The 46463-nt window shown below is 42.0% G+C and carries 43 protein-coding genes; 27 read left to right on the top strand and 16 right to left on the bottom strand.

Translation table 11 applies throughout. The annotated features are described in order from the left end of the window. The first annotated feature begins 191 nt into the window (after nt 1–191). Nucleotides 192–812: a class I SAM-dependent methyltransferase gene (locus tag EI164_RS02985; RefSeq protein WP_192518516.1), complete on the top strand. Its 621-nt coding sequence runs from the start codon at nt 192–194 to the stop codon at nt 810–812. 185 nt (nt 813–997) lie between these two features. Here the strand turns inward: EI164_RS02985 and lptG are convergent, their stop codons facing one another. After that, the gene (gene lptG, locus EI164_RS02980; RefSeq protein ID WP_192518515.1) at nt 998–2188 is read right to left on the bottom strand and encodes an LPS export ABC transporter permease LptG; all 1191 of its coding nucleotides are present in this window, start codon (nt 2186–2188) and stop codon (nt 998–1000) included. Beyond that, entirely contained in the window at nt 2188–3459 is a 1272-nt protein-coding gene (locus EI164_RS02975) for an LPS export ABC transporter permease LptF (protein ID WP_192518514.1), read from the bottom strand. The genes lptG and EI164_RS02975 overlap by 1 nt, the downstream gene beginning before the upstream one ends. Nucleotides 3460–4147: 688 nt before the next feature. On the opposite strand from EI164_RS02975, the gene EI164_RS02970 reads away from it, so the two are divergent. The 3 genes from EI164_RS02970 to sstT all read left to right on the top strand — a co-directional run bounded on the left by EI164_RS02970 (nt 4148) and on the right by sstT (nt 7838). Continuing rightward, a complete protein-coding gene (locus EI164_RS02970) occupies nt 4148–5803 on the top strand; it encodes a leucyl aminopeptidase (RefSeq protein WP_192518513.1) in 1656 nt (551 codons plus the stop codon). A 35-nt stretch (nt 5804–5838) separates the two neighbouring features. After that, on the top strand, nt 5839–6339 hold the full coding sequence (locus tag EI164_RS02965; protein ID WP_192518512.1) for a DNA polymerase III subunit chi: 501 nt from the start codon (nt 5839–5841) through the stop codon (nt 6337–6339). 296 nt (nt 6340–6635) lie between these two features. Beyond that, nucleotides 6636–7838: a serine/threonine transporter SstT gene (sstT, locus tag EI164_RS02960; RefSeq protein ID WP_192518511.1), complete on the top strand. Its 1203-nt coding sequence runs from the start codon at nt 6636–6638 to the stop codon at nt 7836–7838. A gap of 118 nt (nt 7839–7956) precedes the next feature. Here sstT and EI164_RS02955 read toward each other — a convergent pair whose 3' ends face one another. From EI164_RS02955 to EI164_RS02940, 4 genes are all read right to left on the bottom strand, one after another. Further along, the gene (locus tag EI164_RS02955) at nt 7957–8280 is read right to left on the bottom strand and encodes a chaperone modulator CbpM (protein WP_192518510.1); all 324 of its coding nucleotides are present in this window, start codon (nt 8278–8280) and stop codon (nt 7957–7959) included. A gap of 86 nt (nt 8281–8366) precedes the next feature. Next, on the bottom strand, nt 8367–9344 hold the full coding sequence (locus tag EI164_RS02950; protein WP_192518509.1) for a DnaJ C-terminal domain-containing protein: 978 nt from the start codon (nt 9342–9344) through the stop codon (nt 8367–8369). A 150-nt stretch (nt 9345–9494) separates the two neighbouring features. After that, nucleotides 9495–11603 carry a DUF4105 domain-containing protein gene (locus tag EI164_RS02945; RefSeq protein ID WP_192518508.1) on the bottom strand — a complete coding sequence of 703 codons (2109 nt, stop codon included), beginning with the start codon at nt 11601–11603 and terminating at the stop codon, nt 9495–9497. Nucleotides 11604–11732: 129 nt separating this feature from the next. Continuing rightward, nucleotides 11733–12224, bottom strand: a complete 492-nt coding sequence (locus EI164_RS02940; RefSeq protein WP_192518507.1) for a DUF3015 family protein — start codon at nt 12222–12224, stop codon at nt 11733–11735. Between the two features lie 401 nt (nt 12225–12625). Here EI164_RS02940 and EI164_RS02935 point away from each other — a divergent pair, with 401 nt between their 5' ends. From EI164_RS02935 to EI164_RS02925, 3 genes are all read left to right on the top strand, one after another. Then, entirely contained in the window at nt 12626–12982 is a 357-nt protein-coding gene (locus EI164_RS02935; protein ID WP_192518506.1) for an IS630 transposase-related protein, read from the top strand. Next, complete coding sequence (locus EI164_RS02930) at nt 12963–13475, top strand: IS630 family transposase (protein ID WP_318779510.1); 513 nt, start codon at nt 12963–12965, stop codon at nt 13473–13475. Before EI164_RS02935 ends, EI164_RS02930 begins: the two co-directional genes overlap by 20 nt. A 171-nt stretch (nt 13476–13646) precedes the next feature. Further along, nucleotides 13647–14009 carry a septal ring lytic transglycosylase RlpA family protein gene (locus EI164_RS02925; protein WP_192518505.1) on the top strand — a complete coding sequence of 121 codons (363 nt, stop codon included), beginning with the start codon at nt 13647–13649 and terminating at the stop codon, nt 14007–14009. Nucleotides 14010–14117: 108 nt separating this feature from the next. Here EI164_RS02925 and EI164_RS02920 read toward each other — a convergent pair whose 3' ends face one another. Next, a complete protein-coding gene (locus tag EI164_RS02920) occupies nt 14118–16139 on the bottom strand; it encodes an ATP-binding cassette domain-containing protein (RefSeq protein ID WP_192518504.1) in 2022 nt (673 codons plus the stop codon). A gap of 425 nt (nt 16140–16564) precedes the next feature. Between EI164_RS02920 and erpA the strand changes: the two genes are divergently transcribed. The 8 genes from erpA to EI164_RS02880 all read left to right on the top strand — a co-directional run bounded on the left by erpA (nt 16565) and on the right by EI164_RS02880 (nt 24990). Continuing rightward, a complete protein-coding gene (gene erpA, locus EI164_RS02915; protein ID WP_192518503.1) occupies nt 16565–16945 on the top strand; it encodes an iron-sulfur cluster insertion protein ErpA in 381 nt (126 codons plus the stop codon). A gap of 343 nt (nt 16946–17288) precedes the next feature. Continuing rightward, nucleotides 17289–18863 carry a glutamate--cysteine ligase gene (gshA, locus tag EI164_RS02910; RefSeq protein ID WP_192518502.1) on the top strand — a complete coding sequence of 525 codons (1575 nt, stop codon included), beginning with the start codon at nt 17289–17291 and terminating at the stop codon, nt 18861–18863. Between the two features lie 82 nt (nt 18864–18945). Continuing rightward, a complete protein-coding gene (locus tag EI164_RS02905; protein ID WP_192518501.1) occupies nt 18946–19473 on the top strand; it encodes a disulfide bond formation protein B in 528 nt (175 codons plus the stop codon). Nucleotides 19474–19863: 390 nt separating this feature from the next. Continuing rightward, entirely contained in the window at nt 19864–20574 is a 711-nt protein-coding gene (locus EI164_RS02900; RefSeq protein ID WP_225739080.1) for a copper resistance protein NlpE N-terminal domain-containing protein, read from the top strand. Nucleotides 20575–20876: 302 nt separating this feature from the next. After that, nucleotides 20877–22346 carry a UDP-N-acetylmuramate:L-alanyl-gamma-D-glutamyl-meso-diaminopimelate ligase gene (mpl, locus tag EI164_RS02895; protein ID WP_192518500.1) on the top strand — a complete coding sequence of 490 codons (1470 nt, stop codon included), beginning with the start codon at nt 20877–20879 and terminating at the stop codon, nt 22344–22346. A gap of 318 nt (nt 22347–22664) precedes the next feature. After that, nucleotides 22665–22919 carry a GlsB/YeaQ/YmgE family stress response membrane protein gene (locus EI164_RS02890; RefSeq protein WP_192518499.1) on the top strand — a complete coding sequence of 85 codons (255 nt, stop codon included), beginning with the start codon at nt 22665–22667 and terminating at the stop codon, nt 22917–22919. 215 nt (nt 22920–23134) lie between these two features. Then, entirely contained in the window at nt 23135–23689 is a 555-nt protein-coding gene (gene def, locus EI164_RS02885) for a peptide deformylase (RefSeq protein ID WP_192518498.1), read from the top strand. A gap of 125 nt (nt 23690–23814) precedes the next feature. Further along, entirely contained in the window at nt 23815–24990 is a 1176-nt protein-coding gene (locus EI164_RS02880; RefSeq protein WP_192518518.1) for a type III PLP-dependent enzyme, read from the top strand. 105 nt (nt 24991–25095) lie between these two features. On the opposite strand, the gene EI164_RS02875 is transcribed toward EI164_RS02880, so the two are convergent. The 3 genes from EI164_RS02875 to dnaJ form a co-directional block, all read right to left on the bottom strand. Next, complete coding sequence (locus tag EI164_RS02875; protein WP_192518497.1) at nt 25096–25989, bottom strand: hypothetical protein; 894 nt, start codon at nt 25987–25989, stop codon at nt 25096–25098. 231 nt (nt 25990–26220) lie between these two features. Further along, complete coding sequence (gene dapB, locus EI164_RS02870) at nt 26221–27051, bottom strand: 4-hydroxy-tetrahydrodipicolinate reductase (protein WP_192518496.1); 831 nt, start codon at nt 27049–27051, stop codon at nt 26221–26223. 211 nt (nt 27052–27262) lie between these two features. Next, nucleotides 27263–28402, bottom strand: a complete 1140-nt coding sequence (gene dnaJ / locus EI164_RS02865) for a molecular chaperone DnaJ (protein ID WP_192518495.1) — start codon at nt 28400–28402, stop codon at nt 27263–27265. A 425-nt stretch (nt 28403–28827) separates the two neighbouring features. Between dnaJ and EI164_RS02860 the strand changes: the two genes are divergently transcribed. Further along, nucleotides 28828–29478, top strand: coding sequence for a DUF2939 domain-containing protein (locus tag EI164_RS02860; RefSeq protein WP_192518494.1), 651 nt, complete (start codon nt 28828–28830; stop codon nt 29476–29478). 121 nt (nt 29479–29599) lie between these two features. Beyond that, nucleotides 29600–30700, top strand: a complete 1101-nt coding sequence (locus EI164_RS02855) for a homocysteine S-methyltransferase family protein (protein ID WP_413038427.1) — start codon at nt 29600–29602, stop codon at nt 30698–30700. 126 nt (nt 30701–30826) lie between these two features. Here EI164_RS02855 and EI164_RS02850 read toward each other — a convergent pair whose 3' ends face one another. Together EI164_RS02850 and EI164_RS02845 are read right to left on the bottom strand one after the other, a co-directional pair. Next, a complete protein-coding gene (locus EI164_RS02850; protein WP_192518493.1) occupies nt 30827–31930 on the bottom strand; it encodes a disulfide isomerase DsbC N-terminal domain-containing protein in 1104 nt (367 codons plus the stop codon). Nucleotides 31931–32380: 450 nt separating this feature from the next. Further along, on the bottom strand, nt 32381–33085 hold the full coding sequence (locus EI164_RS02845) for a pseudouridine synthase (RefSeq protein WP_192518492.1): 705 nt from the start codon (nt 33083–33085) through the stop codon (nt 32381–32383). Nucleotides 33086–33282: 197 nt separating this feature from the next. Between EI164_RS02845 and EI164_RS02840 the strand changes: the two genes are divergently transcribed. The 6 genes from EI164_RS02840 to EI164_RS02815 all read left to right on the top strand — a co-directional run bounded on the left by EI164_RS02840 (nt 33283) and on the right by EI164_RS02815 (nt 39552). After that, complete coding sequence (locus tag EI164_RS02840; protein ID WP_192518491.1) at nt 33283–33876, top strand: YigZ family protein; 594 nt, start codon at nt 33283–33285, stop codon at nt 33874–33876. Between the two features lie 155 nt (nt 33877–34031). After that, complete coding sequence (locus EI164_RS02835) at nt 34032–35135, top strand: YheT family hydrolase (protein WP_192518490.1); 1104 nt, start codon at nt 34032–34034, stop codon at nt 35133–35135. A 58-nt stretch (nt 35136–35193) separates the two neighbouring features. Then, nucleotides 35194–35736 carry an acyl-CoA thioesterase gene (locus tag EI164_RS02830; RefSeq protein ID WP_192518489.1) on the top strand — a complete coding sequence of 181 codons (543 nt, stop codon included), beginning with the start codon at nt 35194–35196 and terminating at the stop codon, nt 35734–35736. Nucleotides 35737–35902: 166 nt separating this feature from the next. Beyond that, a complete protein-coding gene (locus EI164_RS02825; RefSeq protein WP_192518488.1) occupies nt 35903–36277 on the top strand; it encodes a DsrE family protein in 375 nt (124 codons plus the stop codon). Nucleotides 36278–36434: 157 nt separating this feature from the next. After that, nucleotides 36435–38231: an AIPR family protein gene (locus tag EI164_RS02820; RefSeq protein WP_192518487.1), complete on the top strand. Its 1797-nt coding sequence runs from the start codon at nt 36435–36437 to the stop codon at nt 38229–38231. Between the two features lie 277 nt (nt 38232–38508). Then, a complete protein-coding gene (locus EI164_RS02815) occupies nt 38509–39552 on the top strand; it encodes an NAD(P)H-dependent flavin oxidoreductase (RefSeq protein ID WP_192518486.1) in 1044 nt (347 codons plus the stop codon). A 164-nt stretch (nt 39553–39716) separates the two neighbouring features. On the opposite strand, the gene EI164_RS02810 is transcribed toward EI164_RS02815, so the two are convergent. After that, nucleotides 39717–40529, bottom strand: coding sequence for an alpha/beta hydrolase (locus tag EI164_RS02810; protein ID WP_225739079.1), 813 nt, complete (start codon nt 40527–40529; stop codon nt 39717–39719). A gap of 256 nt (nt 40530–40785) precedes the next feature. Here EI164_RS02810 and EI164_RS02805 point away from each other — a divergent pair, with 256 nt between their 5' ends. The 3 genes from EI164_RS02805 to EI164_RS02795 all read left to right on the top strand — a co-directional run bounded on the left by EI164_RS02805 (nt 40786) and on the right by EI164_RS02795 (nt 43588). Continuing rightward, complete coding sequence (locus EI164_RS02805; RefSeq protein ID WP_192518485.1) at nt 40786–41040, top strand: DUF2798 domain-containing protein; 255 nt, start codon at nt 40786–40788, stop codon at nt 41038–41040. Between the two features lie 479 nt (nt 41041–41519). After that, entirely contained in the window at nt 41520–42497 is a 978-nt protein-coding gene (locus EI164_RS02800; protein WP_192518484.1) for a zinc-binding dehydrogenase, read from the top strand. A gap of 89 nt (nt 42498–42586) precedes the next feature. Next, nucleotides 42587–43588, top strand: a complete 1002-nt coding sequence (locus EI164_RS02795; RefSeq protein ID WP_192518483.1) for a YhdH/YhfP family quinone oxidoreductase — start codon at nt 42587–42589, stop codon at nt 43586–43588. A 69-nt stretch (nt 43589–43657) separates the two neighbouring features. On the opposite strand, the gene EI164_RS02790 is transcribed toward EI164_RS02795, so the two are convergent. From EI164_RS02790 to EI164_RS02780, 3 genes are all read right to left on the bottom strand, one after another. Continuing rightward, nucleotides 43658–45322 (bottom strand): hypothetical protein, encoded by a 1665-nt coding sequence (locus EI164_RS02790; RefSeq protein WP_192518482.1) that lies wholly within the window; start codon nt 45320–45322, stop codon nt 43658–43660. 91 nt (nt 45323–45413) lie between these two features. Next, nucleotides 45414–45560, bottom strand: coding sequence for a hypothetical protein (locus EI164_RS02785; RefSeq protein WP_192518481.1), 147 nt, complete (start codon nt 45558–45560; stop codon nt 45414–45416). A 204-nt stretch (nt 45561–45764) separates the two neighbouring features. Then, the gene (locus EI164_RS02780) at nt 45765–46187 is read right to left on the bottom strand and encodes a DUF2628 domain-containing protein (protein ID WP_225739081.1); all 423 of its coding nucleotides are present in this window, start codon (nt 46185–46187) and stop codon (nt 45765–45767) included. A 17-nt stretch (nt 46188–46204) separates the two neighbouring features. On the opposite strand from EI164_RS02780, the gene EI164_RS02775 reads away from it, so the two are divergent. Beyond that, nucleotides 46205–46463, top strand: a 259-nt coding sequence (locus EI164_RS02775) for a transposase (protein ID WP_192518479.1), incomplete at its 3' end; no start/stop codon positions are given.

Here is a 46463-nt window from a genome sequence, read left to right as displayed (position 1 = left end):
AGATTACAAGCCGCTTAATTTAGCTTGATGGTGACAACTACCTTGAAAAACTCCGATAACGACTTCCCACAATACAATTCCACAATAGATAGCTGCAAACTACCTCTTTTCTCGCTACAATACGCGTATGATGTGCACGCTGTATAACTGAGCAACCACCGCCTTTTATTTACCCATTATCCGAGAATCCTATGAGCCACCCACTAAATCATAAGCCACCTGCTGACCTATTAAAAAATGCCGAACACTGGCGCGAAGATATTAACTTTCGCCAAGACGTATTGGGCAAGCCGTTTGATTTTTCGACCACGTGGGGTATTTTTTCACCGCAAAAGCTCGATGACGGTAGCTTGATGCTGCTTGATTATGTGGATTTTGAAGCTGACGATGATTCAATTGATTTGGGCTGTGGTTATGGCGTACTTGGTATGACGGCAGCACGTGAATGTCCGAATGGTCAACATACGCTGATCGATAAAGACTTTATGGCGGTAGAATACGCATGCCGTAACTGTGAAAAAAACGGTCTAACCAATGTCGATGTGCATTTATCAAACGGCTTTAATCAAGTGGCAAAAGACAAAGACTTTAGCCTGGTGATGTCAAACTTGCCAGCCAAAGTGGGCAAAGAGCAGCATTATTTATACTTCCTTGATGCTTATGAGCGTATGCGTACGGGTGGTCGCTTTTATGTGGTTACTATCAACGGCCTACGTCAGTTTGTGAAGCGCTCATTTACCGAAGTATTTGGCAATAGCGATAAGATCAAGCAAGGTAAGACGTACACCATTACCATGGCAACCAAAGACTAATACCAACCGCCAAAAATACGATTAGCTGTGTCAAAATCGCTTAGCTTACAATGCGTAGTACTTGCGCTCTTTTTCCTTGCTACTCTAATTTTTGTGAATGGTATAAATTTTTGAAAGTGATAAAAATAAGAAGCCCGCTAAAACATAGTGTTTTAGCGGGCTTCTTTATGGTAAATGATATCTGGCTACATCTGCCGTTTGAGCAGATATCCACCCAATGCCGCACTACCGATGATGGGTAATAGCACCATGAGTAGCGGCGACACTCCAGTAGCGAGCGAGATAAAGCCAACCAAATCTTGCATATAACTAAACAGCAAACCAAACAATAGCGCTACCACGATACGCAAGCCCAAACTATGCGTACGCAGTGAGCCAAAAACAAATGAACAGGCGACAATCACCAATGACAAAATAGAAAATGGTGATAATAGCTTTTGCCAAAACGCCAGCTCATGATTCAAAGAGCGCTGACCCTGTTGACTCATAAACTGGCGATGCTCATATAGCTGAGTCAATGACAAGTCCTCCGCCTTGCGAGTGAGCAAATACACAGACTCAGGAGCAAACGGTAGGCTCAATGTATCAGAGGGTGAGATGGCTTGACTGCTATCAAACCCCTGACCGATATTCAGTTTGGTCATATTATTCAGCTGCCACTCATAGCGATACTGCTCACTTGGTGCATCAATGGTCATATCGACTGGTTCACGACCAATATACTGCCCATTTTCTGCATAGATGGCCGTTTGTAAGCTACCATTATTATCCAAATGCCAGCGTTTGACCTCACCGATGTTGCCTTGAACATCAGCATAATCAATATATAACACATCACTGCCATCCGACATGGTACTACCATCAGCAGCATTTTCAAAGCGTGGCTGCACAGTCCAATAACCACGTACCGATGTGACCAATGCGCGGCTATCGGCATCATTGATCTCTTTTGCCAACTGATTAGAGTATGGTAAGACGAACTGGTTAATCGCCAAAGCAAGCAACACAAAAATCATGGCAGGCTGTAACACCCAACCGACAATGCGATATACGCTCACTCCAGCAGCACGCATCACCACCAGCTCGCTTTTGTTAGCGAGTAAGCCTAAGCCTACAACCGCACCAAGCAATGCTCCTGTTGGCGTAAACTGCTCTAAAAAATAAGGTGAGCGATAAAAAATATACTTAATTGCCTGCCCCATCGTATAACTGTCGTCTAGTGAGTCAAGCTCTGACAAATAAGAAAAAACCAACTGCAACGCCCACAGACCTAAGACCGCTCCGACAATCGCAAAAAATGCATTACGTTTGACATAACGGCTAAGAACTTTTAGGTTGGCAGGCTTTTTAACCAACTTAGAGAATAAAGCGCTCATTAAGGCTGTCCTCCTTGTGAGCCAGTGCTTTGACTATCGATAACCGTTAATGGCGCATTTTGTTGTTTACGAAAACGCAGTCGATGCTGTACGCGACTTCCCCAATTCATATAAAGTGCTAGTACCATGAATCCAAGAACCAACCACGCATAAGCCCACACACTCACACTGCCTTTGCTTACTGCATTTTTTAGTGAAATAATACCCAACGCGCAGCTGACAAATAATAAAATAGAGGGAAATAAGCGTAACCAACGACCTTGACGAGGGCGTACTTGTGCGAGCGGTACGGCCAGCATAGGCGCGATAATCATCAGCCATGGTAAAGCAAAACGATATCCAAGCTCACCTTGTGCTGCACGTAGCGTATTGGTATTACTTACTTGTGCACCGCCAGTAGCCGCCTGCCATAATGGTCCTATTGCTTGCGTTTCAATGTTGTTTTCGGTGACGACTTCTTCTGATGACTCAGTCAAAGTGATACGGTAGCGATCAAAGCCCACCTGATTGTATTTCAGACTACCTGCTCCAACTTCATAGCGACGACCTTGGAACAAATCCAACTGGGTTACACCGCTATCACCCGTATCTACTTGTTCCGCACGAGTGGCGAGCGTGATAGTATCTTTGCTGATATTAGAGTTTATAACAGCGGCTGGTAGCTCTGGTATACCCAATGACTCTGCTGTTTCTGGGTCAATGGTATTACCAGCATTGATAGCCTCTTTGTCAGCAGCACTGCCCTTTTCTTCAGGTTCAGACTGAATGAGGATCACATTTTGTAATTGTTTTTTATCATCACTTAAGCTGCCCACATACAAATGATAATTGCCACTACTGATAAATTCATTTGGACGTATCAAATCAAATGCGCTAGTCACAGCTTGCTGTTGCCAAACAGCTTCTGATGAACGCACCCCCCACGGTTTTCCGACAATGGACAATGCAGCTTCACCGACAAACAAGGCCAATATCAGGGGCGTAATCAAACGAGCAAGTTTACCACGCGAGACACCACTGGCATTGATAACAGCCATTTCTTGATCGACATACAGGCGCCCAAATACGAGCATCAATGCGATAAAAAATGCTAAAGGCAGAATTAACTCTAAGAAGTACGGCAAATTATAACCAATGATGGTAAATAATAAGCTGATATCAAGATTACCTTCTGCGGCAATACCAAAGTAGCGTATCAAACGACCACCTAGCATCATCACCACTAAAAACCCTAATACTAGAGCAGTGGTTGAAGCGACTTGTTGGGTCATATAGCGGCGTAATATCACAATAGGTACTCTTAAAAAGGGTTGGTATTCTTAATCATTCGTCGCATAATTATGGACAAAATAATGACAATTTTATGCTCCATAGTTGTAGCATGTTAAACATTCAATCACAGCACTAAGCAGTATAGAAACAATGCCGTTCAGCCCAAGTCTTAAACAGATATAAAGATAGCAGTATCACTTATTAGCAATACCTTATAAATATTGGTGATCAAGATGACCGCTAATGCTAGCATGTTTTGCCTAAGAATGGCGGTGAAATGTGTTTGAAAACATTACGCATGCCTTACTGAATAGGCGACAGGCTCTAAAGATGTATAGCAAGATCGTGCAGCAAATATATACGAAATCTTTACCTAACCCTTGCCGACAGCGCAATCATTACCTGATATGCTACACTACAACTATAGCCGAAGACCCCAACTGCTTTAGCCAACCACTTTAGATAGTTAGGATATATTTAATACACATGAACGATAACGTCATCACTCTCGGTGCAGGATTCACCACTATAAGATGAGTGATGCCTTGTCACGTGTGATGTTTCTTATGTTTGAGGCCTTGATCTAGTAAGTTGCTCTAACCTTGAAAGCTGTCGTTAATAAATAGAGTCATCCATATTGACTCACTGTTACGACACTCGTTTTATAACTCTAATAAGGATAACGATATGAATATTAAATTGTCTCAGCACCTACCAAAAACTCATACGCAAAAAATTCTAAAAAAAGAAGCGAAGAGTAAAGATGAAGCGTGTCTGGTTGTTTTAATCGATGATAACAAAAACATCTTTGCCGAATCTGTTCTGACCGATTACACCTCACGTATTGAGCAACTGATTGATGTGTCACATTTTAATGGTAAGGCTGGTGAAACTGTAGTCGATTACGCATTGGCAGGCGACAAAAAAACCACCAAGCAAAACCCTGTACAACTATTATTAGTCGGTGTAGGTAATACCGATAAGCTTAATAACACTGTCTTGAAAAAAATTGCTAATACCATTTATAGTAGCACGCAAAAGCGTGTGTCTTCTATCACTGTTGCGTTGAGCGATGCCTTAGAAGAAAGCCAGTTTGGTCAATTTGCTCTCAACCTATTGGCAGCAAGCTACCGCTTTGACAAATACAAATCTGAACAAGCTTCAACGATACTGACGGACATCTATCTCGTGGCTGATGCTGCATTACAGCCTGCGCTAGCATTTGCACAATCAGTGTTTGCAGGTCAGAGTCTGACTCGCGATGTAGCCAATGAACCAGGTAACATCTGCTTCCCAGCTTATATGGCAGAAAAAGCCCAAGAGCTTGCAGTAGCCTATCCTGACCTATTAACAGTGAAGGTATTAGGTGAAGATGAGATGTCAGAATTGGGTATGGGCTGCTTTTTGTCTGTTGCCCAAGGCTCTACCAAAGAAGGCAAACTCGTACTCATGGAATACCGCGGTAAGTCTGACTTCAGTAGCGATGCTGGCTCCACTAAAGCCGCGACTAGCAGTGCCAAAGTCAGCGGTGGTCTAAAAGCATTGGCTGATAAACTACCAACTAAAAAGTCTGCTAAAAATACTAATACAACTAGCACTGACTTATCAACTGCAAATGATGACGCTCCTATCGTATTGGTCGGTAAAGGCGTCACGTTTGACTCAGGCGGTATCTCTATCAAACCTGGTGCAGCCATGGATGAGATGAAGTTTGATATGGGTGGTTCAGCCTCAGTACTAGGTACTATCAAGGCGTTATGTGAAGCACGTCTACCGATCAATGTCGTTGGTGCGTTAGCCTGTGCTGAAAACATGCCTTCAGGTGATGCAACTCGTCCAGGCGATATCGTCAAAGCCATGAACGGTCTATCAGTCGAGATTTTGAATACAGATGCTGAAGGTCGCTTAGTACTGGCAGATACCCTATGCTATGTACAGCGCTATCAGCCAAAAGCCATCATTGATGTTGCTACCTTAACTGGCGCTTGTGTGGTTGCACTTGGTCATGTACGCTCAGCAGTCTTTAGTAATAACGAAGACGTATTGTTTGAGCTAGAAAACGCCAGTAACTTATCAGGTGACCTTGTTTGGCATATGCCGTTAGATGATGAGTATCAAGCACAGCTCGAATCACCTATCGCAGACTTACAAAACATCGGTGGTAGAGCTGCTGGTGCCGTCACTGCTGCTTGCTTCTTATCTCGCTTCATCGAAGAAGGTCAAGCATGGGCGCATTTAGACATCGCTGGCACGGCATGGAACTCAGGCAAAGACAAAGCTGCCACTGGTCGCCCAGTACCATTATTTATGCAATATCTAAAAAATAGCGCGGATATGGCATAATCGATTAATGACAGCCAATCAACGACAGTCAATTTATGAAAATTAGCTTTTATGTTCTAAGTGAAAATAAAGCCCAAGAAATCTTGGGCTTTATTTGTCAACTGACCCAAACGGCGCTTAACAAAAGCACTCAGTCGCTGCTTATTCTGATCGAAGATGAAGCGTTACTGTCATCGCTTGATGAGGCGCTATGGGCACAAGATTCTACGAGTTTTATACCGCATCAACGCCTTGTAGATGCTTCTAAAAATACTGATGTGGATACTACTGCTGACACCATTCCCAATACTATCAACACTGGTAACCAGTCACTAGCACCTGTCCTACTTGGCAATCATATGCCAGCCGATTTCAAAGGTATCGTACTCAATACCACGATACATCCTGTAAACAGCTTTATGGCAGTGACCAGTAATGCCCAACCAACTCGAGTCCTTGAGCTGATAAAACCTGATGCGCTAAGTGTTCAAGAAGGTCGCAACAAGTATAAAGCTTACCAACAACTAGGCTATGAGCTGACCCACTTTAAAGTGTAATCAGCCTCTCTTTTTCATTTCTCACGATACAACACTATCCTACCTTTCTCATATTGGGCACTTTTCGGTAGCCCTATCAGCTTATGCGGATACGGGGTAGAGGTAGGCGCTTATCCAAAAAAATGCTACCATCCTTCGGTTATTTTTCTGTTCTTATTACAAACGTCTTATTTACAGTCGAATTATTTCAAAATGGCGACAAAGCACCCCTGCATATACTGCGTATTTTAAGTAAGGATCATGCTGTAGCCATTTATAAATGCTTTGACCATATTGACTAAATCGAGGGTGTATAGATGCGTTCATTGATTGCGATGTACCAACGTATAGGGCTGGTTCCGCTCATTATCATTGGTTTGATTTTAGGGGTGTTGATTGGTTGGCAAGCACCAGACATCGGCATTGCATTAGGATTATTGGGCACGCTGTTTGTAGGTGCGTTAAAAGCCGTTGCGCCTATACTGGTATTTGTCTTGGTCATGGCTGCTATCAGTCAACACCGTAGCGGTAACAAAGTTTATGTCAAACCAGTACTTATTATGTATATGTTCGGCACTTTTTTGGCTGCATTGACTGCGGTAGGTGCTAGTTTTTTATTCCCGACTAACTTAGTGTTGATAAATGCGACGATTGAGCAAGTACCACCCGCCAACTTAGAAGCCGTATTGACTAACTTATTAATGAATTTGGTGGCTAACCCTATCAATGCCATCGCTGAGGCCAATTATATTGGTATTCTAGCATGGGCCATCATCATCGGCTTTGCACTACGTCAAGCCAGTGATACTGCGCGCACCGTAGTCAGTGATTTTTCTGATGCGATCTCGCAAGTGGTCAAATGGGTCATTGCTTTAGCACCCTTTGGTATATTAGGTTTGGTCGCAAATACTGTCGCTGAAACAGGCTTTGCTTCTTTGGCAGGTTATGCACGTATCCTGATGGTTCTCATCGGTTGTATGCTATTTATCGCGTTAGTCGCCAACCCAATTATCGTGTTGGTCAAAACGGGCAAAAACCCTTATCCGCTCGTGTTTAGATGCTTGCGTGAATCAGGTATTACGGCTTTCTTCACTCGTAGCTCAGCGGCTAATATTCCTGTAAACATGAACCTTGCTCGCAAACTGGGTCTGCATGAAGACACTTATTCTGTGACGATACCGCTAGGTGCCACTATCAATATGGCAGGTGCGGCGATTACAATTAACGTCTTAACGCTTGCAGCGGCACACACTTTGGGTATCGAAGTGAGCTTTGCGTCAGCACTACTACTGAGTCTGGTCGCAACCATCAGTGCTTGTGGAGCCTCTGGTGTCGCTGGTGGTTCATTGCTCTTGATCCCACTTGCCGCTAGCCTATTTAACATTCCAAACGAAATTGCCATGCAAGTGGTAGCGATTGGCTTTATCATTGGTGTGATACAAGACTCGGCAGAAACAGCGCTGAACTCGTCAACTGACGTACTATTCACCGCAGCCGCTGATCCGACGTATTCTCGTTAATTTGTAGAAGATTAAACGCTATAAATAGAGAAACTAAAAACAATAAAGGGCCCAATTTATTATTGAGGCCCTTTTTTATTGGCTATTTCTTAGGGCGTGTCTTCATTTACCAAATTATTTACTTTATGTGATCAATGTCCACTTCTATCACTGGCGTTTGTAAGTCTAATTGACGTTTTAGTTGGCGTAACTGTTCCACCTCATCTAACAGCTCCAGTATCAAACCAATCGCTGGGACGCTGGCTTCAAAATCACGGCTAAGGCGTGAGGCACGGCGCACGGTTGTCAGCTGATAGCCAGTAAACTGCTCACGCTCTGGCACATCATACTCAATGATATTTTCTTCCATCAACTCGATGACCCATTGGCGCTCTTGGCCACAGGCAGATACTAGCTCATCCAAGCTCATGATGATATCGGTAAATTCAGGCGAGTGTTTCATAACTATTATCCTCGTTTTCTTTCTATTTCATCGTTATCGTATGCATCTCTATTGCGGTGATAAATGACTGCTATCAAGGAGTTGAGTTAACGGTCAATATGGACATCAGCAAAGGCCTGCTTTAATTGCTCATAAGCATTGGTTGCCGCTTCACTACTGATATCAGGATTGACAATATTTAAGGTCAAATACAAATCACCTGCTTTCTTGGCAGGAATACCCTTGCCTTTGAGACGCAAATTACTACCAGATTTACTGTTTTTGGGGATAGAAACACCAAGCTTTCCTGCTGGCGTACTGACATTGATTTTTTCACCCAATGCCGCCTCCCATGGAGCGATATTGACGGTCTGATAGACGTCAGCACCTTCAACACGAATATTATCTGCATGACGGATTTTTACTTTTAAAAATAAATCGCCGTTTTTGCCACCACCTATACCAGCCGCACCTTGTCCTGCTAGGCGAATCTGCTTGCCATCAGTAATACCTTTCGGAATTTTAATTTTGAGCGTCTTATTGTCATAGTCCACGCTGCCATTGGCCTGACGAACCGGAACGTTTAATTTGATACTATAATCGTCACCGTTATAAACTGATGCCAAATCGACCGTAATCTCTGCATGCTGATCTTGACCTTTGCTATCTTGTGACCCAAAGCCACCACGCTGTGATTGTCCGCTCGCGCCACGACCAAATGCAGAAAAAATATCATCGAAGCGAAAACCACCATCGCCATAAGCTTCGCCGTCACCAAACTGATCTTTGATGTCTTCCCAACGGAATCCACCCTGTCCAGCCCCTGCCGACTGACCACCAAAGCCACCAGCGCCAGCTTGACCCGCAAAAGGATTGTCTAGCATGGCATCATATTCTGCACGCTTGTCTTTATCTCGGATGGTTTCGTAAGCATTGTTAATCTCCGCAATCTTATTATCAGCATCTGGATGATCGCTAACATCAGGGTGATATTGACGAACAAGCTTACGGTATTTTTTTTTGATATCGGCGTCTGAGGCGTCTTTTTTGACCCCTAAAATGTCATAGTAGGTTTTCTCTGCCATGTTATTTTTCCTCAAAATAAAAGTATGTTGATAAGATTGGTATGCCCATTTTCAACGATACGGTATGGAAATTTGTGTGACTGCGATATAAAAGGTTGTCGCTATACTTTAATTATAGTAGCAACCAAAATAAAAATGGTTAGATAAATATTACCAATAATGATGCCAGGCTATAGCAGCATTTAATTTACCTCTATCATCTAATATAGCATTATTATCAGCCGTAACTGTGTCAGAGTATGTCACCACAATTCGAGCATCGTCATTCTTTGATAACTGTTGACGTAATGTCAATTTGGTAAAATCCATACTAGCGCGCCCTTCTCGTTTTGAGGCGGTATAAGACAGCTCAGCACTTTGTCTATCACGTTTTGCACGCACACCTACCTCAATACCGATATCGGCATGCTTGTCTTGATCATGGACAGTCGCATTGACCATACTGTAGCCCAGTATATGCTTGCCAAATTTAGCACCTGCACCAACGCCCGCTTGAGCATAAGGACTGTGACGGTTGCCAGTAAAAACATCTGTACGAGCGCCTGTTTTTAGCTGCCAAGACAGTTTAGGCTCGCCTGATAGCGGCTGCCTAAGATCTTCAATCTGCTGCATGTCCAAAAACACAAAATCCGTCAACGTCAATTGACGCGAATCAAAGTTATAGCCCAATGAAAGCTGTACAGCTTCAAAACGCTTATCAATATCTGTATAGGCGTTGAGTGGGTCTTTCACAAATAATGATAAACCGATTTCTGTCATCTCATCAGATAAAGCGACTTTGGTTTGCGTGGTTTTATTACTCAATGCTGGTGACGCTTTATTTGGTACAGTCAATTGAGCCAAACCATCACTCACTGGTAGTCTAAAACGCTGACTGAGCAACTCACTTTTAAAAGCTTGCTGCTGTGGCGTATCGTCCTGTGATATTGTATATGTACGATGCAAAATCAAAAAATCAAGTGCAAGTGCCTTATCCTCATCATTCAAATTGGCAAGCAGTTCGATATTTTCTGTACGAATTACGGTATTGATAACATCTTGTATAGGCTTAGGTAGTTGTACAAACTTCTCACGCAGTTGCGTTTGTTCAGAGGGCAAATAACGTATCGAAGATACTAATGACTCGGCACCATCTTCATGCTCCAGCAGCTGATCAAACACATAGTCTGGTGCATACCAAGGGCCTATGCGTTCCGTTGTTTTGACATCGCTGATCAGCTCAAGTATCTCACCTGAACGATAGCCACAGTTTTGCTTAATAAAGTAATAATCAAACCGAGCAGATTTTGCTTCATATAAATGATAGTTCAATAATTGGGTTTCATACGATTCAAGGTTAAGTACATACTCCCACATATCTCGCTGTTCATTTTTAGAATACACTGCGTCTTGCTTAAAAAACTCTGTCTCCGAAAATCCAGCATCATAAAGCCCAAAAAGCCCTTTGATAGCGTACATGGCGCCATTTTCATTTGCTGGAATGCTAGCACCAAAGTTATAAGAACTATTAAGCAAATCCTCACTCGATAGCTCTCTGACTTCATTAGTGTTCTTGTTTTTGGCGTTCTCGTTTTTGGCACCTGCTGGTAGGCTGGTTTTTACCAATACATGACCAAAGGAAGAAGCGGGGTTTTTTAGATAATTACTGACTAAAATCAAGCTTATTTCTTGATTGGGATCTGGCAATTGGGCGCACTCGTTAAGATTGACATGCAATTCAGGTAGGTGGTGAGTAAGCCATAAATATCTGGCCGGATATTTACAAACGACCTTTTCATCATCAATGCTTTCTATCGTTGCCATCAGCTCCGCATAAGGATCAACATCCTTTTTTGAGCGTGGCTTTGGGTTGGTCAAATAAAATCCTGGTGAGATAACTTCTGCTTTACCATCTTTATAAAATAATAAATGTTGCCACTGTCGATGCTGGGACAGGGATTGTAGTTTTATGGGGTCAATCGTTACGTCTTTATTGACGTCTTGTTTTGGCTCCGAAAATGACGCTTCATGGGTCGCTTCTATACTGCGTCCATTATCTGGCAAGCTATCCATTTCGCTGTCAGCCCTGCGATAAGCATCGTTATCAGCCGTGGCTGCCTCAATAACACCATCCTCACTAGAGTCGGTTTGTTTGCTCTGATCCACCGATGCGAGCTTAGGCCTATAACCGCTTGAATCGACCATACTCAACTCATCAACTCCTACTGCATAAGCAGTAGATGCCGAAAAACAAGCCAACCATAAAAATACTTTTTGCATGTTATCTAGACACCATAAATACATAAGCAATAAAAAACACGTAAGCACTAGGTTTACGTGTTTTTTATCATTAAATCATTAAAAGCTTCAGCATTAAACGAATTGCTTAATAACTGACATTTTCAATATTTAGATAGCGCAGTTTTGCTGAACGATATTAAATAGCGTTTCTGCATTTTGATCTTGTGTAGCGGTACGATACGCAGAAGTCTGAGCATATTGACCATATTGTGCACGTACGCTCGCAGCTGAATCACAGTTAGCAACGTTCTGTAGTGCAGACAAATGAGCACCTTGGCCTGAAGCTAAGTCTTTTTCAACACTTGGAAAGGCTTCTTTGATCAAAACAGCGGCCCTAACATTACCACCTTGGCAAGTGTTAGGAGACATAGAGTCAGAAGTAGCAGCCGTGGTGCCTAAATCCCAAGTTACGTTAGAGATAATAGCAAGAATAGGGCTTGAATTACCAAATAAAGCGCCGCCAATACCGCACTGCTTATAAATCTGCTCGATGGTACGACCGGTATCTGCTGTCTTAAAATTAGAACCAAGATCAGCATTCGCTGTGCTAAATGGAATCATTGCAGCGACAACTGAAGCAAACGCAATTTTCTTCAACATAAAATTTCCTCACAAGACAATAAAAGATAGATTTTCTCACCATACAATCGAAAACTATGAGTGTTTCTAAAAAATCTAAAACAATGTTCAACCTTTGGTATTTTACAAAATAGTAAGAATATAGCAAGATTTTTTTCTTATATTAATGATATTAACTTATATCCAATAACATGAAACCTTTTATCTCATTATACTTGTCTATTTAAATATAATAGAGGCTTTTTATATTATGAATATTTTCTTAGAAGGCAGAATTGGCTTTTGTTGCAGCTTTAAAGCAAACAAACCTTATTTATTTTTAATGCAAGAGCAGTAAATGAAAATCACTTATATTAGTATAGTCAATTCCACTTAAAAATGTTATAAAATAATTAACAAATTCAATTGTTATTATAAAGACCATGACTTACTCACTAGATTTCCGCAAACAAGTACTAAAAAGCTTAGACGAGGGTATGACCTTTGCCGAGGCAGCTAAATTCTATAACCTCAGCCCAACCACCATACAAAACTGGAAGAGACGTGTTCATAGTAAAACAACCAGGCAAACCAAACCCTATAAAATACCAGATGACGTGCTACTCAATGATGTCAAAGAACATCCTGATGATTATCAGTATGAGCGAGCACGTCGTTTAAACTGTAGTAAAACAGGCATTCATCATGCCCTAAAGCGCCTAGGCATCAGTCAAAAAAAAGACTTTAGAACATCCAAAAGCTTGCCCAATAAAAAGAGCGGTGTATCAGGGAAAGCTTGATAGCTTTAGGCAGCAAAGCTATCCCATCGTTTATATGGACGAAAGCGGCTTTGAGGCTGAAACCATTCGTTCTCATGGTTACGCGCCTATTGGTAAGCCTTGTATTGATCGCTACAACTGGCAAGGTAAAAAGCGAACCAATGTCATTGCTGCTCTTTATGAGAAGATGCTGTTTGCACTTGATTACTTTAAGTACAACATCAACAGCAGCATATTCTACAACTGGTGCAAACAAACCCTCATCCCAAGTCTTAAAACCAAATGTGTGATTGTCATGGATAACGCTCGGTTTCATAAAAGTAGACGTATCCAAAAGCTACTCAACAGACATGGTCATCGTATTCTTTGGTTGCCGCCGTACAGCCCAGACTTGAACCCTATTGAAAAGAAATGGGCACAAGTGAAGTTTCTACGCCAAGGCTGGATGGAAAACGACTTATCCAAATTGTTTTATGATGTTTGCCCTAACCATAACAATTTTATTTTGAGCTGACTATAACCTGAAACATATTATAAAATAGACTGAACTCGTGGTTTTTTACAAAATGGTAAGGACGTGGCAAGCTATTTATTGTAAAATATCTATATTATTCATACTCATAGGGAGTACGGATAACATAGGCAAGAGTACCTGTCTATTTTATAAATTGCTTAAAGGTATTAAATGTCTTATTTAATCAGGTCTTTGGTTATCACTTTGTCACTACTACTTAGTACCACTGTTTTTGCTGGCAATACCAGTTATTACGGCAGCAAATTTCACGGTAAACGTACCGCTAGTGGCAGTATCTTCGACATGAACTCATTAACTGCTGCACATCGCACGTTACCGTTCGGCACCAAAGTCCAAGTAACTAACCAAAAGACAAAGCAGAGTGTTATTGTAAAAATTACAGATAGAGGGCCTTTTATTCGAGGTCGTATTCTTGATTTATCAAAAGCCGCTGCTGGTCAAATAAACTGTCAGTTGTGTACAACGACAATGGAAATATTATCTTATGGTGATGGTAAGTACCGTAAGGAATAATGTAATAAAAAGGGAGGGCGATTGCCCTCCCTTTTTTATAACTACCTTTACAAATATCGTTATCAGCTAAAAATAGCTTAACAAACAATATCTACTAAGCCACATCATCTACTCAAGGCCAGCTTCCATTTCCTCTAACGTCGTCATCGATAATAATAATTTTTCTTCATTATCACTATGTTGCTGTTGTAGTGCTGTTTGCTCATTGAGCAGAACAAGCAAATCTGACTTCCGGCTTTCTTCATACAATGTTGTATCCGCCAACTTTTCTTCAAGTACCGCTAGCTGCTTATCAATTTTAGCCAATGATTTTTCTGTACTCTCAATATCACGGCGTATCGGAGCGGTTAGCTTGCGTTGTTCAGCAGCCTGTTTACGCTGGGCATCTTTGCTAAGTGCAGGCTCAGCATTTTTATTCTTTGATGGTGCAGTAGACGCTTTATTGCCTACTTGACTATCAGTTGTTTCACGTGAAACAAACCTTTTACTCTCTTTTTTACTTTTTTTCTTACCTGTGTTTTTATCTTGTGCGTTTTCCTGCTTACGCTTTTCGGCGAGCCATTTACCATAGTCTCCGATATCACCATCAAACTCTTCGATAATACCGTCATGTACCAAGTACAGCTCATCACAAACGTTAGCAATCAGTTCACGATCATGCGAGACCAATACCACTGCGCCTTCAAAACCTTGTAGTGCGATGGTCAATGCTTGACGCATTTGTAAGTCTAAATGGTTGGTTGGCTCATCAAGCACGAGAACGTTTGGGCGCTGCCAAACAATCAAGGCCAATGTCAAACGCGCACGCTCACCACCAGAAAACAGCTCACTAGGGGTATCAATACGATCACCACGGAAATCAAAACTGCCCAAAAATGAACGTAGTATCGCATCCGAAGTCTTACCCGCTAGGCGACGCATCATCTCTATCGGTGTGGCCTTTGCGTCTAAGATGTCCATTTGATGCTGGTTAAAATAGCCTAATTTCAGCGTATCAGATACTCGATACGTGCCTGTTAATATGCCAAGCTCGCCAACCAATGCCTTAATCAGTGTTGATTTACCTGCACCATTCATACCGAGTAAACCCAGACGCGTATCGGGAGTCACCTGCACATTGGCATTGTGCAGCAGTGGTACGTCGCTATAACCAATGTCTGCTTTCGTCAGCTCAATCAGCGGTGAGCTCATATTTGCTGGCTCATAAAAACGGAAGGAGAAAGGGTTTTCTGCCATCATTGGTGACAGCTCCGCCATACGCTCAAGCTGCTTAATACGACTCTGAGCTTGCTTGGCCTTACTGGCTTTCGCACGGAAACGACGAATAAAGTCATCCAAATGTGCCTTAGTCGCTTCTTGCTTCTCAAACGCTTGCTGCTGCTGTGCCATACGCTCATGACGCGTACGAATGAACTGCTGGTAGTTACCTGTGTAGAGCGTGATTTTTTGTTGTTCTACATGAAGGATATGACCAACCGTCGCATCCAAGAATGCCTGATCATGCGAGATGACAATCACCAGACCCATATATGCATTGATCCAAGTCTCTAGCCAAAGAATCGCATCCAAATCCAAATGGTTGGTTGGCTCATCAAGTAACATTAAATCAGCGCGGCTCATCAATGTTTTGGCAAGGTTTAGACGCATGCGCCAGCCACCTGAGAAACCTTCTACTGGTAGCTCATGCTGGCTAGTATTAAAACCCAGTCCCGCCATAATTTGAGCGGCTTTGGTCGGTGTGCGATAGCCATCAATTTCATCAAATTGCTGATGCAATATGCCAATCTGCTCATCACTGACACTGCTCAAATCATTTAACGCGGCATTAATCTCATACCACTGTTCATCGCCACTTAATACATAGTCAACCGCTGTCTGCTTGGTTGCGCCCACTTCCTGTGCCATGTGTGCCACATGCCAGCTATCAGGAATACTTACTTCGCCCCTATCAAGAGTGACTTCGGTATCGCCCGTACCCATTTGCGTCAGTAATAAAGCAAACAAGGTGGATTTGCCAGTGCCATTATTGCCTGTTAAGCCAACTTTGTGACCCGGATGTAGCTGAAAGCTTGCACCGGCAAACAATTCACGACCATCACGGCGAACACCAACGTCTTTAAATTCGATCATATAATTTCTTCATCTCAACAGTAATATAAAATATAAGGCAATAAGAAAAACACACATCTGGCATGTTAACTGCCGGCTATTATTTCAAACGCTTGCTCCATAGGCAAACAATTAAATAACTATTTCAAAACTAAGTATTTATTCATTCATTAAAAGCCAATTCTGATGCATTAAATTCAGTGAGTGACATCACTCTTGACAAACGAATCACTATCCCCATTATGATATACTGCTATAAAGTAAGTACCAACTATATGCTCAACCATTTTGACGGCACCAATATTGTATTTATAATGTGTTAACAGCCTTGCCATAATGACAGCACCCAATTGAATCAAACGCCGTACGTATCTTTATTTGCAACCATTTAATTGCAAACCCAAACAGGACGACGATAGCATTTGATCCTAGCAACTGAGGTAGATATGAACGAATCAGCCAATCAATTTAGTCCAAGCGCCAGCCAACCAGTAGATCCAACCGTATTAAGCCTAACTGACAGTGCTGCACAAAAAGTACGTCGCTTACGTGAAGAAGAAGGTGATAACAACCTTATGCTGCGTGTCTATGTCACTGGCGGTGGCTGTTCAGGTTTTTCTTATGGCTTTAACTTTGCCAATGAGCTAAATGAAGACGATGCCAACTTTGACAATGGGGATGTGACCTTAGTCGTCGACTCACTTAGCTATCAATACCTACAGGGCTCTACCGTTGATTATACCGAAGGCTTAGAAGGTGCGCGCTTTGTCGTGACCAACCCAAATGCTACCACCACTTGTGGCTGTGGTTCATCCTTTTCTATTTGAGTTAACCGCACACATAACTCTTGATCTAAATACCCAAGTTGTTGGCTACAGCGATGCTCAATAACTGAACGCTGTATATCAAAAACCTCTATCTGCTAGGTAGATATTTTTTTATTTGCAGAGGGCTTTAATCAAAGACTGCTTACAAATAATACGGTCTAAATATCCTCTAATATTCAGGCAGACAAGCCATTGTAAAGCTTGTCGTATTTGTAACTATCCGTGGTTTTAAAAGCTGCTTTGAGCTAAACTGACGAAACTCTTAACCCAATATCTACCTCTTTTATGGTCAAGCGCTAGTCGTGTTTTGAACCACCATAATGAATAACAATAGATGACTATTATGACTAATTTTGTGAGTAGCTTTGTTAACTTTGAAATTCCTAACTGGTTTGATAGCAAGCATTTAACAGGCATGCTCCGTGGTATCGAAAAAGAAGGACTGCGTGTCAAACCTGATGGCTACTTGGCTCAAACACCGCATCCGACCAAACTCGGATCAAAACTTACACACCCTTTTATCACCACAGATTATTCAGAAAGCCTACTTGAGCTGATTACCGATCCAAAAGCCTCTCCAAAAGAAACCCTTAACATGTTGCGTCAACTGCACGTACTGGTGTATCAAGCCATGCCAGAAGGTGAGCTGATGTGGCCATTGTCTATGCCATGTATGCTGTCCTCAAATGATGAAGATATTCCACTAGCCGATTATGGCAGCTCTAACACTGGCAAACTTAAAACGCTATATCGTAGTGGTCTGGGTATTCGTTATGGTCGCCGCATGCAAACCATCGCAGGTTTGCATTATAACTTGTCTTTTGGTGACGGACTGTTTGAAGACTGGCAAGCAAAAACACCTACTGCGCAAAGCCAAACGTTGGCAGAGTTTAAAAATGAAAAGTACTTGGGACTTATTCGTAATTTCAAACGACTAACCAGTCTTGTACTGTATTTATTGGGTGCTAGTCCAAGCGTCTGTCCTTGCTTTTTGGCCAATCGTAAGCATGATTTAGAGCAGATGAACAGTTCTACTTATTATAAACCTGCTGCCACCAGCCTGCGTATGGGTAAACTTGGTTATACCAATAGCGTGCAAGAGCAACTCGATATTCGTTACAACTACTTGCCAGAATATGTCGCTGGACTACGCCGTGCGATTCAGACACCACATGAAAGCTTTGCTAAGCTTGGCTTAGATGATGCGGATGGCAATCCTATTCAAATCAATAACCATATCTTACAAATAGAAAATGAATACTACAGCCCTATCCGACCAAAACAAATAGCAATGAGCGGCGAAACACCGACTGAAGCGCTTGAGCGTCGTGGTATCGCTTACGTTGAATTCCGCGCCATTGATTTGGATCCTTATAGTGATGTCGGTATCCGTTTATCTAGTGCTTGTTTCTTAGAAGTAATGGCGCTCTACTGCCTACTTAGCGACTCACCTGACTTGCTACCTGAAGAAGAAGAAACACTCGCGATTAATCTTGAGCGCGTGGTAAACGAAGGTCGTCGCGATAATCTACATATTATCAATAATGGTGAGGAGCAATTACTTGAGAGCTGGATGCTGACACATCTAGAGCGCATGCAACCACTTGCTGCACTACTTGACGCGCATTATGGTGGCAACGACTACCGTACTGCTGTTGCCCTGATGCAAGGTAAAGCTGGACATTCTGAGGCAACCATCTCTGCACAAGTAAACTCTGATAGTCAGCGTTTGGGTAGCTTATGGCGGCTTGGTTTCACCTTAGCACAGCAGCATCGTAAGTCTTTATTACAGCAAACGCTCAGTCCAAATACCCAAGCCAAATACGAAGTACTGGCAGAAAAATCGATACTCCAACAAGCAGATATCGAAAAAGCAGAAACAGAAGATTTTATGGAGTTTTTGCAACAATATCGCTAATTTTGATAATTAGATATTTATAACCATGTTCTGATCAGTATTTAATGTCTGTAGATGACTAATTTATAAGAGTAACTGCCCGATGCTAAAGCTAACCACTTACCGTAACTTGCAAGTATTTTTAGTAATAATGAGCATAGTAGGAATGAGTTTTGCGCTGTTCTTTTTACAGCGCTATTTAGGGTTTTCCCCTTGTCCACTTTGTATTTTCCAACGTATTGGCTTGATTATTATGGGTATTTTTGCCCTAATGTCAGCACTGTTTAATCCAAAATCTAAAATAATCAGACTGCTATTGTGGCTTGGTAGTGTGGCTGGAATAGGCTGGTCTACGGCAGTAGCCGCGCGTCATGTATGGCTACAGCACTTACCTGCCGATCAAGTGCCTTCCTGCGGTCCTGGTCTCGATTATTGGCTAGACACCTTACCAATTCTACAAGTGTTCAAAGAAGTTTTCGCAGGTTCTGGCGAATGCGCTTCTGTTGACTGGACATTCATAGGATTGAGTATTCCTGAGCAGTCTCTGATTTTGTTTAGCGTACTATTGCTAGTACATGTGTTGATACTGTTACATATCATTCGACCAAGCACCAGCAACCGTCTTGGATAATAAACAGTTATGATATGTTAAACATATCACCACGGCAGTGACAGTGACTATTTTTTGGGTAGTACAATGTTGAAAATAGAGGTTTAGTTCATTCTAAGCCTTTATTTTTAACTATAAAAGGTCGAAAAATAGTCCTGTCCTTGCGAGCTAACTTTTCTAATTCATCAAATCTCCAGTACCTTATACCCCCTCTTTTGTATAAAACCGCCATAACAAAAATTCTACAGAGATATCCTCAATCTTTGCTATCTTGACACTGCTTATTTGCTGTTTCGGTTAATCAATACGACCAATATTATTCAACAGAATTAAAGTAACCAGCGCTATCTCTTATAGACTGAATGATTTTGACACTTATGCCTTCTATTATCTGTCGTTTTTGACAATAAAATGACATTATCGATAGCATGGACAATCTTTAAAAACCCTATGTACAAACTGTTTTTTGGTGTGACCATGATGTACTTTGCGCCTATTGGCTCTACCACATTGACTGTCATAAAACGCTATGGTCGGTCTTTGCTAGCGCTCCCTATCTGTGTCGTTCTTATTGGCTGTGACAACGCTGAACCCAATGATCATAAGGACTTGGCAACGCAAGTCACACCTGTTGATAGCACCGTACCTTCTAACTCAGAGAATGCCAAAAATAACTTGCAAGATAATGACGATCGTTTATCTAGTGTTGATGACCAGTCTAATGAAGCAGTAGAAGGACAGTCATTGATTGCGGCAGCTCAGCCGAGAAACGAGGCACTTACCTCTGGGTCACGAACGACCAATGACACACATAGTAATATCCTACAAGCCACACTAATGGGCGACTACGGAGGCATGGTGCCTTGCACTTCTTGTGACAGTGTCGATATCACACTAAACCTATTTGCTGATGGTTCAGTGCTAAAAACCAGTATTTATAACAACCCTGACACACCGCATACACCACTTTTTGAGTCTGGTATTTATCGTCAAGATAATAATAATATTACGATTGTCTACGAAGACAAAAATATTGAGACGTATCGTATTCAAGACAATCATCTTATCTTAATGAACAAAGACAAAAGCCCTAATAATGACTATACCTTGTCACGTAAATAAAAAACACACAGCGAGTTAGATATAAGTAGTCTCAGATAAAAAACTAAGACACCAAGTACCGTAGCAAACAACGCCTACCTTTAAGGCGTTTTTTATTGGTCATCTAATGGGCTTTACTTTACAATGAGTGACTGTTCACCGCGTTGATATTTTGACAACCGTTTGCTATTTCTGCGACAAAAGGTCGTTAACATGACCATAATCATGTGGGTCGGTTCTATCATGAGCAGCCATGTATTGCGGCTAGACTCACAGATAACGCTTTATTCTATTCTCTTAATTTAAGCTCGTACGGAACGTCTATGCATATTCATATTCTTGGTATTTGTGGTACTTTTATGGGCTCGCTAGCCCTACTGGCGCGAGAGCTTGGACATACCGTCACTGGCTCCGATGCCAATGTTTATCCCCCTATGTCCACCCAACTCCAAAATGCAGGCGTGACTATCGAAGAGGGTTATTTGATAGAACACTTACAGCCAGCGCCAGATTTGGTCGTCGTTGGTAACGCGATGAAGCGCGGTATGGATGTGGTTGAGTATATGCTAGACACAGGACTGCGTTATACCTCAGGTCCACAGTTTTTATCAGAGCAAGTCTTACAATCTCGCCACGTGATAGCCGTTGCTGGTACTCATGGTAAGACGACGACAACGACAATGCTTGCGTGGATATTGCACTATGCTGGTATCGATACTGGGTTTTTGATTGGTGGTGTACCATTAGTCGATACCACTGACGAGCACCTACAGCAGGTCTTCGCGCATAGTAGCTATTTGGGTGCAGAAGCAAGCAGCAATGACAACGCAAAGAGAGGATATTTCGTCATTGAAGCGGACGAATACGACTCTGCCTTTTTTGATAAGCGTTCAAAATTCGTTCATTATCGCCCGCGCACAGCTATCTTAAACAACCTTGAATTTGATCATGCCGATATCTTCGCTGATCTCAATGCCATTCAGACTCAGTTTCATCACATGATACGTATGATTCCAAGTACTGGACAAATCATCATGCCATCAGCTACCAGCAGTTTAGAGGACACTCTAGCAAAAGGAGTTTGGACGCCTGTTTGGCGCACGTCAGTGATTGACAAGAACGCAGCTGACAACCTCGGAAATGATAGCGATTGGCACGCTGAACTTATTAGCGAAGACGGTAGTCAATTTAAAGTGAGCTTTGGTGCAGATAATGACGCTATCGGCACTGTTAATTGGGCAATGAGTGGCATCCATAACGTTAATAACGCTCTAGTTGCTGTGGCAGCTGCTTATGATGTTGGTGTTAGTATTGCCACGGCTTGTGAGGCATTATCCGCATTTGCTGGTATCAAACGTCGCATGGAGTTAATCGGTGATGTGAATGACATCTTAGTTTTCGATGATTTTGCACACCATCCGACTGCCATTACCACGACTTTAGATGGTGCCAAAAAGAAACTGGCTGATAGACGGATTTGGGCCATCATCGAGCCACGTAGTAACACGATGAAAATGGGTATTCACCAAGACAGCCTAGCTGAATCTGCTGCCCTTGCTGATCACACGCTATGGTATGAGCCTACTGGTCTAGAATGGGGCTTAAAAGACGTCATCGAGCAAGCCAATGTGACCAATCCTAATATCAGCAACCAGCAAGTACTGACTAGCACTGATGATATCATCGAACATATCAGCACGCATGCTCAAGCAGGTGATGCGATTGTCATTATGTCTAATGGTGGCTTTGAAGGAATCCATCAACGTCTATTAACAGCATTAGGTGACAAATAGCAGATTTACTGTCCACTTATCACAAGCATCTACATTAAAGCGTGGCATCGTGATCAACGAGCCACGCTTTTTTATTATCAAACAGCCTACCTGTACCGGTGATTAATCAGTATGCATCGCGGTCAGTATTTGCGACTTTGCTACCTTTGTAACCTTTCATTTACCTATCCTGTCTTAATATTAGCAAATTGGCAGTTTTCCTCACATAGCTCATACACTGGTAACATTTCGTGCTTACCTTTACTTCTATGCAGTGCATACAATAACTTCATCAGAGTTCGTTATACATTATAAATGATAATAAATTAGGAGAATAACATGAGCTTTATTTGGATGATTATTGTAGGTTTGGTCGCAGGTCTGTTGGCACGTGCTATCAAGCCAGGTAATGACTCTATGGGCTGGATTATGACTATTGTCTTAGGTATCGTCGGCGCATTAGTTGGTGGTTTCCTTGCCCGACTAGTCGGTATCAACGCTGACGGTGGCTTTACTGGTCTGATATTCTCAGTGATTGGTGCCATCATATTACTGTTTGCCTATGAGATGATTACCAATAAACGTGGCGTATAACTGAACGTAGCATTGACGGTTATGAAGTAGTGATATAAGAAGAAGGTCTCGCTAATTGCGAGGCCTTTTTACTTACCTCAACTATAGAAATGCGCCCTACATTTTTAAAATAATAAAAATCGATAGTTACGGGAAAGTATTGATAAACATTACTTTTGCCCCCATTTATCTTATAATACCAACCCTATTTTATCCTTATCATTGAGGTAAGCGTTATGGCATTACTCCCTATATTGAATTATCCAGACCCACGCCTGCGCACAATTGCCAAGCCTGTAAAGGAAGTGACAGCTGAAATAAAAACCTTAATCGCTGACATGACTGAGACGATGTACGATGCTCAAGGCATTGGTCTGGCAGCCAGTCAGGTAGATCGCCACATTCAACTTATCGTGATGGATTTATCTGAAGAGAAAGACAGTCCGAGAGTTTTTATTAACCCAAAAGTGACACCGCTAGTAGAAGAAAAACAGCCGTATGAAGAAGGTTGCTTATCAGTGCCTGATGTCTATGACAAGGTTGAGCGTCCTACCAAAGTACGTATCGAAGCGCTAGATGAAAACGGTGACAAGATTGACGAAGAAGTAGAAGGCCTACTTGCAGTATGTATCCAACATGAAATGGATCATCTAAATGGGGTTATATTCGTCGATTATCTATCACGTTTAAAGCAGACCCGTGCGCGCGATAAAGTACGTAAAGTTATCAAAATACGCGAAAAAAACCATGAAGAAGCAGCCAATAAGCAGCCTCAGCCCACCAGTTCTTAATGACTTATCGTGTCAGCTGATAGTCATATATACTCAGAATCATTAGCTGCTCGATGACGATACCATTAGTCTGGCTATTAGCCTCTAGCAAAGGCTGTTTCTATTAAAGGTTCCTTAACATGACCATGATCAAAATTGACCAGTACTTTAACCCTGCCAGTTGGCAGAAATTTACCAAAGCGGCTGAAGGTCGCGAGACGCCTTTTTTGGTGGTGGATCTCAGTCGTATCAAGACTAAATACCATGAAATGGTAAGCTTATTTCCTAATGCAAAACTGCATTATGCTATGAAAGCTAGCCCTGCTGTGGAAGTGATTGATCTACTGGCAAACCTTGGTTCAAACTTTGATTGTGCTTCTATTTACGAGCTTGATCGCGTGCTAAATTGCGGTGTCGAGCCATCTCGTATTTCTTATGGCAATACCATCAAAAAAGCTGAACACGTGAAATATGCCTTTGAAAAAGGGATTGATCTGTATGCAACCGACTCAGAAGCAGATCTAAAAAATATTGCAAAACAGGCGCCAGGCGCTAAGATATTCGTTCGTATCTTAGTTCAGGGCTCAGATACTGCAGAATGGCCGCTATCACGTAAGTTTGGCTGTCACCCGAATATGGCCATCGAGCTATTGATTCAAGCACGTGATTTGGGCTTGGTTCCTTATGGCATCTCGTTTCATGTCGGTAGCCAGCAAAAAGACGTCGCTGCGTGGGATGATGCTTTGGCTAAGGTCAAATACATATCTGACTGGATGAAGAACGAAGAAGGTATCAAGCTGCAAATGATTAATTTGGGCGGTGGATTCCCAACCAACTACATTAGCGAAGTCAATCCTATCAAAGTCTATGCCGAAGAGATTACCCGCTATTTGACTGATGACTACAATGAAGATGAGATGCCAGAAATTATTTTAGAGCCTGGTCGTTCATTGGTTGGAGGCTCAGGGGTATTGGTTAGTGATGTGGTACTGATCTCCCGAAAATCCAATACTGACCTGACTCGTTGGGTATATACAGACGTTGGTTTATTCCAAGGATTGATCGAGACACTGGGTGAAGCCATTAAGTACCCTGTTTATACGCCTAAGATGGAAACCTCTACCAGTGAAGGAACGGTTGTGTTGGCAGGTCCTACCTGTGACTCAACTGATATCATGTACGAAGAAGCAGGTTATCAATTACCAGAAGAGCTTGAGATTGGTGATAAAATCTATTGGCTAACCACTGGGGCTTATACCAACTCTTACTCATCGGTTGAATTTAACGGTTTTCCACCACTCGAAGTCGTTTATATTGATTAGCTTTGAATCATTACTCGTTAATAGAAATAGAAAAAGCGCGGCACTGTTTATCGTAGTGACGCGCTTTTTCGTATTTGTCCAAAAACTGGATTGATAGCTGCTTGGCTACTGTACTAATAGTGAAATAGGCACATTGTTATTACTGTTAGTTGTCTGATTACCACCATAGCTGCTACTTTGGTTTTGACTGCTTTGAGAGATTTTTCCGATAGTTACCCACTGCCCGCGAGACACGATAATCGTACTATTCAAACGTTGGCCTTGAATGGCATGATTAACAGAACTGCTGCGATTATAAGGCGAATTGGATCGCGCTAGGCTTTCCTCTACTTGGGATAGTTGCACCTCGACTTGACCTGTGGGTAGCAGTCTTGGTGTTACCGTAATTCCCTGTGTCGTTGGTAGCAATACTTGCTGCTGGATAGTAATCTGCGGCCTTATATTATAGCGATTAGCACGATAACTCTGAGTCAGTGAATAGAGCGTGCCAGTGCTGATACTTGCCGCACTACCAGATAAGGTTTGTACTTGATATGAATTACTGCCCTGCTGCTGACGGTTACTTTGGTTAATGATACCTGACCCTTGGACACCGCGATTAGTCATAATAACCTGACCTTGCTGGATACTACTCTGTGTGCTGCTATTATTGCCAACGCGCACTGAGACGGTTAAGGCTTGTGGTTGACCATCAATTTGAGTCAAGAGCTGTTGTACTGCTTGATAATTAGCTGCTGTGGTATTCAATACTAATTTGTCTTGATACGTTGTGACTGTGCCGCCATCACGGCTGCTGTTTAACTGCTGACGCACCGCAGGTAGTAATGTGTCACCGCCATAAGTATGAATGACATAGGTGTCATAAGTCGCTGCTTGTACCACGACAGGTAAGGCTACCAGACTAGTCGCTAAGAGCGTATGGCCCACATAGCCAATGTTTTTACTGGCCATAAAAGCTCTACTAACCACCTTTATTAAATTTTGTCTAAACGTATCCATGTCTATCTCCTATAGTCAGTCCTAAATAAAACAGATACAAATGTAACCATGCGATACTGGTATACATTTTCCTTGCTTGCTATGCCTGCGCAGACAGAGGCTACGCAAAATGCACCCAGTATCGCTGTATTTATTTTATAGTGGATCGACTATAGCAGCGACTCATCATTTATTAAGATGTAATCAAGAGAGGCTGAAAAATTAATCATCCCAGCACTTACCATTTAAGCCTTAATCATTTAAACCTAACACATCCTGCATATCATACTGCCCTACTTTTTGCTCGATAATCCAAGTAGCTGCACGCACTGCACCAGCAGCAAAGGTCATACGCGCACGGGCACGATGGGTGATTTCAACCACTTCACCATCAGCGATAAACATCACGGTATGGTCACCGATGATTTCGCCACCACGAATCGCATGGATACCAATCGTACCTGCTTCACGTTCACCTGTTTGTCCTTCACGGCCATAAATGGCGACGTCTTTTAGGTTCTGTCCACGAGCTTCTGCGACGGCTTCTGCCATCATATAAGCCGTACCTGATGGGGCATCAATTTTGTGCTTATGATGCGCTTCGATCACTTCTACATCGGCGTCATCACCAAATGCTTTGGCTGCCATGCCCAGTAGTTTTAGTGATAAATTCACGCCAGTTGAATAGTTGCCAGCATAAACGATCGCAATTTTTTCACTCGCTGTAGCCAGTACTTGCTCTTGCTGTGCATTGAAACCTGTCGTACCGATAACCATCGCGACATTATGCTCGGCACAAACCTGCATGTTTTGTTCGGTGGCATCAGGCAAGCTGAAATCAATCAGCACATCAATATCGTTCACGACGGCTGTTAAATCATCAACAATTTGTACATCTAAGCAGCCTATAGCAGCAACTTCACCAGCGTCAGCACCGACAAGACTTGATCCTTGACGCTCAATCGCTGCATTTAAAGTGGTTTTTGGGTTTTGTTGTACCGCTTCGATAAGCATACGACCCATACGACCACCAGCACCGATGACACCAACATTGATGGTTTGTTCTGTTATTTGTGAACTCATATTTTTATCCTGAATATTTTATTTTTAGTGAAACAGCTGTTACATATTATTTATGGTCAGTTTAGCAAATATCACTACCTGAGTGGTTTTTTATACAGCTGATAACATACAGTTGATAAAAAGCCCCAAAGTTTCATGTGAAACCTTGGGGCTGGTTTAGATAACTTTTTAACTGATACTTTTTTTGGCTATGACCAATTAGTCAGCCGTATCAGTCAAACAACTCGCCAATTTTTTTGAAGAATGATTTTTTATGTGGCGACTGTTGATGCTTACTATCACCATCCAAGGTATCTTGGAATTGACGTAATAGGTCTTTTTGTTCACCCGTTAGATTCACTGGCGTCTCAATGATAACACGGCAAATCAAATCACCTTTCATCGTTGTACGTACTGGAGTCACACCTTTACCGCGTACACGCAGCAACTTACCACTTTGCGTACCTTCTGCAACCTTCAGCTTCACTTTGCCATCTAGTGTTGGAATTTCAACCTCTTTACCCAATGCAGCATCGGTAATACTAACGGGCACATCCATATACAGATCAGCACCTTGACGGGTAAAGACATTATGCGCTTTGACACGAACTTCAACATATAGGTCGCCGTTTTGAACACCAGCGCCGCCCGCTTCGCCTTCACCTGCGAGACGAACGCGATCACCATCATCGACACCAGCTGGAATAGAAACTTCTAGCGTACGTGATTTGTCTTTGACGCCATTACCATGGCAATCAGGACAAGGGTTTTTGATCTGCTTACCTGTGCCGCCACAATGCGGGCAAGCTTGCTGAACCGCAAAGAAGCCTTGCTGCATACGAACTTGACCTTGGCCGTTACACGTTGGACAAGTCACAATGTCAGAGGCATTTTTTGCGCCTTTGCCATCACAAGTGTCACAAGGCGCAGGAGCCGTGAAGCTGATTTCTTTTTTGCAGCCACGCACCGCTTCTTCTAGCGTCAATTCAATGACATAACGTAGGTCTGAACCACGGCGCGAACGTCCACCACCGCCACCACCACGCTGCTGACCAAAGATATCGCCAAAGTTACCAAAGATATCGCCAAAGATATCTTGGAAATTACCGCCTGCACCACCGAAGCCGCCGCCACCGCCCATACCATTTTCAAAGGCTGAGTGACCCATACGATCATAGGCTGAGCGCTTTTCTGCGTCACTCAATACCTCATAAGCCATTGACGCTTCTTTAAATTTATCTTCTGCATCAGGGTCGTCAGAGTTACGGTCTGGATGGTATTTCATGGCCAGCTTACGGTAAGCTCGCTTAATTTCCTTGCTATCAGCAGTTTTGCTGACACCTAACACTTCATAAAAATCACGCTTGCTCATGGGCTCTCCTATCGTCTTTACAGTCCACCGGCCAGTCGATTCATCAGCCTCAATCAACCATCACCACTTAGTATCACTCACAGTTATTCATAAAGGTTTCACATGAAACACAATGAACAATCAGAAAGGATAGATGATAATGATGTGAATCCTACAGGTAGATACGGCGGATTACTGCTTAGCCAAATCAATTATTAAAAGTTTGCGCTATTTATGGAGATGGCATAGTGATTTATCAAGCTTTTAGCGATGGAAAGTATCGCTTAGGAATATTTCGTCATTACAAAAAGGTTTTATTAAGGAATGAACAAAGCTTTTCATACCTCAATAACGTTAAGCCATGCTAATATTTATCGTCCAAGTTTTTGGTCTTTTATATTAATAACTATCCAAATTACTAAGTTTGCGACAAGGTATCGATTTTTATGAAGAAGCTGATTGTTTTATTACTCCTCATCGCAGTAACTATCTATGCAGGTTCGCCTTATTATAGTGCCTATCAGCTCAAAAATGCTTATGATGCCAACGACGGTGCGACGATTGCAGCAGCGATTGACTATGATCAAGTCAAACCTAGCATCCAAAACCAATTGACCAACCAGTTTACTCAGACAATGACTCAATACCCTCTCGTCTCTCAATTAGGCGGTGAGGCTCTGACTAAGGCCGCCGATGATTTTATCGTCAAGGCAGTCGATGGTGCGATTACCTCAGAGAATATCGAAAAGGTCATTAGCACTCAAGGTCAAGCCAACACGGCTACTAAAGAGCTAGCGGCAGCTTGGGCTATCGCTAGCAATCAAGTCAACCTCCAAAGCTTGATTCAGAACCTGATCGCCCAGCGCGGTGATATAGACGCTGTGATCAAAACCCAAATGCAGCAAGTGATGGAAAAACAAGCCGCTGAACTAGAACAGCAAGTGGCGCAAGGCTCTGATAGTGACAAACCTAAGCTAAGCTACTGTGGTATCAACTGCTTCACTGTTAGCGGACAAGTTAAAGGGTATCCACTGACTATAGAGATGCAACGTGATGGTCTCATTGATTGGAAAATCGTGGACATCGTGCTGCCGTAATACACAATACAGCCATAGCAGATAGCATGGCTATAGCAAACAAAATGCTGTGTCTATTTTTTAAATAGAAGAGTTTAAAACTGAGGACTTGGAACTATTAAGCTATTTTATAAGTGAATTTATGATGCAAACTAAAACAACACCGCAAGAACTACCCAACCAGACTCATCATTCGTCTACTGCCCCAGAGCCTGCTACATCAGCACCTATGACGATACTAGATGGCGGGATGGGCCGTGAGCTTGAACAGCGCGGTGCGCCTTTTCGCCAACCTGAATGGTCAGCGCTATCATTGAGCCTAGCTCCAGATAGTGTGCGTGATATCCATTTGGACTACATAAAATCTGGTGCAACTGTCATCACTGTTAATAGTTATGCCGTTACCCCTTATCATTTAGGAGATGCGTTTTTTACTGAAGGCGAAGCACTTATAGAAACAGCGGCAAAACTCGCCTTTGAGGCCGTACAAGCCAATAATTCACAGACAGATAAAAGCCTTAACAGTCCAAAAAATGTGAAAGTCGCTGGCTGTTTACCACCGTTATTTGGCTCTTATCGACCAGATTTATTCGATGCTGAGCAAGCGCCCGCTATTGCGCGGCCACTATTATCAGCGCAAGCAAACTATGCGGATATGTGGTTGGTAGAGACGCAAAGTAGTATCGTGGAAGCGCAAACATGGCATCAGCTGATTGAGGGTTTCACAGCAACCAAAAAAGAACTCATGGCAAAAACAGATACCCTGTCTAAACCCATTTGGATCGCATTTACATTAGATGACAGTCAACTACCACTAGATGTCACTACTGATAACACTGCCGAAGCTGACCAAGCCATTAGTCCACCTGTACTGCCTACACTGCGTTCTGGCGAATCAGTGGCAGAGGCCATACAGGCTATGATGGCGTTGAATGTTAATGCAGTATTATTTAACTGTAGCCAACCCGAGGTCATGGCCTCTGCACTACAAGTCGCAAAGGCTATGATCGATGAAGCAGGGTCACCCATGCAGCTGGGTGTATATGCCAATGCCTTTGTATCAAAACAAAGCCACAAACAGGCAAACGCACAACTGCGCCAGATACGTGAGGATACAACTCCTGAGCATTATCTGACTTGGGCTAAGCTTTGGCAAGGCTCTGGTGCAAGCATTATCGGTGGTTGCTGTGGCATTGGTACCGAGCATATTGAGCAGCTCGCACAGCACCTGACCCCGCAGTAATCATTCTTTATCAGAAGTAAGTATGTTTTATATAGCTACTAGTCTGTCAAAGCTATGTTCCAGACAAGGCGCAGTCAAAAATAATATTAATACCTGAGCAAGACTGGTAACGCAGTATGGGGCAACTTACTCTACGCCTAAGAACTCTAAGAATTCAGGGCTCTCAAAGCTGGCTTGGTAGAGCACGCCATCCTCGCGGTAGATAGCAGGCGTGGCTATGACGGCCAGTCCAGCTGCTTTTTCGCGGTTAGGGGTCACATGATCTGTACTACAGCTCGCTGGTGCAGGTGTCATCTGACCCGCTAGCATGGCTTTATCAAAAGCTTTACGGCGCTCGTCTTCACTGCCCTGACACCAGATACCACGCATCTGCTCAGGTGATGCTTCGTATATCGGATAACCAATCACGTTGACGGTGACACCTTTCGCATTGAGCATTGGTACTTGCTGATGCAGGCGGCGGCAGTATGGACAATTCACATCGTCAGCCACATAAATGACAGCACGTTCTTTACTGGTTGCCGGATAGGTAATGATTTGGCTCTTATCCAGTGTCGCAAACACAGACTGGTTCTTCAGTGCTTCGAACTCTTCATCAAGCCCCACAAACTGACCGTTTTCGATGACCGATATCTCGCCATCGGTGATGTACTGTGCATCATCTGATAATAAGAAAGGCACGCCTTCTAACGTCGCACCCCAAATCACACCCGGCACGGCGGTATAAAAGAACGGTGTTTTGGCGCTCATGTTTTTGAGCGCAGACATATTGGCCAATATGTTTGATTTAGTGCTAGCACTGACCGGCTGGCCCAGTTGCGCGCTCGTACTACGAGCAGGCGCTTCGGTCACGACACGCTTGCTCGGGTTCTTTTGTAGCTCGCCTTGGATGACGTACTTACCGTCTTCAGTAATGTGCAATGGCAACTGTCCTGCCAAATTGACTTGATACATATTGGGTAAGTTGGACGGCACAATAGAGGTAATTTGCGTTTTGATACCTGCCTGAGTCAGTAATTGGCGCAAGCGATTGTCAACAGACTGACTGACACTTCCATCTGCTTGTGTGCCTGTAGCAGTTGTGTTTTGGGAACTCATATTTTGGGCGCTTTGAGCGTTTTGGCTCACATTATTACTGGTGGCATCAGGTGTACTGGGCTGAGCGCAGGCTGTGGTTGCCAATAGTACAGTACTAATGAGACCAGCAGATTTTAAGGCGAATAATTTCACAGAGACAGTCCTATCGAATTGGTCATAATGACAGTTTTAATAAAAAAGGTAGTTTATGGCCGCCACGTGGTATTGGACTAGTAACGACTATAGTTGAGTTCAAATAATTTCGATACAAGGAAATCGAGTGCAAGCGATACATTAGTATGGTCAGCGAGGATGACGATGTAGCGGACTTATATGGATTTGATTATATATTATGTAAAAATATAGATTAAAGAGATAGTAAGACTTTAGCACAAGCACATCCCTTACAAAGCCTTAAAAGCTTGGTTTTGCAAAATTGCTACCTAGCTTTAAGAGATAGGCAACACATCCTGCCCTAAAAATAAGAGAAAAAAAGCAGCACACTGTTTAGTGGCTGCTCATTTTAGACAAATGCTATGTGTTATTTGAAGGTTAAATTATATGAAAGCGAGATAAAGCAGCTTTTTAAAATTTAACAGTCTCTTAAAACTTAGCGACTTCTTCTGGCGTTAAGAAACGGCTATCGCCTTTTTCTAGGCCTTCTAGATTGATGTGACCGATACTGGCGCGGTGCAATTCCGTGACTCTATTGCCAAAGTAACCCATCATACGTTTTACTTGATGGTATTTGCCCTGCTCTAGCGTCAGGCGTGCATGTTTTTCATCAATGAACTCAAGAGTAGCCGGTTTGGTTGGCTCGTGATCACCTTCTAATAAAATACCTTCCGCGACTTTTTTGATTGCATGGGCCTGAGCATCGCTGTCCATTGCCTCAGCCAAAGTCAGCTCATAAACCTTGGCATGTTCATGCTTAGGGCTAGTCACACGATGTAGCCAGCCACCGTCATCACTGATTAGTAGCGCACCAGTAGTATCGACATCGAGACGTCCTGCGATACGCAAGCTACCAAGCTCTGGCACAGCGATGAGCTCAGTGACGATTGGGTATTCTTTGGCCTTTAGCGTACATTCAAACCCTTCAGGCTTATAAAGTAAGATATAACGACTGCCAGTTGCGACTGATAACGGCTCACCGCCCCACATCACTTCGTCATTGATGATATCGACATGCAAGCCAGGATCTTTGACGACCTGCTCATTTACCATCACTTCACCAGCATGCATGATTTTTTTGGATTCTTTGCGTGACAGCTCAGTGGCTTTGCTAATAAATTTATCTAGACGCATACTATTTACTACCATCCGTTTTATGATACCTACTCTACCTCAGTAGCAGCAATGCAAGCGGTCATACTAAGCTTGCTCACTATCTTGACGGGTAAGAAATGGTACTATAATAAAAATTAAATAAACACTGCGCCAAATACGGACAACAGTGAAAGTTAGACAAGTTTACCATATCCAACCTATAGACCTGATGAAATATGAGTTATCAAACGTTAAAACGTGCCGTCACTGCTCGCTTAGAAATCAAAAAATCCGAGTTTATTGCCTATGCTTATCCAGTAGCTACACGCGAAGACGCAATGTTTCACGTGGAACAACTACGCGACAAATATCCCGATGCGCGTCACCACTGCTGGGCTTATATCATTGGCGATCCAAATAATACCACTAGTGCAGGCTTCGATGACGATGGCGAACCAAGCGGTACGGCTGGACGTCCGATACTAAATGTGTTGCAGCACAAATCTATCGGCAATGTGATTATCATCGTGGTGCGTTATTTTGGTGGTATTAAACTGGGTGCAGGTGGTCTCACCCGTGCTTATGCAGGATCGGCACAAGCAGCAGTCGATCAGATGACCTTGAACGCTTATGTACCAATGGCGAAAGTGCAGATAGTGGCAGAGTTTGCCACCGAAGCGCAATGCCGTTACGTCGTCGATAGCCTGAGCGGTCGCATCGACGATGTCGCTTACAGTAAACAAGTCACCCTGACTGTGACCCTTGCTGAGGCAGATATTAATAGCTTGAAAGAACGATTGGCGATGAATGGGCGGGTGTTGGAGAAATAGTTTGAAGACACGCATTAAGCGATACGTATTTGACTGACTGATACTCAGTAGCTGACCCTGAGTAACCATGCGTTCACTCAAAATTATTGGTTTTAAACATTAGCCTCGGTATGATAAGACATTGCTTTTTAACAATAATTAAATAAGAGCCATTTATGTCAGCATCCAACTCGACCAAACCTTTCTCTCCAGCGCCTTTTAAACCGCCATTTTGGCTGACCAATCCACATCTACAAAGCATCTTGCCCAAATTCTTTGCACCCAAAGCTCCGACCTATCGGCGCGTGGTCGAAAAAGACTCATTGGACGAGAGTGATATTGCCTACGACTTTTATGATGCGCACCCTGTAACAGAATCGACAGCTGGTGAGCTTGAACAGACACCGTTAATCGTACTATTTCATGGAATGGAAGGCAGTAGTGACAGTCATTATGCTCGTGCGTTGGCGTATCAAATGCATGCCCAAGGCTGGCACTTTGTCGTCGCCCATTTCCGTAGTTGTGGCGGTATTCCTGCCAGCGGTACCGTATTTTATAATGCTGGTGATACAGATGAGGTACATCACGCGCTACAGAATTTGCGCGAGCAGTATGCCAATATCTATGCGGTTGGCGTGTCACTCGGTGGTAATGCACTAGCGAAGTACATGGGCGAGTATGGTGACGAAGCCATCTGCAAAGGCGCTGCGGTCATCTCTGCTCCCGTCGATATGTCGTCAGCGGCCATTACCATGCACAGCTTTTTGAGTCATCGTATCTATACGCCGTATTTGCTTAATCCAATTATCAAAAAAGCACTCGCCAATGACTTGAGCAAAGACGAAATCGACGCTATCAAATCATCCAATCGCATCAGTGATTTTGATGATATTTTTACCGCGCCGCGTCATGGTTATCGCTCTAAGAACGACTATTATCATACGGCCTCCGCTCTACCATATCTAAGAAACGTTACCCAGCCACTACTACTCATTAGCGCTAAAGACGATCCGTTTATCGGTTTCACTGCGACGCCAAACGATGTCTCAGATAGTGTGACTATTTTGGACACTCCGCACGGTGGTCATATCGGTTATCTGCGTTATCGTTCAGACAATAATCAGGCCAAAAATAAATCGTCTGTCACCGAAGGTAAAGAGTCTAAAACTTCAAAATTCGATATCAATTGGATACCCGAAACCGTCAGCGCTTATTTCAATTGGATTGGTGTGGCTTCTATTAGCGAACCTTCTCAGGATATAGGCTCTGACAATAAATAATCATTGTCATCAATGATAAAACAATAATGTTATCTTTTAACCCTTTTGAGAGTGCGCTATGTACCCATTTATCCGTTATGCCAGCACCATCGCTCGTGCCGCCCTAAAAACGAAAAAAGGCGATACATTAACTTTTAAAGACACCAGTGAGATTCAGTTTCGCTGCCGCTTATCTGATATCGATAATTTTTTGGAGATGAATAACGGCCGCGTATTTACGCTGTATGATTTGGGACGTATGGATTTTGCGGTACGTACTGGACTTGGCAAGCAGCTGTTAAAACAACGTTGGGGGTTGGTGATCGCGGGCAGCACCATCCAATATCGTAAGCGTATTCGCGCCTTTCAAAAAGTCACGCTAAAGACCAAAATCGTCGGTATCGATGCGCGCTGGATCTATATCGAGCAATCGATGTGGGTGAAAGGTAAACCCTGCTCCTCTGGGCTACTGCGTACGGGTGTGACCAAGGGTGGCAAAGTGATCGACCCGGCACAAGTACTGGCAGTATTAGGACAGTCTGATTGGACGATGCCTCCGACCGGTTATGTGGCCGAATGGATAGAGAGTGATGCCGACCGCCCATGGCCGCCTATCGCTTAAAATGTCTAAAACTCACGCATATCTCTGTAAACAGACGCCTTGTGACGACAGCGTAAAAAGAACGATACTGTTTGATAACAATACATTATACAAAAAAACATAATAACTGCTAGGATACTAGTAAGCGTATCAAAAAAAACAAATACCTTACTAGGAGCATCACGCAATGAATACTACTGATTATGTCGGCACGTTATTTGATAATAGTGAATCAAATCCAAACAAGATCACTGTCGCCTTTACTATGGCAGGTGTGGCACTGAAAAAAGGCCATTCTGCCTCAGTGATACTGATGGTGGATGCGGTACATTTGGCACTGCCCAACGCTTTGGCTGATGTGAGTATTGGTGCACCGTTTGAACCTGCTGGTGAATTGCTAGAAGCCTTTATCGAAAAAGGCGGTCAAGTATTGGTCTGCGGTGCTTGCATGAAACACAACGGCGTGGAAGAGTCAGATATTGATAAGCGTTTTGAAGTGATTAGCGGTGATGATGTGGTTGAGCTGCTGATGAATGCAAAAGGGTCTTTGCAGTTGAATTAAACAGTAAACAAAATCAGTCAATAAATATGTTGGTTTTCTTAATACCTTAAGAAAACCAACTTTTATCTTATGAACAATTTCGTTGTTATTTATCGACAAATATTGTATGTTCATATTGTTTAGTAAACTCTGATATTGAATATAAGGTCGATAAACTATGAGTGATATAGTGCAACAATATATAGATATAACTAGAGAAGAGTTATTTGCCTCAAAGAACAAAATAGATATTACTTTATCTGATGAACTTTTATTCGGCACTATATGCTACAAGTATTTCTATAATGAAGGTAGATTTGATATCACTGACTTTAAGAACTCATATACTGACGGTGCAAACGATGGTGGAGTCGACCTTATAGCCGTGAATGAAGGTGATATTTACAAAAGCTTAGTATTAATTCAATCCAAGAATGTTAAAAACTTTAACTCAAAAGATGAGATAAAAGATATCTTTACTAAGATGGCTCAAACTGTAAAAGACTTCAGAAATGATAAGGTAGGCTCATATAATAAAAACTTGAGACGTATATATCGTGAAAAGTATGATGATGCAGTCGAAGATGAGAATTTTTCTATAGAGTTAGTGTTATTTATCAATACCAACAAATCTGAAGAGTATCGAGATGAGATATCTTTGCATCTCAAAAAAATAGAAGAACTCGAAGACTTTGAATTATCTATATTTTACAAAAATGAAGTCGAACAACAAATTAAAAATTTTGAAAATGGACAAAGATATGTCCGAGAAGGAAGAGTAGATATATATAAAGACCATGGGTTTATAAAAAATGGAGAAAATGGTTTATTAGTTAATATATCAGCTCTTTCAGTTAGAAAGCTTTATGATAAATATAGAGACGAAGGCTTATTTGAACAAAATTTTAGATATTTTGTCAGAAATAAAAAAATCGATGATCAAATTAATAGTTCTCTTAAGAAAAAAAGAGATAAATTCTGGTTTTTAAACAATGGGATTATCATTGGTTGCAAAGATTTTCACTTAGATGGTGATAACATTAAACTAGAAGATTTTTCAATAATTAATGGGTGCCAAACTACTACTATACTGGGTTCTTATAAAGGTTCAAATGAAGATTTAGACTTCCCTATATCTTGCAAAATTGTTAAACCAGATCATGGGGGAGAAGATTATTTTAATGTTTTTATTTCTGAAATTGCTGAGGCATCAAACTCGCAAAAACCTATCTCAGATAGAGACTTAAAATCCAATTATCCTGAACAAAGGAATTTACAGCTAGAGTTAAAGGCCCAAGACCCTAAAATATATCTCGAAATTAAACGTGGTGAAGGTATTTTAAGAAAAAGAAATCTTCAAAGTTGGCAGAAAATAAAAAACGATTCATTAGGACAATTAATACTTAGTGTTTTGCTACAACGTCCTGGAACAGCTCGAAGTAATAAGAAAAAGATTTTTTCTGATCGTGGGACTTACAACAGCATTTTCAAACGTACTCATGATAAAGACACTATTGTAGATTTACTACAGTTGGCAAACTATTACGATGAGTTTGTAAAGTCATCGAACTTGAGTGAGAAGCCATCTAATATAGCTAAAAATGGTAGGTTATGTGTTCTTGCAATCATAGGATTTATTATAAAGTATAATCATCAGCAAATAGATATCAAATTAGAGAGTAGTAGTGCAGAGTGGGTATCTGACCTTACTAGCGATACTCTAACTGGCCCGTTGTTTGATAAAAACAGACCTGACGATTATAGACATGCTCTCAACTCGTTATTCAATCAAATTATTATGGCATTGCTAAATTTATACACATCCCGTGGAGATACTGAGACCTCTGTAACAAACTTTTTTAAAACTGATAAAAAATATTTTTCGGTTATACTTGAGTTTATTAAATCTAGTATTATTTTAGATGAATATGAATTTCATAAAGTTAAGGAGAAAATGGATAAAATATTTTATTAAATCTCACTGTTCATTGATTGCCTACATTTTTATAATCAAATATTCTAACTATAGTTGAATTCAAATAATTTCGATACAAGGAAACCGAGTGCAAGCTATACATTAGTACGGTCAGCGAGGATGACGATGTAGCGGATTTATATGGATTTGACTATACAAAACTGTAGCCAAAAACCCACCTCCCTATTTTCTAACTAAATACACACTATCTAACACAGACGATATTCAGCTTTGTTAAAGTGGCTCATGCAAACACTCTACTAAAAGGCAGCCAGTCATGAGCTTACTTGATACCCTGAACCTCTCCTACCCTATCGTCCAAGCACCAATGGCAGGTGCAACCACGCCTGAACTGGCGGCGACGGTGAGTAACTTTGGCGGACTGGGCTCATTAGGATCTGGTATGACAGCACCAGATGTTTTAACCGGCCAAATTGATACCATCAAATCGCTCACCGACCGACCTTTTATGATCAACCTGATGGTGCTCTCCAATCAGGAATATACGACCATTGATACCGAGCTCCCTGCTTGGCTAAGTAAGTATTATCAGGACAATACTATCGAATTTACACTACCTGAATGCCCTGCTCAGAACTTCTCAGAGCAGCTGCAAGTGCTCTATGACAACCCTGTGCCTGTCGCCAGTTTTACCTTTGGCATTATCAGTGCAGAGCAAGTCCAGCATCTGAAAAATCTAGGTACACTCGTCATCGGCACCGCCAATCACCCGTTAGAAGCGAAGGCATGGGCAGATATTGGTGCAGATGCGGTATGTGTACAAGGGGTCGAAGCTGGCGGACATCGCGGTGGTTGGTTGCCGCAAAGTGAGAGCGATCCATTGGGGCTATTGACGCTAATTAGCCAAACGCGCGCCTGTACCGACATTCCACTGATTGCAGCGGGTGGCATCATGAACGGGCAAGCTATCAAAGCGGTTCAGATGGCTGGTGCTGAGCTGGCACAAATAGGGACAGCGTTTTTGACCACTAACAAATGCGGTATCAATGATATTTATAAACAAGCGTTAATTGATGCCAGTCAAGATAAGCGCAGCTCAGAAACGCGATTGACTCGTCTGTTCTCAGGTAAGCTCGCTCGTGGTTTATTAAACGACTATCTACGTGATTTTGCTGAATTTGAAAGCGCTGATACGCTACCGCCCTATCCACAATTAAATGCCATGACCAAATTTATGCGAGCTCATGCATCTCAGAATATGGATGCAGAACATCTATCTCTATGGGCAGGACAAGGGGTGGCTCTGGTCAAAAAAGAAAGCACGCTTGAGCTGCTTGAGCGATTGGTAAAGGATTTATAAAATTACTCATCTTTTAACGTTGCGCGAAATTTTTTATAATCCTTGGCGGTGTCTTTTACCGACTCTATCATGGGTACGTGACCGACCTCTGGCATCATAATAACCGTCGACTGCGGAATGAGCTCTTTGATCAGCGCGGTCGTTTCAGGCTTGATGACTTGGTCCTACTCACCCCAAACGATAAGCGTCGGAATCTTATAGTTCGCAATGATTTTGGCACGCTCCTCGACATTGTCTGTGACGATCTGCTCTAGTATTTTGGACTCAAGTACCTGATTAGCGATACGCTCTTGCGCAAACACCGCTTGCACAGTTTTGGGTAAATAAGGTGGCTTATACATCACAAAGTCGTACATCTTATAGATATCTTCCGTCTTATTGACCAGCAGTGGGTTGTTCTTAATAGTGGCGTTTTTTAATGATTCAGAAACACCAGCTGACCAAAACCCTGCGCTGTCGATGAGCCATAGGCTTTTGACATCGTCTGGATACTTTGCCGCATACGCCACACTAATGGCGCCGCCCATCGAATTACCGCCGACATGAATATTGGATGCCAAACCTTTGGCTTGCATCAATTCGTGCAGGCGCTGCGCTTGAGCATCCGCGCGATAGTCTGCGGTTTCAGGCTTACTCGAATCGCCAAATCCTAGCAAATCTGGAATAATAAGGTGATAGTCTGCCAACTGATCAGCGATACGAGTGAAATTATCTTTATTACCACCAAAGCCATGAATCAATAACAAAGGCTCCGCATCAGTAGCATTAATAGTACTGGTATCATGGGTAGCATTGCTTTCGGCATACGTGAGCGTTTCACCAGATTCCAGTGTAAACATCTTGGTACTGAGGTCTGCTTTATTGCGTTCGTGTTGGATAATTTTTTGAGTGGTGGCAATAGTAAAACTATTGGGTGTTGTACAACCGACTATCGATAAAGTGAGTAAGGCTGCTAGCCCTGTACGTCGTAATGTCATCAAAAACTCCCTATTAATATATATCGTTAGCGAACCATCGACCTACGACAACTGTACCTTCTTACTTACGCCTTACTATTTGCCTTGCGGCTTAGCTTCTTGGCAGGTACTACTTATAAAATCTGTACTACTTGTAAAATCTGTACTCAATATGACATTGAACTATAATACTCATAATCATCACTATTTATCTTATAAAATATACGCTTATATCATTCATGCATGCCGGTGGCATCATGCAGGACAACTCAAAATTATGGCAAAACTTCCCATCATTAGAATACGCACACGGCGCAAATACTATCGCCTTATCTTCACAGGTATCATGGCGACAATGATGTCGTTCATTATTTCGACAGCATTGTTGGTGGTAAAGCAAGGCTTTATCGATGGCTTCTTTATGGAGCTGATGCATTCGTGGGGACTGGCCTTTATGTTTGCTTGGCCAAGCGCTTATGCCTGTGCCTATGTCGTGCAGGAGCATATTCTTAGTCGTATTGAGTTTTATTAGGGCGTGTCATCAATCAGATTATGAGCATTAAAATGAAATAAATTGATGCTAAACAAGGAAAAATTCGCAGTGAATATGAATATATTGACGAGGATTTTGACACCCTTTAGCGAAAATTTAGCCATTTTAAGACCATAAACTGCATCAATGTGCTAATTGATGACACGGCTTAAGTAATACAAAAAACACTACTGATGTAAGCCAAGCTTTCTATAATGAAATCCCGTTAGCGCAAATGTATCCGATATCTAGACGACCAGTCTATTTTTAAGTATAGTGGTTTTTTTAAGTATTTTTTAAGTATAGTGACTTTGTGAGTCGATAACCTATCAGCATCATTATCATGGTATCGTTTCTACTAAAACAAAAATTACATTGGTGGATGACCTTGCTTAATAACATGATGTTTATAGTCGGTTATTCATACTCGTAACATACTTATAAAACCACAAAACCATAAATAAGCAAAGGAAATGATTATGCGCAGCGCTATCTATAACAACTTTGGCAAACCTTCTGATGTACTGAGTCTAAGCGACAGCCCCATCCCAGAGCCGAAGGCAAATGAAGTCCGAGTCAAAACGATACTCTCTTCTATCCATAACCATGATCTACTGACTATCCGTGGACAATATGGTTTCAAACCTGAGCTACCAGCGATAGGTGGTAGCGAAGCGGTTGGGGTTATCGATGCCGTGGGTAGTGACGTCAAAGACCTAAAAGTTGGTCAACGTGTGGCTGCCGCAAGTGTACAGGCGACATGGGCGGAGTATTTCGTCGCGCCTGAACACATGATATTTTCTGTGCCTGATGAGCTAAAAGACGAGATGGCAGCACAGCTGATTGCTATGCCGCTCAGCGCTCTGATGCTGATTGAATTTTTAGATTTACAAAGTGGACAGTGGGTCATCCATAACGCTGCTAATGGTGCAGTCGGAAAATCACTCGCTATGCTAGCAGCGGCGCGTGGTATCAATACCATCAATGTCGTGAGAAGTAGCGATGCGGTAAAAGAATTAGAATCGCTAGGTATCAAAAACAACATCAACTCCTCAGATGAGGACTGGAAAGATCAAGTAAAAACCATCATTGGTGATGACAAAATCAGTGCTGCGGTGGACTCAGTCGGCGGTGAGTCTAGTAACGACTTGCTCTCACTGTTGGGCCATGGCGGCACCTTTGCATCGTTTGGCATTATGTCAGGAAAACCGATGGTACTAGACCCAACCCACATCATATTTAAACAAGCGACTCTCAAAGGATTTTGGGGTAGCAAGATCAGTCAAGAAATGAGTGTAGAGAACAAACAACGTCTAATCGATGAGTTGGTCGAACGTGGTACCAGTGGCAACTTAAAACTGCCTGTCGAAGCGGTATTTGATTTGGCCGACATCACTAAAGCAGTGGATGGAAAATTGCAGTCAGGTAAAAAAGGCAAAGTGCTGTTAAAGCCGTAATCGATAGATTTAATATACTTATTGGTACTAATATACAAACACACAAGTATATAAACACGCATACAAAAAATATAATGAGGAACAGCCTTATGTCTAACAACACATTCAAAGCCTTGGTCGTCGAAGAAACCAGCGATGGCGAATTTAAAAAAAGCATTCAAGAGCGCAAAGTTAGTGACTTACCAGAGAACGACTTGCTCATTGAAGTGCATTATTCATCGTTGAATTATAAAGATGCGATGTCGGCATCAGGTAATAAAATGATTACCAAAAACTACCCGCATACGCCTGGTATCGATGCGGCTGGTGTGGTCATCAGTGACAAATCAGGCACGTTTAGCGCAGGGCAAAAAGTATTGATATTCGGCTATGATCTCGGTATGGATACAGACGGTGGACTCGGTCAAATGATATCAATCCCCGCAGATTGGGCGCTGGCTTGTCCAGAAACGCTGACGCTAAAAGAAGCAATGATTTATGGTACTGGCGGCTTGACCGCAGCGCTAAGTATACAAAAGCTAGAAAAAATGGGCGCAAAACCAAGTGATGGTCCAGTTGCTGTGACTGGCGCAACAGGTGGCGTCGGTACAATCAGCATCGCTATCTTAAAGCAGCTCGGCTATGACGTGATTGCGTTCTCAGGTAAGCCTGAACAAAGCGAGCATCTAAAAGCATTGGGCGCAAGCGAAGTACGTCATCGTGATACCATCAATGAAATCGGCAACAAACCTGTCGGCCGTGAACTATGGGCAAACGCCATTGATACCATTGGCGGCGACTACTTACCTAACCTGCTAAAGCAAACCAAAGCTGGCGGTGCAGTGACCAGTTGCGGCCTAGCTAGCGGCGCTGATTTTTCGATGTCGGTGATTCCTTTTATCACTCGCGCGGTGTCACTATTAGGTATAGATTCGGTCTATATTCCACTGGCTGATAAAGAAGCCATTTGGAAACGTGTCGCCACTGATATGAAACTGCCTAATCTTGAGAGCTATGGTGAAGAGATTACGCTAGAGCAAACGCCAGAATACCTAGATCGCTTTATGGCGGGCAAAACGGTTGGGCGTTATGTGGTGAATGTGAAGGGTTAGTTATTTAAGAGTTAATATCGATGAAAAAGCAGCACTTCTCAGTGCTGCTTTTTTTAAGGTGATTTTTAACTATGTGTCATATTTCCAATGAAAGAGTAGTTTTGCTAAAATTTTAGTATCCATGCTATTTGAAGGAAAAGCTATAAAATCTTTCTTCTTTTCCTCGAACATAGTTTTTAGTTCTTTATTATTTTTATCAGAATAAAATTCAGGAAAAGCGTCAAAATGATTCATAAATACGCCCCATTTGAACGCTATTTTAAAATCCTTCCAACCTTGTACGTTACCATTCTTATTAGGTTGTGCTAACGCTACTAGCATATAGTCTTCTATAAATTTAATTTGACGATTACCTGCTGAATATCTAATGGTATTAAATGCTTCTCTCATTCTAGTAAGAGACGATTCAAAATCCCTACTATAAAATAGCTTCATACCATCTATCCAATATTTTAACCATGGAAACACAATATCATTACCAACATCATGATACTCATTTAGCCATTTTTGATGGTTATATTTTTCTTTCATTACATAATACCCATACCCACAGTTTTCAATGTTTTTCCTATAACTTTCATCATTGAAAGGAGTTAAAGTATCTTGAAAAGACCTAATAATGAACTTATTTGGTGCAGTGCTATACCATCTTTCAAGTTCTTCTTGATAAACTTTTTCAAGAGATTTGGTGTACATATGACTGTTTTTCGAAGATTCTTCAATATACTTTTGCTGGATCTTACTTAAGTTATGAGCAATTTTTCTTTCGGTTTCTTTGGATTTATCAAGAAAAAAATTTGTAATTTGCATTTGCTGCCAACTCTCAACTATATCTTTTTCTATACCTGTTAACTTAGAGTCTCTCTTGACTTCATTAATTGAGTAAAACTGCTCGAAATCTTTATTTATCAGAGTTAAATAATCTCTTAATTTTTTTAAAATATCAGAAATATCTTCTTCTTTATAGTTTGCATACAAGCTTTTCAGACAGTAAGTGGCAAATCTAGCTATTAATAGAAAATATATATATTTTTGCCTTCTGTCATCATCAATATTATGGAACTGGAACCCTCTATCAAATACATCTAGAATACTTGAGAACGTTGGTAGCTTAACAGTACCAGACACCCAATTATTTACGTTAGCTAAATCCTTATCGATTTGATCAATATTTCCACCACGTTTCTCGCAAAAAGTATTATGAAAATCTTTTTGGCTTTTATTCTCACAATCATATATCCAATGAATAATATAAGCTAACGGTGTTGTATCTCCGTGTTCCAAGTACCAAAATTTCTTGCTAGGTGAAACAGAAGCGTCTAAAAACATGCTATAACATTGCTGATACTGGAATATTGAGATTGTAGAGCTTCGTGGAAAAACAGTATTTATTAGGAAAAACAATGACTCTTTTTTTCCTAGATAGGTTTGGTTAGTTAATACAGTCTGAGTATATATTTGAAATAACTCTACAAGTGGCTCATATAATGTCTGGCTATATGTGGCATTAGTAAACAAGCCATGTATTGCTGACCTAAACTCGTTAGTATGTTGTTCAAAGTTCTTTAAGAAATCGCCTTCTTCTTTAGCTAGTCTTTCAAGACTTTTATGTAAACTTTTATCATCTATCTCAATATCAACAATGAACTGTTTCTTAGATGGGATAATGCCTGTTGCATTATAAATAAATTTCAGTAAATCACCTTGTGACGGAAATTGCGCTAAATCAGACATAATCATTCCTAAATTGATATATTATCCCAAAAATAAATAGCTAAGTCTTCTGGTTATAGAAGACTTAACGTCTGACTATATAGTGTTAAAGCTAGCCTTTACTTTTTCGATTAGGATTCATTTGCTTACCTCGGTTTCCTTGGGCTTGATCATAAACTTTATTAGTACCACCCGTTCCTTTATTTGGGTTTCTCATGTTAGAACTGTTGTCTGCTACAGTAGTTTTCTTCGTGCTCATATAGAATTCCTTTAAAAGTTTTATTAGAAAATTTAGGCTTACTACTCACTGCTCTGTGAGTAGGTTCACTATAGTTAAACAAGGTTCTAATAACCAATAATTTTGGCGACGTAAATTTACTATCCATCGTACCCATAAAAAACACCCAACCAAGTTGAGTGTTTTTTTTGTTTCAGCTAAAGGCTAAGTAGAAAGAAAAACCGACTACACCAACCAAAACCAATCAGGGGCAAATAAATAGGATATAGCCATTGATAGCAATACCACCAATATACTACCCACAATTGCGCCAACCCATGACGTGCCACCTTTTTCCGCTAACGCCTGTTCAAGCGTAGCTGGATCTGCTGTACCTCTCATAACTGTTTTTATATTTCTAACGCTATGACTAAAGTAAAAATAATTACCTAACATACCTGTAAGTACGGCCCATCCGATAAAAAAGCTGGTTTGACCAATAGAGTTATAGGTTTCCATACCAAGCATATACATTAGAGCCAAGTCGACCGCATTAATACCAACTACAATACAAAAGGCTTCTAAGTACATTTTACGATAACACAACCAAGATGTTCCCAAAAGAAGTCCAGCAATTGAACCGCCCCGGTATTGTCGGAGACTCAACATTCTGAGAGAATACGACAATGAAAAGACAAACCTACACTCCTGAGATTAAAGAACGCGCCGTTCGCATGCTCATTGAAGCGGCAGGCGACTACCCCTCTACCTGGTCAGCGATTCAAGCCATTGCCCCTAAGATTGGCTGCACGCCTGAAACCCTGCGCTCATGGCATAAAAAGCACATCGATCAAACCATTCCTGCCTCAGTGCAAGCTCAAAGCCAAGATCAACGTATTAAAGATCTTGAACGTGAATGCAGAGAACTCAAACAGGCCAATGAGA

Origin of the sequence: Psychrobacter sp. FME13 (assembly GCF_014861395.1) — a bacterium.
Classification (GTDB): Bacteria; Pseudomonadota; Gammaproteobacteria; order Pseudomonadales; family Moraxellaceae; genus Psychrobacter.
The sequence above is the reverse complement of the archived record's forward strand: the minus strand, read 5'-3'. Positions and strand labels throughout refer to the sequence as shown.

What these genes read in the sequence shown, in the direction of transcription:
- EI164_RS02985 (WP_192518516.1), top strand. Translation starts at nt 192, where the DNA reads ATGAGCCACCCACTAAATCATAAGCCACCTGCTGACCTATTAAAAAAT.
- lptG (WP_192518515.1), bottom strand. Translation starts at nt 2,188, where the DNA reads ATGAGCGCTTTATTCTCTAAGTTGGTTAAAAAGCCTGCCAACCTAAAA.
- EI164_RS02975 (WP_192518514.1), bottom strand. Translation starts at nt 3,459, where the DNA reads ATGACCCAACAAGTCGCTTCAACCACTGCTCTAGTATTAGGGTTTTTA.
- EI164_RS02970 (WP_192518513.1), top strand. Translation starts at nt 4,148, where the DNA reads ATGAATATTAAATTGTCTCAGCACCTACCAAAAACTCATACGCAAAAA.
- EI164_RS02965 (WP_192518512.1), top strand. Translation starts at nt 5,839, where the DNA reads ATGAAAATTAGCTTTTATGTTCTAAGTGAAAATAAAGCCCAAGAAATC.
- sstT (WP_192518511.1), top strand. Translation starts at nt 6,636, where the DNA reads ATGCGTTCATTGATTGCGATGTACCAACGTATAGGGCTGGTTCCGCTC.
- EI164_RS02955 (WP_192518510.1), bottom strand. Translation starts at nt 8,280, where the DNA reads ATGAAACACTCGCCTGAATTTACCGATATCATCATGAGCTTGGATGAG.
- EI164_RS02950 (WP_192518509.1), bottom strand. Translation starts at nt 9,344, where the DNA reads ATGGCAGAGAAAACCTACTATGACATTTTAGGGGTCAAAAAAGACGCC.
- EI164_RS02945 (WP_192518508.1), bottom strand. Translation starts at nt 11,603, where the DNA reads ATGCAAAAAGTATTTTTATGGTTGGCTTGTTTTTCGGCATCTACTGCT.
- EI164_RS02940 (WP_192518507.1), bottom strand. Translation starts at nt 12,224, where the DNA reads ATGTTGAAGAAAATTGCGTTTGCTTCAGTTGTCGCTGCAATGATTCCA.
- EI164_RS02935 (WP_192518506.1), top strand. Translation starts at nt 12,626, where the DNA reads ATGACTTACTCACTAGATTTCCGCAAACAAGTACTAAAAAGCTTAGAC.
- EI164_RS02925 (WP_192518505.1), top strand. Translation starts at nt 13,647, where the DNA reads ATGTCTTATTTAATCAGGTCTTTGGTTATCACTTTGTCACTACTACTT.
- EI164_RS02920 (WP_192518504.1), bottom strand. Translation starts at nt 16,139, where the DNA reads ATGATCGAATTTAAAGACGTTGGTGTTCGCCGTGATGGTCGTGAATTG.
- erpA (WP_192518503.1), top strand. Translation starts at nt 16,565, where the DNA reads ATGAACGAATCAGCCAATCAATTTAGTCCAAGCGCCAGCCAACCAGTA.
- gshA (WP_192518502.1), top strand. Translation starts at nt 17,289, where the DNA reads ATGACTAATTTTGTGAGTAGCTTTGTTAACTTTGAAATTCCTAACTGG.
- EI164_RS02905 (WP_192518501.1), top strand. Translation starts at nt 18,946, where the DNA reads ATGCTAAAGCTAACCACTTACCGTAACTTGCAAGTATTTTTAGTAATA.
- EI164_RS02900 (WP_225739080.1), top strand. Translation starts at nt 19,864, where the DNA reads ATGACATTATCGATAGCATGGACAATCTTTAAAAACCCTATGTACAAA.
- mpl (WP_192518500.1), top strand. Translation starts at nt 20,877, where the DNA reads ATGCATATTCATATTCTTGGTATTTGTGGTACTTTTATGGGCTCGCTA.
- EI164_RS02890 (WP_192518499.1), top strand. Translation starts at nt 22,665, where the DNA reads ATGAGCTTTATTTGGATGATTATTGTAGGTTTGGTCGCAGGTCTGTTG.
- def (WP_192518498.1), top strand. Translation starts at nt 23,135, where the DNA reads ATGGCATTACTCCCTATATTGAATTATCCAGACCCACGCCTGCGCACA.
- EI164_RS02880 (WP_192518518.1), top strand. Translation starts at nt 23,815, where the DNA reads ATGATCAAAATTGACCAGTACTTTAACCCTGCCAGTTGGCAGAAATTT.
- EI164_RS02875 (WP_192518497.1), bottom strand. Translation starts at nt 25,989, where the DNA reads ATGGATACGTTTAGACAAAATTTAATAAAGGTGGTTAGTAGAGCTTTT.
- dapB (WP_192518496.1), bottom strand. Translation starts at nt 27,051, where the DNA reads ATGAGTTCACAAATAACAGAACAAACCATCAATGTTGGTGTCATCGGT.
- dnaJ (WP_192518495.1), bottom strand. Translation starts at nt 28,402, where the DNA reads ATGAGCAAGCGTGATTTTTATGAAGTGTTAGGTGTCAGCAAAACTGCT.
- EI164_RS02860 (WP_192518494.1), top strand. Translation starts at nt 28,828, where the DNA reads ATGAAGAAGCTGATTGTTTTATTACTCCTCATCGCAGTAACTATCTAT.
- EI164_RS02855 (WP_413038427.1), top strand. Translation starts at nt 29,600, where the DNA reads ATGATGCAAACTAAAACAACACCGCAAGAACTACCCAACCAGACTCAT.
- EI164_RS02845 (WP_192518492.1), bottom strand. Translation starts at nt 33,085, where the DNA reads ATGCGTCTAGATAAATTTATTAGCAAAGCCACTGAGCTGTCACGCAAA.
- EI164_RS02840 (WP_192518491.1), top strand. Translation starts at nt 33,283, where the DNA reads ATGAGTTATCAAACGTTAAAACGTGCCGTCACTGCTCGCTTAGAAATC.
- EI164_RS02835 (WP_192518490.1), top strand. Translation starts at nt 34,032, where the DNA reads ATGTCAGCATCCAACTCGACCAAACCTTTCTCTCCAGCGCCTTTTAAA.
- EI164_RS02830 (WP_192518489.1), top strand. Translation starts at nt 35,194, where the DNA reads ATGTACCCATTTATCCGTTATGCCAGCACCATCGCTCGTGCCGCCCTA.
- EI164_RS02825 (WP_192518488.1), top strand. Translation starts at nt 35,903, where the DNA reads ATGAATACTACTGATTATGTCGGCACGTTATTTGATAATAGTGAATCA.
- EI164_RS02820 (WP_192518487.1), top strand. Translation starts at nt 36,435, where the DNA reads ATGAGTGATATAGTGCAACAATATATAGATATAACTAGAGAAGAGTTA.
- EI164_RS02815 (WP_192518486.1), top strand. Translation starts at nt 38,509, where the DNA reads ATGAGCTTACTTGATACCCTGAACCTCTCCTACCCTATCGTCCAAGCA.
- EI164_RS02810 (WP_225739079.1), bottom strand. Translation starts at nt 40,529, where the DNA reads ATGACATTACGACGTACAGGGCTAGCAGCCTTACTCACTTTATCGATA.
- EI164_RS02805 (WP_192518485.1), top strand. Translation starts at nt 40,786, where the DNA reads ATGGCAAAACTTCCCATCATTAGAATACGCACACGGCGCAAATACTAT.
- EI164_RS02800 (WP_192518484.1), top strand. Translation starts at nt 41,520, where the DNA reads ATGCGCAGCGCTATCTATAACAACTTTGGCAAACCTTCTGATGTACTG.
- EI164_RS02795 (WP_192518483.1), top strand. Translation starts at nt 42,587, where the DNA reads ATGTCTAACAACACATTCAAAGCCTTGGTCGTCGAAGAAACCAGCGAT.
- EI164_RS02790 (WP_192518482.1), bottom strand. Translation starts at nt 45,322, where the DNA reads ATGTCTGATTTAGCGCAATTTCCGTCACAAGGTGATTTACTGAAATTT.
- EI164_RS02785 (WP_192518481.1), bottom strand. Translation starts at nt 45,560, where the DNA reads ATGAGCACGAAGAAAACTACTGTAGCAGACAACAGTTCTAACATGAGA.
- EI164_RS02780 (WP_225739081.1), bottom strand. Translation starts at nt 46,187, where the DNA reads ATGTTGAGTCTCCGACAATACCGGGGCGGTTCAATTGCTGGACTTCTT.